This window comes from Flaviramulus basaltis, from assembly GCF_900114265.1.
In the GTDB taxonomy this organism is placed as follows: domain Bacteria; phylum Bacteroidota; class Bacteroidia; order Flavobacteriales; family Flavobacteriaceae; genus Flaviramulus; species Flaviramulus basaltis.
This window is the reverse complement of sequence record NZ_FPKV01000003.1, coordinates 1-57,671: the sequence shown is the minus strand read 5'-3', so window position 1 is coordinate 57,671 and position 57,671 is coordinate 1. Positions and strand designations below refer to the sequence as shown.

The window sequence follows — 57,671 nt, the reverse complement described above, 5'->3', positions numbered from 1 at the left end:
CAAAAAATCAACAACGACGACTATCAAATTGATAAATTAATTCACGATCCCAATGACAACCGATTTGGAATTACGCTTTTAATTCGACCTTCTGCAAAAGTTAAAAATGAAATTCAAGAATTTTTAAATGAACTTAAAATTGTTGAACCTAATCAATATTATTACGAAAATTCAGATATCCATATTACAGTAATGTCCATTATATCCTGTTATAATGGTTTTGAATTAAAACATATAGAAATACCAAAATATATTGACATCATTAAAAAAAGTTTAATTACAAACCCTAACATAGAAATTGAGTTTAAAGGCTTAACAGCCTCACCATCTTGTATTATGATTCAAGGTTATATGAATAATGACTCACTAAATTTGATAAGAAATAATTTAAGAGAAAACTTTAAAAATACTAATTTAGAGGAAAGTATTGATAAACAATATGCTATTCAAACAACACACTCTACTGTAGTACGTTTTAGTGAAAACCTAAAAAATAAATCTGATTTTTTAAAAAGGATTGAAGACTTTAAGTATTATAATTTTGGTACATTTAAAGTAAAAAATATTGAATTAGTATATAATGACTGGTATCAAAAAGAAAAACATGTAAAAACATTATTCAAATTCGAAATCTAAATCTTTAATTAACCCCAATTTCATGGCAAAACGCAACAACGAACATATAAGTATAAGTGATGCATTAAAAGAATTTGTTGAAACCAACAAACTTGAAAAAGGTTTAAACAAAGTTAATGTTGCTGATGCCTGGGCAAACCTCATGGGTAACGGTGTAAACAACTATACAACGGCAGTAAATTTAGAACGCGAAACTCTTTATATTCAATTAAGCTCTAGTGTACTAAGAGAAGAGTTAAGCTACGGTAAACAAAAAATAATTAACATGCTTAATGAAGAATTAGGTCAAGAAATTATTAAAAAACTGATACTGCGATAATTATACTTTTAAAATTAATATAAATATTACAACTAAAAATACCTATCTATCATTTTTTATATTATCTTTGGCGCTTAATTATTTTAATATAAATACAATGAGTAAAGGTACCGTAAAATTCTTCAACGATTCTAAAGGTTTTGGATTCATCACTGAAGATGACAACAACAAAGAACATTTCGTACACATTTCAGGACTTATCGATGAAATTCGTGAAGGTGATGCAGTTGAATTCGATCTACAAGAAGGTAGAAAAGGATTAAACGCCGTAAACGTAAAAGTAATCTAATACATATACTTTAACAATTACAATTAAAAGTCTATCAATCAATTTGATAGACTTTTTTGTTTTTATTTACTTTCAAAATAAAATAACAACAAAATAAACGTTTTATAAAACTAATTGGTATTACCTTTACAATATATAATTAATTTAATATCAATAAAATGAGTAAAGGTACCGTAAAATTCTTCAACGATTCTAAAGGTTTTGGATTCATCACTGAAGATGACAACAACAAAGAACATTTCGTACACATTTCAGGACTTATCGATGAAATTCGTGAAGGTGACGCAGTTGAATTCGATTTACAAGAAGGTAAAAAAGGATTAAACGCCGTAAACGTAAAAGTAATCTAATAAATATACTTTAACAATTACAACTTAAAAGTCTGTCAAAATAATTTTGGCAGACTTTTTTTTATTTCTTATCTTTTCATCGCATAACTCACTGTTAAATAGACAATTGTTATTTGGCACAAAGTTTGCAATTCAATTAGTAATTAATTTAATATTTTTAAAACAATGAGTAAAGGAACAGTAAAATTCTTCAACGATTCTAAAGGATTCGGATTTATAACAGAAGAAGGTTCAAACAAGGAACATTTTGTTCACATTTCTGGATTAATCGACGAAGTTCGTGAAGGCGACTTAGTTGAATTTGATTTACAAGAAGGCAGAAAAGGTTTAAACGCAGTAAACGTAAAAGTAGTTTAATATATACTAGTTAACTTTTTTAAAACAAAAATCCCGCAACTGTGTTGCGGGATTTTTTATAAATTAGTTTTAAAATGTTTAAAACATATCTCTTCCTGAGAAATGAAATGCACCTTCAATAGCAGCATTTTCATCACTATCACTTCCATGTACAGCATTTTCCCCAATAGAAGCAGCGTATAATTTACGTATAGTTCCTTCTGCAGCATCAGCAGGGTTTGTTGCACCAATTAAAGTTCTAAAATCTTCAACAGCATTATCTTTTTCTAAAACTGCAGCAACAATAGGTCCACGAGTCATATATTCAACCAACTCTCCATAAAAAGGACGTTCGCTATGTATAGCATAAAATGCTTGTGCATCTGCTTTAGTCATTTGAGTTAACTTCAAAGCCACAATTCTAAATCCTGAAGCTGAAATTTTTTCTAATATTGCACCAATGTGTCCTTTCTCAACAGCATCTGGCTTAAGCATTGTAAATGTTCTATTTGTTGCCATTTATATAATTTTAATTTTGTGCAAAAGTAATGTATTTCTAATTAAAACAAGATAAACCATTTTAAAAAAATTGTATCTTCGTCAACTATGAATAAACAAGATATTTTAAGCATTAAACAGCTATTATCAACAACAACAAAAATAGTTATTGTACCTCATAAAAACCCTGATGGAGACGCCATTGGATCTACTCTTGGTTTATATCACTACTTATTAAAAGGCAATCATCAAGTTAATGTTTTAGTCCCAAACGATTATCCAACATTTTTAAAATGGATTCCCGGAAATGACACTATTTTAAAACACGATTCTCAAACTACAGAATGTGATGCTTTAATTAATGATGCTGACATTATTTTTACGTTAGATTTTAATGCTTTTCACAGAACAGGAAGCATGGAAACTGTTTTAACAAAAAGTAAAGCTTTAAAAATAATGATTGATCACCATCAAGCACCAGATGATTATGCCACTTATACATTTAGTGATGTAAGTATGAGTTCGACTTGCGAAATGGTCTATCATTTTATTGATATATTAGAAGACACCAATTTAATTGACAAAAATATTGCAACTTGTTTGTATGTTGGAATCATGACTGATACTGGCTCATTCAGATTTGCTTCTACAACAAGCACTACACATAAAATTATAGCAAAACTTATTGAAAAAGGTGCCAATAATACAGAAATTCATAATAATATTTACGACACTAATAGTTACGAACGTCTGCAACTTTTAGGTTGTGCTCTAAGCAATTTAAAGGTGGTTCCTGAATCTAAAGCAGCTTACATAACCCTTTCTCAAGACGAACTCAATAAATTTAATTATAAAAAAGGAGATACTGAAGGTTTTGTGAATTATGGCTTATCGCTTGATAACATTAAACTAGCAGCCATTTTTATAGAAGATAGGCAAGAAGGTATTATAAAAATATCGTTACGCTCCAAAGGTAACTTTTCTGTAAACGAAATGTCGAGAGCTCATTTTGAAGGTGGCGGACATACAAATGCTGCTGGTGGCAAGAGTGACTTATCATTAAAAGATACTGTTGAAAAATTTATTAGTATATTGTCTAGCTATAATAAAGCCCTGAGTGATGAATAAATTTCTAACATTAGTCTTTGTTTTACTGATATTTAGCTGTAAAACACCTGAGGCAAGACGCCCAATTTCTGTAAAATCTGGTTCTTTTATTGATGCTTCAGTTGAAAGAAATAAAAAACTAAACGCTAGAGAGCAAGAATCTATAGAAAATCTTATGAAACAACATGAGAAAGACTATATAGCTTCAGAAAGCGGATTTTGGTACTATTACAATAACAAGATTGAAATAGACACTTTAAAAACACCTGTATTTGGCGATATAATAAATTACAATTACAATGTTAAAACCTTAAATGGCAACTTAATATACTCAACTGAAGATATTAAAACACAAACCTACGCCATGGATAAAGAGGAGTTATTTACAGGATTACGCGAAGGCTTGAAACTAATGAAAACTGGCGAAACCGTAACCTTTCTTTTCCCATCACAAAAAGCTTATGGTTATTATGGTGATGAAAACAAAATAACTAGTAACATACCGCTAATTTGTGAAGTTACTATAAATTCAATTACCCAAAATCAAACAAATTAAAATGAACCTACTTAAAAATGGCATAAAACTCATATTGCTTGCGTTATTTTTAAATTTAACATCGTGCAAAGCCCAATATCCAGATCTTGAAGACGGCATTTATGCAGAGTTTGTAACCAACAAAGGTATTATGGTTGCAAAATTAGAAAGTGAAAAAGTACCAGTAACTGTAGCTAATTTTGTATCACTTGCAGAAGGCACTAATACAATGGTTGATGACGCTTATAAAGGTAAAAAATTCTATAACGGACTCATTTTTCATCGTGTAATGGATGGTTTTATGATACAAGGTGGAGACCCAACTGGAACAGGATCAGGTAGTCCCGGATATAGATTTATGGATGAGTTTCGTCCAGATTTAAAACATGACAAACCAGGTGTTTTATCAATGGCAAATCCAGGCCCAAACTCCAATGGGAGTCAGTTTTTTATTATGGAAGTACCAAAACCTCATCTAGATAATGTACATAGTGTTTTTGGACAATTAGTAATAGGATTAAACATTCAAGATTCCATTTCAAATGTTAAAGTTGATAAAAAGAACAAACCTCTAAAAGATGTTGTTATAGAAGAATTGAATATTATACGTAAAGGTAAAGCAGCAAAAAAGTTTGATGCTCCTAATATTTTTATAAATCATTTTGCCGAAGCTGAACGTATTGAAAAAGAAAAAATTTCTAAAGCCGAAGCCATTTTAAAAGCAACAAAAGAAAAATTCGATAATCAAGAAGCTGAGGCAACAACATTAGAATCTAGTGTAAAGTATTTTATTTCTGAAAAAGGTTCTGGTGAAAAATTACCAAATAATGCTAAAATACTCATGCATTATGCCGTATATTTTGAAAACGGAAAATTACTTGAAACAAGTAAATTAGAAATAGCCGAAGCACTAGATGTTGTTAATGAAAAACGTAAAGCTGCAGATAAATACCAACCCATAACTGCTGATATTGGCCCAGATGCAAGTATGATTCAAGGCTTTAAAGAAGGTATTCAACAATTAAATATTGGTGATAAAGCCACCTTATTTGTTCCCTATCATTTAGCTTATGGCCAATATGGAACTAGGGGCATTCCAGGAAAATCTAACCTTATATTTGAAGTAGAAATTATTGAACTTCTTAATTAAATTTTAACAATAAAGACACCTTTAACGTTTATATTTACGTTGAAAAACAAAACATATGCAACTACTAAAACTTGATTGGAATCCTTTAACAGGAATTGATATTGTTGGAAACTTCAAACTTCATTTTTATAGCCTCATGTGGGTTATTGCCTTTATTTTAGGCTGGTACATCATGAAACGCATTTTTACTAAAGAAAAAGTATCCTTAGAGTATTTAGACCCTCTTTTTATTTACACCGTTTTAGCCACTATGCTTGGTGCTAGGTTGGGGCATGTTTTATTCTATCAATCCGAATTAATTTCTGAAGACTTTTTCAGCATCTTTTTACCATTTAAGTTTAAAGGAGGCTTTGAGTTTACCGGTTTTCAAGGGTTGGCTAGTCATGGTGCTGCTATTGGTATTATTTTAGGGATGTATTTATATAGAAGAAAATACAAGTACAAATCGTTACTTTGGATTTTAGACCGCGTTGTTATCTCTGTGGCTTCTGGTGCTGTTTTTATTAGAATTGGTAATTTTATTAATTCTGAAATTATTGGTAAAGTAACGGATTCAAGTTTTGGAGTTCGTTTTATTCAAGATTACTATTATAAAAGTCAAATTACACAACTTACAGGTATTAAAGATGTTCAAAAAGCCTATAATGCTGTGACTAATAATCCGCAATTTCAAAATTTATTAGATGCTGTTCCTTACAGGCATCCTGCACAATTATATGAATCATTTTGTTATGTTTTTGTGTTTTTAATACTTTGGTATTTCTACTCAAAAACGACAAAAAGAGATCAATCAGGATTTTTATTTGGACTGTTTTTAATTCTACTTTGGACCATTCGTTTCTTTGTCGAATTTGTAAAAGAGCCACAAGGTGAAGAATACATTAATTGGGCAGGACTTAATACGGGACAATGGTTAAGTATACCATTTATATTAATTGGTTTGTATTTCATGTTTGTATACAAACCAAAATCGGCAGTGAAATAGTATGTTATTGAAACGATACATATTGCCTTTAACACTATTTTACTTTTTAGTTTTTTCTAGCTGTAAAGAAGATAAAAAAGCTATAAAACAAACTGAAGTTGCATTTAAAAAAGAAGGTGAGCTTTCCATTTTTAAAAAAGATTCAGCAACAGTAAGTTTAGATATTGAAATTGCCGATACAGAATATGAAACTCAAACAGGTTTAATGTATAGAAGTTCTATGCAAACAAATCAAGGAATGTTATTTATTTTTGAAGATGTTGCTCCTCGTTCTTTCTATATGAAGAATACACAAATTCCTTTAGATTTAATTTTTATTGATGAAAACAACAAAATAGTAAGCTTTCAAAAAAACGCTAAACCCTTTGATGAATCTTCACTTCCATCAAATGATCCAGCTAAATATGTTTTAGAAATTAATGCAAGTTTAGTTGATAAATGGAATGTTTCTATTTCAGATAGTATTAGTTTCTCTGCAATCGATAAGAACTAATTATTTGCTTATTCTCCTGACATTATTGTAAGGTTTACGCAACCACTTTGCTATTCTTGCATCTTTATAAAAAAAAGAAACTATGAAAGCACAATTTTTAACATTACTATTCCTTGCATCAGGAATAGTAATTAGCTGCAATAATGATGACAATTCTAATACAATAAATATTGAGTCTACCTTAATTGCTAAAGACAATCTTTTTGGCAATGGTAGCGAAGGACTTAGTAAGCAAAATATGGTTATAACTGACCAAAGCATTTGGGATGAGTTAATAACAAAAATGAATACAACAAACAATGAATCTAGTAACTTTTCAGAAGTTGATATTGATTTTTCTGAGTATTTGATTATCGCTATTTTTGATGAAATAAAGACGAATGGAGGTCATAGTTTGGAATTAAATATTTTTTCCAATACTGAAAATATTATTGTAAAAATTACAGATTTAGCTCCACAAGGTAATGCAACTACTGTAATGACTCAACCTTATCATATTGTGAAAATACCAAAAACTAATTTACCTATAGTATTTGAATAAAAACAATCTCTACTTATAAACTTTAACTAAAGGTCATCATCTAGATGGCCTTTTATATTATCAATACCATTTAAGTGAGATTGGGTTTCGCTATTTTTAATACTTTTATAAAGCCATCTTTCTTCAATAATTAAAAATATTCCCAATAAGAAAACAAAAAAGCAAAATAGATACATGATATAAAATTCAGAATCTATTGTATCACCTTTATTCATTTTATAAAAAGAATAACTTATTCTTGATGATATATAAATTAGCAATAGTGCATAAATTATATTCGACACCCAAAGTGAAGTATCCTTTAAAATCTTATTGTGTTTCTCTTTTTTATAAAACTTAAAAGTTTTAAAATGATATGTTATACTTAAAATACCTGTAATACAAATAAGCATATTAACATACATTCCAAAATTTAAAGGTGTATTATTATTTACTAACAAAGAATAGACCGCAACAACCATGATGCCTGTTACAACAAAGCTACAAATTAAAAGTATTATTTTTAGTATTCGTCTTAACTTCATAAGTTATAAAACTCTGCCTCAAAAAGATTACTAAAGTGCTTTAGTAACTTTTCTTTAACCTCAACTTCATCAACTGTTTTCTTTCCTAATTCAACATTTAAAGATGTTACTGCTTTACCACGAATACCACAAGGTATCATTAAATCAAAATAACCCAAATTAGCATTTACGTTAAGTGCAAAACCATGCATAGTTACCCAACGGCTTGCACGCACGCCCATAGCACAAATTTTTCGAGCAAACGGTGTGCCAACATCTAACCAAACACCAGTTTCACCAGGGCTTCTTTCAGCTTTTAAGCCATAATCTGCTAGCGTTAGAATTACCATTTCTTCTAAAAAACGCAAATATTTATGTATGTCTGTGAAAAAATTTTCTAAGTCTAAAATAGGGTAACCCACTATTTGTCCAGGGCCATGATAAGTAATATCTCCACCTCTATTTACTTTATAAAACACAGCATTTTTTTCTTTTAATTGCTCTTCTGAAACAAGTAAATTAGAAAAATCACCACTTTTACCCAAAGTATAAACATGCGGATGCTCGACAAACAAAAAATAATTTTTGGTTTCTAAACCAGCTTCTTCTCGCCTATTTTTAATTTTAGTATCTACAATAGCTTTAAACAATTCTTCTTGGTAATCCCAAGTTTGTTTATAGTCTTTGAGGCCTAAATCTTGCAGTTCTATTTCTTTATTCATAGACTACAAAATTACGATATTTTTATATTTTAATTTTTAGGATTATTAAGTATTACTAACGCTGCAATAACTCCAGGCACCCAGCCACAAAGCCATAAAAGGAAAACAATAATAATAGAGCCACAACCTTTATCGATAACAGCTAAAGGTGGACAAATAATAGACAGTAAAACTCTCCAAAAACTCATGATTTGATTTTTAATGATTGATGATTACCTATTTGACGTAAAACTATAAAGTTTGTTACACTTTGCGTTAGGGATAGTAATGAAAATCCTTTTTGTGAGATACGAACAAAAAGATTGCAATGAATAGCCCGACCCTTGTGGTAACGCTCAAAAAAATCATAAATCAATAATCGTAAATCGCAAATCAAATGATTATCTTTGTGCCTTTAAAATTTTTACACAGAATTTAGATTATGTCGCAATTATCAGAGCAAGAACTTGTACGAAGAGAAAAGTTAGTAAAATTACGCGAATTAGGTATTAATCCTTACCCTGCAGATTTGTATGCAGTATCGCATAATTCTAAACAGATAAAACAAGATTTCAAGGAAGGAAGCAAGGTTATTATTGCTGGTAGATTAATGTCTAGACGTATACAAGGAAATGCTAGTTTTGCCGAATTACAAGATAGTGAAGGCAGAATACAAGTGTATTTTAATAGAGATGAAATTTGCCAAGGTGATGATAAAAGCAAATACAACGATGTTTACAAAAAGCTTTTAGATATTGGTGATTTTGTAGGTGTTGAAGGCGTATTATTCATAACAAAGGTTGGTGAAAAAACAGTAAAAGTTAAAAATTTCACTTTGCTTAGTAAAGCATTAAAACCACTGCCTTTACCAAGAACTGATGCAGAAGGGAATGTGCATGATGCATTTACAGATCCAGAACAACGTTACAGACAGCGCTATGCCGATTTGGTGGTAAACTCACATGTAAAAGATGTGTTTGTTAAGCGTACCAAATTGTTTAATGCCATGCGCTCATTCTTTAATGATTCTGGATATTTTGAAGTTGAAACACCAGTTTTACAACCTATTCCTGGTGGTGCCGCAGCGCGCCCATTTATGACACATCATAACGCTTTAGATATTCCATTATACATGCGAATTGCTAATGAGTTGTATTTAAAACGTTTAATTGTAGGTGGTTTTGAAGGTGTTTATGAGTTTTCTAAAAACTTTAGAAACGAAGGGATGGATAGAACGCATAACCCTGAGTTTACAGCTATGGAAATTTATGTAGCTTATAAAGATTACAATTGGATGATGGATTTCTGTGAACGCTTACTTGAGCATTGTGCTATAGCTGTAAATGGAACTACAAAAGCTACTTTTGGTAAACATGAAATAGATTTTAAAGCACCATATGCCAGAGTTACTATGGCAGATTCTATAAAACACTTTACTGGGTTTGATATTACTGATAAAAGTGAAGCTGAAATTAGACAAGCTGCCAAAGATTTAGGTGTAGAGGTTGATGAAACCATGGGTAAAGGCAAACTTATTGATGAAATTTTTGGTGAAAAATGTGAAGGGAATTATATTCAACCAACTTACATTACAGACTATCCAAAAGAGATGAGCCCTTTATGTAAAGAACATCGTGACAATCCTGAATTAACAGAGCGTTTTGAACTTATGGTTTGTGGTAAAGAAATTGCTAATGCTTATTCTGAACTTAATGACCCTATTGACCAACGTGAACGTTTTGAACACCAATTAAAACTAGCTGCTAAAGGTGATGATGAAGCAACAGAGTTTATTGATTACGACTTTTTACGTGCTTTAGAATATGGTATGCCTCCAACATCGGGTATGGGTATTGGTATGGATAGATTAATTATGTTTTTAACAAATAACCAATCGATACAAGAGGTTTTATTCTTCCCACAGATGCGACCAGAAAAAAAACCAGTTGCTATTAGTGAAGATGCTAAAGCCGTTTTTGAAGTTTTGAAAAAAGCAGAAAAATTAGAATTGAATGACTTAAAAATTCAGTCTGGTTTATCAAATAAAAAATGGGATAAAAGCATAAAAGAACTTACAAAAAACAATCTGGCTAAAGTTGAAAAAACCGATGATGGTTTGTTTGTAAATCTTTCCTAAAAGAATACTTTTAGTTTAATTAAATTGTTTAATCAAAAACTTATTTACTCCTAAAAAAGCTCTCTAAGTTTTATAATGAATAAAAATTGGCTTAAAATTGCTCTCACATTAGCCCCAAACTAATATTGCAATGTTTTATAAACTTAACAAAAAAGTAGTCTTACTACCTTTAGCTTCATTTATTATAACTGTTCTAATAGTATTTTCTGTTTGGAGTAAGGCTTTAAATACATACAAACTATTAATTGGAGAAGATGTTCTACAAACTGGGCATCTTATTTCTAAAGAGTTTAAAAATATTCTAAAAGCAGATATAGCCAGACTAAAAAATCTTAAAAATAGAATTGAATTTACTAATGGTCTTTATTTAGAGCATTGGGAAAAAGATGCTAGTATGCTGTTAGAGCAGAATGATTCATTTAAATTTCTAGAATGGATTGATAGCACGATGGTAATTAGAAAAATTACGCCACTATTAGGCAATGAAAATGCTATTAATTTAGATATTTCTAAAATTGAATATCGGAGAAATGAATGGATAGAACACAGTAAAACTCACACTGCCAATATAACTCCATGGGCTAAATTAACTCAAGGCGGCAATGCTTTTTTAGTAGATATCCCTGTTTACTTTCATGATAAATTTCAAGGAACTATTACTGGTGGCATGGACTTTAAAGAAAATTTCAATAAGCTAACTACCAGTTTAGAAAATCAATATGCCGTTGAAATCCAAGATCATGAAAAAACTTTTTTTTATAATTTAAATAAAAACGACAAGCTTGAAAGCAAGTATAACTACATTTTTGAAGATAGTATTTTAGTTGATTCTTTAGACAATCAAAAATGGAAATTAAAAGTTACTGCAAGCAATAATTTACTTTTATCCCAAGGTTTAACAATTGTTAATATTGCATTAATAGTTGGTTTGGTTTTATGTTTTTTAACAAGTTTGTTAATTTACTTTTACTTACGAGCTAAAGAAGGAACAAAACTCGCTTTAGAGTCAAATTTTAAACTTTTAAAAGCTAATGAAAAATCAAACAATGAGCGCAATAGAGCTGAAAAAGCCTCATTAGCTAAAACAGAATTCTTATCAAACATGAGCCACGAGATAAGAACTCCTCTGCATGCTATTTTAGGTTTTATTGAACTTTTAAAAGACAGTAAGCTAAAAAAAACAGATATGGAGTATTTAGACTTGATGGGAAAATCATCAAGTAATTTACTTAATATTGTTAATGATATTTTAGATATTGAAAAAATAGAGTCTGGTAAAATAGAACTTACCAAAGTAGCCTTCAACCCTTCAGAAAAAATAAAAGAATTAATTGAAGTTAATCAATTTATATTCTTAAAAAAGAATCTTTTCTTAAAAGCGAAATTCAATAAAACTAATGATTTAAGAGTTATTGGAGACGAAAGTAAATTAATGCAAGTCGTTAATAATATTGTAAAAAACGGCTTAAAATTCACAAATACTGGAGGTGTAATACTAACATACAAAGAAAAAATTATAGAGAATAACCAAATAAGAATAATAATTTCGGTTAAAGATACTGGAATTGGTATTCCTAAAAATAGGATAAACACCATTTTTGAAAGATTTACACAAGTTGAAAATAGTATTAAGAAACAATATGAAGGTAGCGGACTTGGATTAGCTATTAGTAAAATTTTCATTAATATGATGGGAGGTATAATTTCTGTTAAAAGCATTCCAGATGTAGGTACTAAATTTAAATTTGATGTGGTATTTCCTATTGCAGAAAAAGAAGAACAAAAAGCTCCAAACAATACACAAAAACACATTAACCTTACAGATTTAAATGTTTTAATTGTAGATGATAACAATATAAATATTATTGTTCTTAAAAAATTTCTAGAAGATGTTGGCATTAAAGCCGATTCAGCAAAAAATGGAAGAATTGGATTAGAAAAGTTCAAAGAAAAACCATACCAACTCATTTTCATGGATATTCATATGCCAGAAATGGATGGCTGGGAAACAACTAAAGAAATTAGAAAAATTAACAATGATATTATAATTTTCGGACTATCTGCAAATGTCACAACAGATGCTATAGACAAAGCTTTGGAAAGCGGCATGAATAACTATCTCTCTAAACCCTTTAAAAAGGAACACTTATACAAACTTTTATACTTTCATTTTAGCAATGATTAAAATTTAACTAGAAAAGAATTAACTTAAACATAATTATTTAATATTTAAACTTTCTCTATTTTTACGTGATGCTAAAAAAAATACTTTTTATTGTAATTTTCATTTGCAGTAACATTACAATCGCGCAAGAAAAAGACAGTTTATCAATAAAAAATGGTATTGACAACCCTAGCCTATTAACAACACATCACTTTGGAATTTTTAGCAGCCGAATTAACTCTAATTTTAAACTAACCCCTCCAAAACACACAACATTATCTATAAATGCTGTAAGTGGTAATAATTTTCAACCTTTTGTGGAAGGGTACTTTCCCAAAGATCCAGAAATTAGAGAACAATTTAGTACTACTATTTGGCATAATAGACACTTTAATTTTGTTGACCAAGAAACCACTCCTGCAGATTATATGAATATTGTTGTTGATGCGGTTATTAAAGAGTTTAGAATAGGTATAAATATCCCCATTGCAAAACAACATGAATTAGGTATAAATTTAAGATCCTACTTAATTACCAAAGGAAAATATCCGTTTTCTCCTTTTACAAGTGACGAAAGTATTGAATGGTTTCACAGCAATATTGCAGGCGGCGAAGACCCATACGGAAGGCGCTATTATGGGTTAAATCAAGTTAATTTTAAATATTTTGATAGAAACGGAAATACATTAGAACTTAATAATAACGATTTTTTTATTGGCGGTTTAGAGATAAATCATTTTTATTATCCAACGCTTTCAATTAATAAAACCAAAAATATATTTATAAATTTTGGAAGTCACCTAGGTTTAAATACTTCAAAATTTAACTCATCTATAGATGTTGGTATTTCTGCAAATGCTATTAAAAAAATTCCGTTAAAAAATGATTACGAATTTAGTTTTGCTGTTGGTGCAAATTTGTTGCGTAAAAATCTAATTAATTTTAAAGATGTTATTGATCTAGGCAACAATAAGTATTTAGCAACCCTTGAAAGCAATCTAGAAATTGCGAAGTTTACAAGAAAGGGGAATTTTAATGCACTAGGTGTTAACTATCAAATACAGTCTCGCTACAATAAAAAAGAAGAAGCAGATTACTACACTTTAAAAGGCAAATGGAGCGAAATAAATGGCGGTTGGCAACACGGCGTATCTACACTCTACAAAGCGCTTTCAAATTGGTCTTTTATATATACTTATGGACGACCAAATATGTTATTATCAATTTACTTTAAGGAAGATTTTCTAATTAACAATGCCCCCGATTTACAAACAGGCATAAGCTTAAAAATACCTGTATTCAACTAAAAATTAAATAGTTAAAACAAATTCACAAAAAATGAAGTTGTTAACTTATAGTTAAAACTCATATCTCTTTTAAACTTTTTTATAATTGCTAAGTCTTACTAGTAATTAATTTAAAACTTTATTAAGATGAAAAAACTGATATTAATTGCCATTGCTTTTATAGGTATGCAAGCAATAGCACAAGACGCACCTAAAGAAACACCTCGTAACCACGATAGAAGTAAAAAAATGATGAATCTTTCTGCTGAAGAAATCGCAACGCTTCAAACCAAGAAAATGACTTTACATTTAGATTTAAACAAATCTCAACAAGCGAAAATTCAAAAAATGAATTTTGAGAATGCCACAAAAAGAAAAGAAATGATGGCAAACTTTAAAGCAAAGAAAGAAAGTGGTGAGCTAAAAAAACCTACTGATGAAGATCGCTTTAAAATGAAAAATGCAAAATTAGACCATCAAATTGCTATGAAAGCTAAAATGAAAGACATTTTAAATGAAGAGCAGTTTGCTAAATGGGAAAAAGGACAAATGCGAATGGCAATGAAAGGTAAGCAGAAAAAACACGACATGAAAAAACGTAAGTACCAAAAAGAACAAAAATAGTTTAGTTAGTTTAGTTTATTAATGAAGAGCGTATTTCAGAATTTAGAAATACGCTTTTTTTTTATAATGTTTTAGCGACTTTATTTATTGCATTTATTGTAAAATCTAAATCTTCATACGTTAAAGCATCTGTAATAAACCAAGTTTCAAAAGCACTTGGCGCTATATAAATACCTTCATTTAATAATCCATGGAAAAACTTCTTAAAGGTTTCGTTGTTTCCTTTTGCAGCAGTTTCAAAATCTATAACAGCACCTTCATCAAAATGTACCGAAACCATAGAACCTACTCTATTTATAGTATGCGTTATATTATTACCTGTTAAAACCTTTGTTATTCCATTATGTAAGTATTCTGTTTTTCTCGCTAAACGTTCAAAAATTTCATCCTTAGTATTTAATTCTGTTAACATAGCCAAACCAGCTGCCATTGCTAATGGATTTCCGCTTAAAGTTCCCGCTTGATAAACAGGACCCAAAGGCGCTAATTGATTCATAATTTCATTTCTAGCAGCAAAAGCACCAACAGGTAAACCGCCACCAATTACTTTTCCGAAGCAAACAATATCTGCATTAATATTATAAAGTTCTTGCGCACCTCCTTTAGCTAAACGAAAACCCGTCATGACCTCATCAAAAACCAACAAAACATCATTTGCATCACATAAATCTCTAAGTGCTTTTAAAAATCCTTTTGCAGGCGGAATACAGCCCATATTACCAGCAACTGGCTCTATAATAATACAGGCTATTTCATTTTTATTAGCTTGAATTAATTCATTCACATTATCTATATCATTGTATCGAGCTAACAACGTATCTTTTGCAGTACCTTTTGTAACTCCTGGACTATTTGGTGTACCAAATGTACTGGCACCACTACCCGCTTGTATTAAAAACGAATCACTATGTCCGTGATAACAACCGGCAAACTTTATAATTTTATCTTTTCCTGTAAAACCACGCGCTAAACGCACCGCACTCATACAGGCTTCTGTACCAGAATTAACAAATCTAATCTTATCTATATTTGGCACCATAGAAACTGCTAATTCTGCAATTTCTGTTTCAATTTCTGTAGGCATACCAAATGAAGTTCCTTTTTTTGCTTTTTCAATAACAGCATTTACAACAGGCTCGAAAGCATGTCCTAAAATCATAGGTCCCCAAGAATTTATGTAATCAATTAAACGGTTTCCATCTTCGTCATATAAATACGCTCCTTTGGCTTCTTTAACAAAAATTGGTGTTCCACCAACACCTTTAAATGCTCTAACTGGCGAATTAACGCCTCCAGGAATAACTTTTTCGGCTTGTACAAATAACGCACTGCTTCTCGTGTAAATCATTAATTTTATTAATTTTCTGATGTCGGTTTTACAACTAATATTTGTCCAATACTAATTGCTGTATCATTTAAACCATTAATATTTTGAAGTTCTTTTACTGTAATATTATATCGTCTAGAAATGGAATATAAAGTATCTCCTTTAGAAACTGTATAAGTTACCATTTCTGCTGTTTTTGGTAATTCGAACTTGGTGTAGGAATCGCCTAAAACCTCTTTATCCAAATCATCAAGTTTATATCGTTCTATTAAACTAATTAGCTTTTGCGGATATTGTTTATCAGTTGCATAACCAGCAGCTCTTAATCCTTTTGCCCAACCTTTATAATCTTCCTTTTTTAAATCGAATAATTTTGAATAGCGTTTTCTTTCAGTTAGAAATAATGAATGATCTCTAAATGAATACTTAGCATCTTTATATTTTCTGAAACATTCTTGTTCTTTATCATCATCATGATAAATTCTTGCGCCTGTCCATTCATGACATTTAATACCAAAATGATTGTTTGCTTCAACCGATAATCTACCATTTCCTGAGCCAGATTCTAATATACCTTGTGCTAATGTTATACTTGCAGGAATACCATACAAGCTCATTTCTTGTTGAGCTACAGCTTTATAATCATCAATATACTGCTCTGTTTTACTAGCATAAACCTTAGGCGTTTCGTTAGTATTCACTTCTTCTACAGGCTTATTTTCTATTTGCCTTGTTTGACTAGGTCTTTTTGTAACAACAGATTTTTTTGATCGGCAACTAAACACCAAAAAACCCAAACATATTATTAAAATTATTCTCTTCATTAAACTACTCAATTATTGGTAAATTCTTCTTTTTTAAAATGGTGTTCATACCAGATATTCCTTGTAAACCACCAGTATGGATTGTTAGAATTTTTGAACCTTTTGGAAAAAATCCTTTTTCTATTAAATCAAAAATTCCAAACATCATTTTCCCAGTATAAACTGGATCTAAAGGTATTTGATAGTTGTTTTTAAACGTATTAATAAAACTTATTAACTCGGTATTTATTTTAGCATAACCTCCAAAATGATAATTGGTAATTAAATTCCAATTCGTTTTCGTTGCAAATTTACTAATATCTTGTTTTAAAAAGTCACCTTTTAAAGCAGGAAAACCTAAAACTTGTTGACTAGGTTCTGAACAATTTATAAGTCCAGAAATTGTTCCTCCAGTTCCTACAGAACAACATATATAATCAAACGCTTTATCTGCTTCTGTTAAAATTTCTTCGCAACCTTTAACAGCTAAAGTATTTGTACCTCCTTCTGGAATGGCATAAAAATCTCCAAATTCATCTTTTAAATCACTTAAAAAAGCTTCAGAATTTTTATCTCTATAAACCTCTCTAGAAACAAACTTAAATTGCATTCCACATTGTTTTGCAAAACTTAATGTTGGATTGTTGTCTATTTTATCAAATAACTCTTCACCTCTAATAACTCCAATAGTTTTTATACCAAAATTTTGTCCAGCTGAAGCTACTGCAGCAATATGATTTGAATACGCACCACCAAAAGTAAGTAGTTTTTTTACACCTAATTTTTCTGCTTCATCGAGGTTGTATTTAAGTTTTCTATATTTATTACCAGATACAAAAGGATGTATTTTATCTTCTCTTTTTATATATAGATCAACAAGCTTTTCTTTGGGTAGTTTTACATGCTGATTAATGCTATTTTCAAGCTTAAATATCATGCCTGCGAAGATACTTTAAAAAAGCCCATAATGAGCGATTATTAAGATATTCTAAATTGTTTTCATTTAAGTATGCCTCTCGTTCAAAAGAAATATTTCTATAAGCACTGTGCCATTTTTTATATTGAAATAATCTTATTACAAACTCTATTGTGTAGAAAACATAAAAAGGTAATAACAACATTTCTAACTGCTGTTTTAAATGAATTTTTTCGTGATTTATTAGAACACTATCCGTTTTTAAATGTTTGGATTTTAAAAACACAAAAGGAAAAATAGTGATTCCTGTGTAACCTTTTGGCACTAAATATTTAGAAATAAAAATCATGTTTATAGCATTTCAAAAATCAATCCAAATTACATTATCTTTGTTAAAGATGAAAGAAATAATACCCATTGAAGAAGGCGATTACTACTTAACACCTGAAGGTTATCGTTGTTTTACTGAGCAATACCATTTAAAAAGAGGCTATTGTTGTGAGAGTAATTGTAGACATTGCCCTTATGGTTATAACAAAAAAACTAATACCAATAAAATTAAAAGAGAATAAGCCCTTTCATTAAAACGCTTGGTATGGTTATTGATGAATTAAACAAATAAAAAGCAGTTGTAAAATCATGATTTTTAAACTGATAACTTTATTTTAAATTAACATAAAAATATGGCTATGAAAAAATTATTTAAAACATTACCGCTTCTAGCATTATTAATTATAGTAACATCTTGTAGCTCTGTTAAAGTAGCTGCAGATTATGATCAAAAAGCAAATTTTAGTGAATATAAAACTTTTGCTTTTTTTAAAACAGGAATTGATAAGGCTGAAATTAGCGATTTAGACAAACGCCGAATTCTTCGTGCTATTGAAGCAGAACTTTTAGCAAAAGGTTTTACAAAATCTGAAAATCCTGACTTATTAGTGAGTCTTTTTACAAAATCTCAACAACGTGTTGATGTTTACAACAACTCCTGGGGCTATGGCGGCTGGGGTTGGGGTGGTTACGGTCCTTGGGGCTGGGGTTATAACCAACCAAACACATCGGTAACTACTCAAGGTGTTTTATATATAGACCTTATTGATGCCAATAAAAAAGAATTAGTTTGGCAAGGTATGGGTACTGGTTACTTAAGTAAAAATATGGAAAAAAAAGAAGAGCGTATTAAAGAATTTGTTTCCGAAATAATGGGGAAATATCCTCCCGGTGCACAACAATAAAATTAAATAAAAAAGCAACTCAATTGAGTTGCTTTTTTATTTTAACATAGTTCTCTTCTTTATATCTTTTCCATTATTTGTATTTTTACATAGAAAATTACGCTTTATAAGTTATGTCTAAAACAATTGAATCTAACTCTATTTTAAACCGTTTACCAAAACATTTAAAACAGTTTATAAAACCTCAAAACTATGAGGATTACTCAGCAATTGATCAAGCTGTTTGGCGATATGTTATGCGTAAAAATGTTGATTTTTTAAAAACTGTAGCACACAAGTCGTATTTAGATGGTTTAAAACTTACAGGTATTTCTATAGACAGTATTCCAAACATGTATGGCATGAACCGTATTTTAAAAGATATTGGTTGGGCAGCGGTGGCTGTTGATGGTTTTATTCCGCCAAATGCCTTTATGGAGTTTCAAGCTTACAATATACTAGTAATTGCTAGTGATATTCGTCAATTAGAACACATTGAATATACACCTGCACCAGATATTATTCATGAAGGTGCTGGACATGCTCCTATTATTGCTAATCCTGAATATGCCGAGTATTTGAGACGCTTTGGTGAAATTGGCTGTAAAGCTATTTCTTCGGCTAAAGATCATGAACTGTATGAAGCTGTTAGACATTTATCCATTATAAAAGAGGCACCAAATTCCAAAGAAGAAGATATCGCTTCTGCTGAAAAAAAAGTTGAAGATTTACAACAGAATATGGGTGAACCAAGTGAAATGGCTCTTATTAGAAATTTGCATTGGTGGACAGTTGAATACGGTTTAATTGGTACCATTGAAAACCCTAAAATTTACGGCGCAGGATTACTATCCTCAATTGGGGAAAGCGCTTGGTGCATGACAGATGAAGTTAAAAAATCACTTTATAACATATCTGCTACTTATAAAGATTTTGATATTACAAAACCGCAACCTCAGCTATTTGTAACACCCGATTTTGCACATTTAAGCCTAGTTTTAGAAGAATTTGCTAATACTATGGCTTTACGTAAAGGAGGCCTTTCTGGAGTTAATAAACTTATAAATTCGAATGCTTTGGGAACAATCGAATTGAGCACCGGCATTCAAATTTCTGGTATCTTTAATCATGTTATAGAAACTAACGGAAATCCTATTTACATTCAAACCCTAGGTGAAACAGCTTTATCTTATAGAGAAAAAGAATTAGTTGGTCATGGTATTAAAAATCATCCAAATGGTTTTGGCTCTCCAATTGGCAAACTTAAAGGTATTAATTTGGCCATTGAAGATATGAGTCCTAGAGATTTAAGCGCTTATAGCATTTATGAAGAAAAAACAATTACTCTAGAATTTGAAGGTGGTATAAAAGTTTCAGGAGAAATTATTACAGGAAAACGAAATCTTCAAGGAAAAATAATACTTATCAGTTTCAACAATTGCACCGTTACTCATGGTGATACAATTTTATTTAAACCAGAATGGGGCATTTATGATATGGCTGTTGGAAAAGATATTATTTCAGCATTTTCTGGACCTGCAGATTTAAATAGTTTCGATTTAATTACCCACAAAACATCATCAGAAACCATTCACATAAAAAAATCTAAAAAACGCTTGGAATTAGAAACCTTTTACCAACAGGTTAGAGATTATAGAGAAGGTAAAAACAGAACTATTTCGAGAACTAAAGTTTTGGAGCAACTCATTGAAAAACATCCCACAGATTGGCTATTAACAATAGAACTTTATGAATTAGCTTTTTTAGGAAATGAAAAACAACTTTGTGAGAATATTTTACATCATTTAGAAACCATAAAACAAAACAAACCACAAGTTGGTAAATTAATTGATGATGGATTGGCTATTATTAAGCAAAACGTCAAAGTCTAAATAATTTATTATCTAAACCGCTTCAAAGTCTTTTTAGTAAACTTGCTTAACACCAATTTCCCACTAATTTTAGCACGTTCAGTTAATAAGGTTTCCCAATGCTCTGTGCTTTCCCAAAAAACAGTTTTTATTTCTTTTAAAGCTTCAGGATTATAAGTGCTTAAGTTTTCTGCTAAAGTTTTAACTGCTTCGTCTAATTCTTCAGTCGTATTAAAAACTTCTCCATATAAACCTTTTTCTTTAGCATATTCTGCTGAATAAAACTGTTCTGCATTTATGGTCATTTGTGACATCGCTGTCTTTCCAATTTTTCTAGAAACTACAGGTTCTATAACAAAAGGACCTATACCAATACTTAACTCACTTAATTTTATTGAGGCATATTTTGTTGCCAAACAATAATCGGTTGCTGCCGCTAAACCAACACCACCACCAACAGCTTTTCCTTGCACTCGACCAATAATTAATTTTGGACATTTTCGCATGGCATTTATAACATCTGCAAATCCTAAGAAAAATTGTTTTCCTTTTTCTTCATCTTCAATAGCAATTAACTCATTAAAACTAGCACCCGCACAAAATGTTCTATCTCCGCCGCTTTTTAACACAATAACTTTAATAGCATCATTATTTCCTGCGTCTGTAATAGTTTGTTCTAATTGCATTAATACATCACTTGGCATGGAGTTTCTATTGGGATGAAAAAACTCAATATATCCCACTTTTTTTTCAACATTTAATATTACATACGGCTCATTCATTGTGCTATAATAATGCTTAATTTATAAAGGTTGAAGATACATAATTTTTTGATGAACTATAAAGTAACATATGTTACCAAGTCTTTAAAAAATTTTAAATTAATTTGTAAAAAATATAAATTTATGGGATTATTAGATTTCTTGTTTGGGAATAAAAAAGATGCAATTAAAGACTTTCAAAACAGAAAGGCTATTATTATTGATGTTCGTACTACTAAAGAATATAATCAAGGTGCTATTGCAGATTCAAAAAATATACCTTTACAAATTATCAATTCAAAAATTGGCTATATAAAAAAACTAAACAGACCAATAATTACTTGTTGTGCAAGTGGTATGCGTTCTGCAAGCGCTGCAACTATTTTAAAAAACAACGGTATTGAAGCTATGAATGGTGGTGGCTGGATGAGTTTAAAAAGTAAATTATAGGTTTATTTTTTGAAAGTCTTCAATAGATTGCATAGGGTTTTCGTTATATTTTAATGTCCAACCTAAAGAGTTTGTTAGAATATAAAACTTAGAAAGTTCACTAATTAGTCTGTTTTTAGAATTAGCTTTTAAATCTGAAGCTTCTACTTTTTTGCTTAATGATGCTTTAACAATATTTTTAATATCGTTATAATCTTTAGCTTTAAAAGGGTTTAAAAAATCTGCTTGAATATCATAATATTCTAAATCTGGGCTAATTTTTATTTCTTCTTTCGGAATATTTAAAATGGTAAGTGTTTTAGTTTTCTCATCTACTTCAAATTCAATTTTGCTTAAGTCATAAGCAATGGTAACATCTGCATTTACAACTACAAGTGCTTTTTTTTCTGAAGTAAAATAATCACCAAAAATATCTTTAGAGTTTTTATAATTAAAAACTTCACTAAAATGACCTTCAGTAACTATGAGTTTTCCAACGTTTTTTATTTGCTCTTGTATAAGTGATGAGCTTTCTTGAAGTACTATTTTATCTTCTCGTTTATCTCCACAGTATTTAAAAGTGAACAAAACAATTAATGTGATTACAACCCCGAATAAAATTTTTCGCATATACTAATGTAAACAAAAAAACATTAGTTTCCTTCGACATAAGAAATCTAACTAATGCAAATAAATGTTACTACTAACTGTGCAAAGATAAATTAGATCTTTTGTAAGTTTATTAGTTTAAAGTTAAACTAACTTTAAACTAATGCATAAAAAAACACCAATTTCAAATCATTTTAATGATATTGATAATTGATGTTTTATTGTTTGAACTGATTAATAGCAAAATAAAATTAATTTATTATGTGAAACCCCTACTAATTTTTCGACAAAGTGTTATTAAAAAAGATTAAATGTAAGAATGAATGACAAGGTCTAATCAAAAAACTCTACATTAATATTCGTTTTGTAAGCTATTGATATAATTAGCATTATAGTTTATAAGATATTTTTTTATTATTTATTTATTTGCTATCACAAATAACCAGAGCTTGTGATTATAATTCTTTTTGCCTTACATTATAATATCAAAATGGGCTTTTCGAGCAATAATTAAAATTATTTTAATGCTACTTTCTAGTCATTAGTTTCAACATTAAATACACATTGACTTTATATCAAGTCAATCAGGTTTTCTTTTACAAAATACCTCCACAAAATTGTAATTTAAAAGAGCGTGAATCAATACGATGAATTAAATATATTTAGTATTCTTAGGAAGTTTGGGAGAAAAAAAAGGCTGCCTTAACAAAGACAACCTTTTCAATAAATAATTATTCCCTTAAAAAATCTTAGTCCTAAATAATTCAAATAATAATTCATAATATATTAACGAGCCTATATTTTAGGACTATAAAGTATTATGATTAACTGTTTTTGAATTAACGACTGTGTAAACATATTGATTAAAATTTAAGTAATCTGATTCTCAAATAATCTCTTCAGCTTTTTTAAAGGAATCAATAAGTATTTTAGCGAATCAGTAAGAATTAATTTATTCCTATAAGCCGTATCTTGATTTTGCCATATTGAAATTTTGTTGAACTTCTGCAGCGGTAAGTGCTCTTTTGTAAATTAACACTTGCGCTATATTTCCGTTAAAAAAATAATTAATACCAGCTCTTGACCCTATGAATAGGGGCAAACTAGAATAATTCCCACTGGTGTCTGTGTTTAGTGAGGTTTGAGTATGATTTAATACTCCATCAACATATATTAGACTTTGATTATTTGCTGCTTGACTCCTATCTACGGTTACTGAGAAAAAGTGCCAATTATTATCATTTAAAGTATTTGTTGAGTGAGGTGCATTATAACCTTGATTGTGATCTGTAAATTGCATTTTGCCACTTGGTTGTCCACTTAAAACGCCAAAGGCATTATTAGAATTCCAATCAGTACTGTGTTCTAAAATCATTGATACTGGTACTGATGAATATTTTATAACAATTTGAATTGTTATTTTATCAGTATCAGATAAGTCTAAATTATTATCTGTTACAAAATAATCATCTACTCCATCAAAAACCAAAGCCCCTTCATTAGCACTATTATACCCAACACCATTTTGTAGAATTCCATTGTTTCCATTACCGCTTAAATCTGTCCACGTTGTTCCTGTACCTGAGTAACTAGCAATATCACCAGCATCTAAATGCATAACTAAACCATCTGTTAAAACATATGATTTTATTTGAATTGACATACCGTTTTTAGAAAGCCCTGAACCAAATCCTGCAGCCCCATTTTGATTAACTTGTTCTGAAGTATCTATAATTTGATTTCCAAACTTATTAAGCACTCTTATTCTTGTGATAATTGATGCTGACGAAGTTGCCTCTGCTGCTGAACAATTATTGGAATTGCTATAATTAACAGTTACCGCTTTGCTGTCTGCTGTCAACCATTTTAAAACAACGGTATTATCGGCAGTTGTTCCACCTGAAGTGATTGAATAATCAGTATTTAAAACACCTGGAATTGTCCAAACATAATTTGTTTGACTTACTTCCGTGGTATAAGTAACATCGGTATTCACCGCTATTATTCCAACTGGTTGTGCGGTAAATGTTGGTATTGGCAGTGCATTTACGGTTACTACTTGAGAGACACAAACAGTATTAGCATTAGGTCCTTTTCTATTTACATAGTATGTAGTATCTGCATTAGGCGTTACACTTATGGAAGTGCCTGTCCCTATAATAGGGCTTGCCACTAATTGGATAAAATCAATATCCATAGTCACACCGTTACTAGTTGCATAATCAAATCTCCAACCTGTTATATTACTATCCGTCCAGTTTGGATGAGCGGACATGTCTAGAGTTGCAATACGCCATGTATTATCAGATATCAAAGGGACGTCTAAATAATATCCGCCATCAGGAACTGTTATTGCCTCATTTAAATAGAAAATTTGTGCATGGTTTGCTGTTCCGGAAACAACTTTATATCGAATATTTATATATTTATTAACTAGAGGATTGAATGAACCAATATCATACATCTCAATTGCTGGATCTGTTGAAGTGGATGTCACATTCAAAATTCCATTGGTTGTAGAATTAACAGTGGTTGATCCAGTGGCATACGGTTGGGTATCCCAGCCTTCAGAAAAGGCTTCACCACCACATGCACCAGCGTACCAAACATCCACTACGTTTGAATAAGTAGTTCCACCAGAGGCTGTCAATGTGGTACTATTACCTATACAAATTGCAGACGCTCCAGAAATAATTGTAGGTGCAGTAGTTCCCATACTTACTCCAGTAACTAGAGTAGGGCTATTGTTTAAAATTCCATTATTATTTCCTATTTTACTATTTGCTGAACCGTCTTCAAATTGATAGTAAGATATAAGCCCTGTTTGTGGCACAGGTAAATCAATATTTTTATTATCATTAATCTCACTTTCAGATCGAGCATAATTCCAAATTTTAACTTCATCTACAGCTCCGGGAAAGAAAAATTGAGGTGCACCTTCAGTTGTTCCCGCTCCAATTCTAAGAGGTCTTGTTGTGTTCGGAGAAAAACCTGCCACACGCGGGGTGCCCTCTAAAATACCATTCACATAAAAACGATAGGTAGATCCATCATACGTTGCTGCCAAGTGGGTCCACTCACCTATAATAACAGCAGGCCCTTCCAAATCTACCCATGGAGTCGCACCAGTACCACCACTGAATGTCCATATGTTTCCAGTAGTCGCATAAAAATTATAGCCTCTTAATGGATTGTCATCTCTATTACTTAATGGCGCTCTGTAAGCACCTGTACCTCCATCTACTCGAGCCCAAAATTCTACAGTAAATTGTGCTGTATTATTTGTTGCAGCATGTGGAATTTCAACATAGCTATTCGTACCATTGAACTCAAGTGCGCCTTGTGCTTGAGTAATGTTAATAATTGCTAATATTGCAAAAAGACTAAGGAAACGTATTGCTTTTTTAAGATTGGATAAAAATAGATACATATTTTGTTTTTTTGAAACATTAATTTTTTAATAATAAAAATCAAATTGAATTCTATCTGTAACTTTTAAAGCATATGTCCCATTACTTGCAGGCACATAGGTTAAAGTAGTTCCACTTGTACTGTAAGCAGCATTACTAATTCTAACTCCATTAATATACATTTTTACTTTACTATTTGTTGATGGAGTCTGTGTTAAAGTAAAACTTCTTTGATCTGCAGTTGCTGTAAACTCATCAGCAACTTCTCTAACCGCTGCGGCTCCTGTTGAAACAGAACCATCTGCCATTAAAAACTGGCTAGCAGTTCCACCAGATTTGATATAGGAATTAGCAGTTATTGCACCACTTGTATTTACATTTGTAATAGCTGTATTACCTAATTGTATGGTATTTGATCCATTACCCTTTGCTTGATAACCAATTACTATTTGGTTAGATTCATTATCGGCATTAGGTTTAGTTTCTGCCCCAATTAACACAGAATTGTTTATTATGGTATTGTAGGTTGTTCCATCACTGATATAGCGACCAGCAAAAGCTCCTAAAACGGCATTACTACTACCTGTTGTATTTCTATCTATAGCAGCAACTCCAATGGCTGTATTTTGATTTGCACTAGTATTTTGTTCTAGAGATTGAACACCATAAGCAACATTATATGTACCTGTTGTATTACTAGGTAAAGAATTTTGTCCAGTGGCAGTATTTCCCGACCCCGAAGTATTGCTTAATAATGAATGATACCCTATTGCTGTGTTATTAGAACCATTTAGATTTAACTTTAATGATCGAGAACCTAGCGCTGTATTATTATTTCCAATTGTATTAGTAAACAACACTTCCGATCCAACACCCACATTATAACTACCACTTGTATTTTTTTGTAAAGTTATATACCCCAACCCTGTGTTATCATAACCATTATTAGAAGATAACACTTGACTTCCGATTGCAGTATTTCGAGCCCCTATAGTGTTTGCAAAAAGGGATTTAACTCCCATGGCAGTATTAAAAAAACCTGTAGTATTTGCTTTCAATGTTTCACTACCTATTGCAGTATTATTAGAGATTGCACCACTTCCTAAACCAAAAGTTAAACCATTAACTAAAATATCAGAACTAAAGGTTTTAACACCTGCAATGGTTTGATTAGTCGTTAAGTCTACAAATTTCCCAGTAATGACCGATTTAACAAAAGCTGTAGTTGCTATTGCTGTCGTATTATTTCCTGCAGTTTGCGTAGTTGCAATTGTTCCTGTTGGTAATGTTGGAGTTCCTGTAAAAGTTGGTGAAGCTAAATTTGCTTTTAACCCATCATTTCCATTTAACTTTTGAACAGCTTCTAAAATGTTGTCTGTTGCACTAATAGTCCCTGTTCCACTTGTGTATCCTGTCAATACTTTACCTATAACTGCTGAATTGGTTAAAGTAGTTGCATTTCCTGTACTTGTAACTTCTCCTGTTAAATTTGCATTGGTTGTAACTTTGCCTGCTGTAAAACCTGAAGCTGTCCCTGTTATATTTGTTCCAACAAGTACAGATGGCGTTCCCAAAGCTGGCGTAACCAACGTTGGTGAAGTTGATAAAACTACTTTTCCTGTTCCTGTTTCATCCGTAACTGCTCCAGATAAATTTGCTGAAGTAAATGAACCCAAAGAGGTAGTGTTACCTACTGAAGTAACCATACCTGTTAAATTCGCATTGGTGGCATTATTCCCATCCAACTTTTGAATGGCTTCAAGAATGTTATCTGTTTCATCAATAGTCCCAGCACCACTTGTGTATCCTGTCAATACTTTACCTATAACTGCTGAATTGGTTAAAGTAGTTGCATTTCCTGTACTTGTAACTTCTCCTGTTAAATTTGCATTGGTTGTAACTTTGCCTGCTGTAAAACCTGAAGCTGTCCCTGTTATATTTGTTCCAACAAGTACAGATGGCGTTCCCAAAGCTGGCGTAACCAACGTTGGTGAAGTTGATAAAACTACTTTTCCTGTTCCTGTTTCATCCGTGACTGCTCCAGATAAATTTGCTGAAGTAAATGAACCCAAAGAGGTAGTGTTACCTACTGAAGTAACCATACCTGTTAAATTCGCATTGGTTGTATTTGCAGCATTTACAAAAGCGGTAGTTGCTAAAGCTGTCGTGTTATTTCCTGCAGTTTGCGTAGTTGCAATTGTTCCTGTTGGTAATGTTGGTGTCCCAGTAAAGGTTGGCGAAGCTAAATTCGCTTTTAAAATAATATTATCGGCATTTATTTTTACCTGCGCATCCAAATCTTCTGATGCCTCAACTAAGGTTGTTGATGTCTTAATGTAATTAGTACTTGTATTTGCAACGTAGTCACCATCAACATCAAGACCTACACTTAACCTTATAGCATTAAACTGTTTATCAGCTTCTGTAATTGCATTGTTAACATTGGTTTGCAGGGTTGTTATATCCCCATTATTTTCATTAATAGCTGCTACTAAATTAGACTTAGCTGTCGTTATTAAACTTGACAAATCGCCTGCATTAGAGGTATTTGATGCAATTCCTGAAATATCCTGATCCCCGGTATTAGTCCCTGTTATTGCCCCTAATTTTATTTTCTCTGCACTTGTATAATCTTCTGTAGATAAGCCTTTCCCTGTTACTTTATCCACTTTTAGATTTAAAGCCGTTTGTCCTGCTGTTGAAACGGGTTTATTAGCATCAGATGTGTTATCTGCATTTCCTAAGCCAACCATTGTTTTATCAATACCACTTACTGTTCCTGTAAAGGTTGGTGAAGCTAAAGGAGCATATGTAGTTGCATCAACCGTCCCGTCAGCTTTTAAAAATTCACTAGATGTTCCCCCTATTTTTATATACGAAGTTGATGTAATTGCAGCACTGGTATTAATAGCAGTAACATTACTATTTCCTAATTGTATTTTATTACTTGCATCAACTATAGCTCCATTACCAATAGCTGTTGCGTTAGTTAAAGTTCCACTAGAAACATCCGCATCATAACCAATAACAACATTGTAATTTCCTGTTGATATTTTATTTCCTGCCTGATATCCTAAAGTAATGTTTCCTTCTCCCCCATTATTATTTCTACTTGAATTATTTCCTAATGCTATGTTGTTACTTCCTTTTGTTTCTTGATATAATGCCGCTAAACCCATTGCTATATTGCTAGACCCACTATCTCCCTGTCTATATGCAAGAGTACCTAATGATATATTATGCGACCCAGAAGTTCCTTGATAATTAGCACCATTCCCAATTGCAACATTACTATCTCCTTCGGCTGCGTTTCTATTAGTAGCTGTACCAATAGCAACATTATTACTTCCTGTTATAGAAAACCCAGCCTGTTCACCAATAGCGACATTATTAATTCCTGTAGAATTAGATACCAATGCATTAACACCTATTGATGTATTGGATGCAACACCCTTAGATCCTAGACCAATTATTAGCCCCTTCACATTTACATTGGAATTAAAAGTTTTAACTCCAGAAATTGTTTGGTTTGTAGTTAAATCTACAAACTTACCAGAAGTAGCAGTTGTTACAAAAGCAGTTGTTGCAACAGCTGTCGTATTATTTCCAGCTGTTTGTGTTATCCCAGTTGTTCCTGTTGGTAATATTGGTGTTCCTGTAAAAGTTGGTGAAGCCAAATTTGCTTTTAATCCCAAAGCATCAAAAACAGCATTTTGTGAAGGAGCTACTGTGGTAACAGCATCAACTATAGCATCTGCTACTTTGGCATCTGCACTAGCATCAACATAGCTTTTAACAGACTTTACACTTGGGTATTTTGTATCTGATGCAGCATCTGTTGTTACGTTTGTGCTTTTATTCGTTAAATTTTCTTTCAAGTCTAAAGCCGTTTGTCCTGCCATTGAAACTGGTTTATTAACATCACTTGTATTATCTACATTGGCTAAGCCAACCATTGTTGAAGTTATTCCAGATACTGTTCCTGTAAAGGTTGGTGAAGCGATATTCGCTTTTAATCCCAAAGCATCAAAAACAGCATTTTGTGAAGGAGCTACTGTGGTAACAGCATCAACTATAGCATCTTCTACTTTAGCATCTGCACTAGTATCTACATACTTTTTTACTGACTTCACACTTGGATATTTTGTATCTGATGCAGCATCTTTTACAACGTTGGTACTTTTGTTGGATAAATTTTCTTTTAAGTTTAAAGCATTATTAGTTGCTGTTTCGTTAGCATCGACATCCGATTGAACGTTATCTATATTTGTTTGAAGTATGGCATCTGCTGAAGTACTTATTGCCTCGTTAGCATCAACATCTAACTGAACCGTGGTTATATTGTTTTGTAAAGTGACATCTGAAGCGTCACTAGCTGCTTCATTAGAATCTACATCGGATTGAACATTTGCAATAGCTGTATTGACTAAAGCCTGATTAGTATCCACATCCAACTTAACATCATCGATATTCGTTTGAAGTATGATGTCTGCTGAAGTACTCGCAGATTCATTAGCATCAACATCCAACTGAACCGTGTTTATATTGTTTTGTAAGGTGACATCTGAAGCTTCACTAGCTGCTTCATTAGCATCAACACCGGATTGAACATTTGCAATAGCTGTATTTGCTGCTATTTCCTTGACGTCTACATCGTCCTGTACAGCAGTTATAGCATTTTCAAGGTTGGCATTTACGTCTTCCCATACAGTATTTATATTTGTCTGTAGTATGGCATCAGCTGAGATGAGCGCATTAGTTTCTTTAGCTAATTTTGTTGTAATAGATGTCTCGGCATTAGTTGCTCGTATTATTTCTTCAGCTAATCCATTAGAATTCAACAAAATCGCAACTTCTGTTTCGCCTTTGTTTTCATCTATTAATAATTGCAAAGATGATTCTACCCCAATTGCTCTATTTTGTTCGGCTATTATATCAGCTTTATTATTCAAAATCGCATCAGAATCCGCACTAAGCACAGGTTGTGGCATAAAAGTTAATTCTTGCTCACTTAAAGAGGTGAAATTATTTCCAATTCCAGAAAAATCGATTTCTACTTTTAATTTTTTTGAGAACCCATTCCAAATAATATCATCAAAATTATAAGATGATGTTGTAGTTCCATGTCCTATAAGAAGGTTTATCATTCCATAAACATCAGTACTTGTTTTATGATATTCTTGGTACTCTTGATTATTGTTTTCGTTTATAATTGTAAACTGAACTAAAACTTTACTATTAGCCAAAATACTAGCTTGAGCATTTGCTCCAGGAAGTTCCTTTGTATTCGGGTTTAAAATTACTGCTTGATAACTTATTCCAGGAGTTTGAGAAAAACCTTGAAAACTACAAACAATGAACAAAAGTAATAGTATTATTTTTTTCATAACATTAATGAGGTTAAGTAATTATTTTTTAAATATTTGGGATTAATCTGTTAGTTGATACTGTTATTTTATAAGTGATTATATGAAAATGATTATCCGTTTTTAAACAGATCTATTAACACACCAAAACTAATATTATGGCTTTCAATCCTTAAAGATTCGTTATCTCGGTTACCTGCTTGATTTAAACTTTTACCAAATAAGTATTGTACATAAAATGATAAATCGTTTGAAACTGGATATAAGAAACCAACTCCTGCTTTAAAGCTTAACATAGCTTTATCGAAATCGTCAATATTTTTAAGGTTCATAATTTCATTATTTAAGCTCTGGGTTCCTTGAATTAAAAATCCAGTTGAAACCATTCCTTTTATATAAAACTCTATTTTATTGATGGCAAATAAACTATAGTCTAAACCTGCATTTAATTCTAAATAATTAGCATCCCAATCTAAGATACCTTCCAAAGTATCATCACTTCCAATTGCCCCATACCCGAAGTAACCAATACCAAAAGACGTTTTTAATTTTTCAACAAAAAACTTAGTTCTATAACCCATGGTCATAAAACTATGAGTACTTGCTTGTAAATTGTCTAGTCCTACTCCTTGGGAATTGCTATAATCAAATGATGATGATGTTTTTCCGGTTTCCAGATATAATTGTTGTGCTGTTGTTACAGTAGTTATAATAAAGAACAATAATAATTGGATAAATTTCTTGGCATTCATTTTTGGGTTGGTTTATAGGTTAAATAGGGTTGCATTAAATTTTAAAACACGTTTTACTTTTTCAGAATCTTGGTTATAAACTGTTTTTGGTTTGCAACAACTTTTAAAAGGTAGCTTCCAGAAGGTAAATTCTCTAATTTAACATCTAGGTGTTGATATGGTTGATAGGCTTTTGTAACTATTAAACGTCCAGAAACATCAAATACTGTTATGTTAATTTTACTTCTAATTTCTTCATTAAAAACTAATGAAATTTGTTTATCAAATGGATTTGGGTAAATACTTAATTTAAGATCTAGCGGTACATTTTTATCTATAATTTTAGCTAAAACATTTGGTTGAATAAATCCTTGTCGCAAAATGTATTGACTGTTTTTATATGTACCAATAGCACTTGGCTGTCCCACACTTTGTTGAATAAGAAATGTTTTATCTCCTTCTAAAACTTGAATTGAACCTCCAGAAACCCCTGTTGTCGATCTTATAATTGAATTTGATTGTGATAAAACTTGTTGCTGAAAAATGCAACAAAAACTTATTAATAGGAATAGTCTCATGAATTGGGTTGATTAGTTAGGGCTCTTATTAATATATACTTTATGCTATTTTTTATCTTCGAGACAAACGTAAGAATAAAAAATGCATTTAACCGAATAAAATAAACGTTTCATCGATTTTTTAATCATATCAGTAAGTATTTTATGATATCAGTAAGAAAAAAAGTAAGAACCTGACCAAATCTTTATTATTAAGTTTTGTTTTCTATCAAATCAGATTAAAAATAAATTTTCAATCTTGTATCTGTGTATCAACTGTATACAACAAAACCTCTCTATTTGGCAATTTTCAAAAAAGAAAAACCACCTTAATTCATTATTATTGTATAATAAACCCCTCTTTTAATTGATAGAACAATTTTTATTTTTATTTACTGGTATTATTGGTGTGGTTACTTTAGTGCTAATAATTACTTCTTATAAATCAAATCCATTTTATAACGCTTTTTTATTATTAATTATAATCATTGTTTCCTTTCGGTTTTTAGTTCATGGTAGCTTTGGGTTAGGTTTACAAACTCTTTTGTCACCAGATCAAAAACTTCCTTCTGTATTTTATTTAATCATTGCCCCTTGCTTTTATTTATATCATAAAAACCTTGTTTTTCAAAGTAAAGCATTCAACATTACCGATTTAAAACATGTTATTTTCTTAGTCTTTCTATATACAATAAATTCAAACACCTATTTAGCTCAAAGTTTCATATTTCACTACGGTTCATTAACCAATTTTGGTTTAGTAGTAATATTCTTGCTTTTTTATTTAACTTTGATTTACAGAGTATTAAGTAAAAACATATGGTTTAAAAAAGACTTACTTATAAATAACAGGCATTTCAAATTGGTTAAAAGTTGGACTATTTATTTGTTTACCTTAAATGTGTTAATGGGTATAACATTAATGGTCTCGATTTATAATGAAGTAAATACACAAGTTGGTCTTTCGGGAAAATCCATGGCCATGTTTTTGTTAGTATTTTGGTTATTTATCTTTTTTAAAATTTTAACTACCCCAGAAATTTTATATGGATTACCCATTCTTAATAAGAAAATTTTAAAGTTCAATTTGCCTGAAGAAGAAAATAACCTAATAGAAAAGCCAATTAATGATAATTGGGTTTTAGAAACATCCAGTCAAAAAAACTATCAAGATTTAAAATTACAAGAAAAAATTAATTCTAATATTCTTAGTTATACACAAGGAGTTGATAAATTAAGTAATGAAGGGCTTATTTTTAGAAACCCAAAAGCATCAGCCTTAGATGTTGCAAATAAATTAGGTTTACCAACAAGCCATATTGTATATTTATTTAAATACCATTCCAATATTTCCTTCTCGGAATACCGAATGCAGAGTAGAATACAAGATAGCATCAACTTAATAAAAATAGACTATTTAAAAACTAACACTTTAGAGTCTTTAGCATACAAAACAGGCTTTGCTTCCTATAATCCTTTTTTTAGTGCTTTCAAAAAAGTAACTACATTGTCTCCTCAAGATTATGTGAAATCATAATATGTATCTTAAAACTTTAAATGTGGAAATTCTTTTTTAAGCTGATTTTTTTTTTCCTTAAGATTAGTTAAAAAAATTTGATGTTGCTTACTTTTAATATTAAATGGCTTGTGCATTAATCCTTTTTGCACAACTTCAATACGCTGCATAATTTTAAAAGATGTATTAGATATCCAAGCCTCATGAAACTTATCCCAAATGTAATTTATAGCGGTTTGGTTGGGATGAATCATATCTTCTGCATAAAAACGATAATCGCGAAGTTCGTCCATCATAATTTCATACGATGGAAAATAAAGTAACTTATTATTTAATACTTGATGAATTGCAGATATTAAATGCGATTTACTTTGCATATTTTCTACAAACCCATCTTTTATGTGACGAACGGGTGATACTGTAAAAATAATTGATGCTTGAGAATTTACTTGATTAATTTTATCTATAATAGCTTGAAGTGAATCTACAATTTCCTTAACAGCAAGCAACTCTTTAGCAAATTGTTTTTGAGGCACTTTATGACAATTTGCAACAACTACATTTGTTTCTTTAAAGCGATATACCCAAGCTGTTCCTAAAGTAATAATAATGTGTGTTGATTTCTTTATTTGCTGATGTGTTAATTGAATTTGAGAATTCAATTCACTTAACAAATCATCTTTTGAATCATTACTTAATTTTGAATGCGCATCAAAACAATGCCATTGTTCATTATGAAAAAAGATATCTTTTTCTGTATATACTTTTTTATCAATAGTGTTAGTTATTAAAGTTTCAATGGCTTTAGGATGAAACAAAATACCAAAAGGATTTTGAAAATTTTGGAACTTAAAATAGTCTAATTTTTTACCAATATTATCTGAAAAACAAGACCCAATTAATAATATATTAGAATTATAGTCTATTTGATTTTTAGACTGTTTTTCTAATGGTATTTGAGTTCTGAAATTCATTTTTTGTAACATTTCTAGATATTAATCTACTAACTTGTTATCAATATAATTCTAATACTATTATGAAAAACAATAAAAATATTAAATCAACATCGTTAAAAGAAAAGCTTATAAAGTTTTATAAATGCGAATTAAAAACGTTTAATAGAATTTTAGGAATTAAATAAACCTTATTTCAAATAATCCTTAGCTTTTTCTAAAGCTTCATTAATTCCACTTGGGTTTTTACCTCCTGCAGTTGCGAAAAATGGTTGTCCGCCGCCGCCGCCTTGAATATACTTACCAAGTTCTCTAACTACTTGTCCTGCATTTAAACCTTTACTGGCAACTAATTCTTTAGAAATGTAACATGATAATAATGCTTTTCCATCATTTTCTGTTGCGAATAACAAGAATAGATTATCCGACTGACTTCCCAATTCAAAGGCAACATCTTTTAATCCACCAGCATCCAAATCTAGTTTTTTAGCTAAAAACTGAACGCCATTAATTTCTGTAAGTTCATTTTTAAGTTCTCCTTTTATATTTTTAGCCTTATCTTTTAATAAGGTTTCTATCTGCTTTTTTAAATCTGAGTTTTCATCTTGTAAATTTTGCAGCGCTTTTACTGGTTCTTGTGCATTGTTAAGTAATGCTTTCATTTCTGAATACGCACGGCTATTTTCAAAATAAAAATCTTTTGCAGCATCATTTGTAATCGCTTCAATACGACGTATTCCTGCAGCAACAGCTCCTTCTGATACTATTTTAAAATGCCAGATATCACTAGTATTATTAACATGTGTTCCTCCACAAAGCTCTATGGATTGTCCAAAACGAATAGCACGAACACTATCTCCGTATTTTTCACCAAACAAACTCATAGCTCCTTCTGCTATAGCTTCTTCTTTAGGTATATTACGTTTTTCAACTAATGGCAGTTTTTCAGCAATTCTTGCATTTACAAAACTCTCTACGTCGCTTAATTCTTCTGGAGATAATTTTGAAAAATGTGAAAAATCGAATCGTAAATATTTAGAATGAACAGCACTTCCTTTTTGTTCTACATGCGTTCCTAAAATTTCTCTTAAAGCTTGATGCAATAAATGTGTTGCGGTATGGTTACACTCGGTTCTATAACGTTGGTTTTCATCAACAACAGCTTTAAAACTTTCATTAATATGTTTTGGTAAATTTTTAGTAAAATGAATAATGACGTTATTCTCTTTTTTAGTGTCTAAAATATAAACCACATCACCGTGAGTATCTTCTAAATAGCCCTTATCTCCTACTTGCCCTCCGCCTTCTGGATAAAAAGGTGTTAAATTGAATACCAACTGATACATTTCACCATCCTTTTTAGAGGTTACTTTTCTATATCGAGTTATTTTTACATTAGCCTCAAGCGTGTCGTAGCCTATAAATTCTTCTTCAGCATCATCAGTTAAAATAGTCCAATCATCTGTACTCATTTCACTTGCCGCTCGCGATCTATTTTTTTGCTTTTGTAGTTGCTCATTAAATCCTTTTTCATCTAACTTTAAGCCTTTTTCAGATAAAATTAAAGCAGTTAAATCTATCGGAAAACCATACGTATCGTATAATTCGAAAGCTTTCTCACCTAAAACTGTATCACCTTTATTTTCTTCAACAATTCTATTTAAGAGAATTAAACCTTGGTCTAAAGTTCTTAAAAACGATTGCTCTTCTTCTTTAATTACATTTTTTACCAGTTGTTTTTGAGTTTTAATTTCTGGAAAAGCATCTCCCATTTTTGCACTTAAAACATCAACTAATTTGTAAATAAATGGTTCTTTTATATCTAAAAATGTAAATCCGTAACGCACAGCTCGACGCAATATTCTACGAATTACGTAACCTGCACCTGTATTACTTGGTAATTGTCCATCAGCTATTGAAAAAGCTACAGCACGAACGTGGTCTGAAATAACACGAATAGCAACATCTATCTTTTCATCTTTGCCATAATTTTTATTAGTAATGGTTTCAATTTCTCTAATAATTGGTGTAAAAACATCTGTATCGTAATTAGATTGAACGCCTTGTAAAACCATGCATAAACGCTCAAAACCCATACCGGTATCGATATGTTTATTTGGTAAACTTTCAAGACTTCCATTTGCCTTTCTGTTGTATTGCATGAAAACTAAGTTCCAAATTTCAACAACTTGCGGATGATCTTCATTAACTAAATCTTTACCTGAAATTTTTGCTTTTTCTTCTGCCGATCGGATATCAACATGTATTTCACTGCATGGTCCACATGGTCCTTGGTCACCCATTTCCCAAAAGTTATCCTTTTTGTTTCCTTTTAAAATACGGTCTTCTGCGATGTATTGTTTCCAAATATCATAAGCTTCAGTATCCATAGGTATACCATCTTCATCATCACCTTCAAAAACAGTGACGTACAAGATATCTTTATCAATACCAAAAACCTCCGTTAATAATTCCCAAGCCCAAGCTATAGCTTCTTTTTTAAAGTAATCTCCAAAACTCCAGTTACCCAACATTTCAAATAACGTGTGGTGATAAGTGTCGTAACCAACTTCTTCTAAATCGTTATGTTTACCTGAAACACGTAGGCATTTTTGCGAATCTGTAAGCCTATTATTTTTTGGCTGTGCATTGCCTAAAAAATATTCTTTAAAAGGCGCCATTCCCGAATTTACAAACATTAAGGTTGGATCGTCTTTAAGAACCATAGGTGCAGACTGAACTATACTGTGTTTTTTTTCTTCAAAAAAACTTAAAAATTGGGATCTAATATCTTGTGACTTCATTAACTTAAATAGTTACTGGATTGTTAAATTATATTAATTGCAAAACAATTTTTATATTTACTCGTTTATTTAAAGTTAAACTTTAAAACCAAGGTTTTAATTAATTGTAAATTGCTTTTAACATAAAGTGCAAAAATAGCATAAATTAGGAAATGAGTAAAGTAAAATATTATTACGATTCGGAGTCACTATCTTACAGAAAAATAGAGCGCAAAAAACGTACTACATTTAAATATGCAGGTATATTTATATTAGCATCTATTTTTTTCGCTTTTATATTCGTTTTTGTTGCCAGTCAATATGTTTCATCACCTAAAGAACGTGCTTTAAAAAGAGAATTACAAAACGCTCAATTACAGTTTGAATTACTTAATAAAAAGATGGGGCAAGCTGAAAATGTACTATCTAATATAGCTGATAGAGATAATAACATTTATCGTGTTTATTTTGAAGCAAACCCTATACCTGACGAACAACGTAGAGCTGGATTTGGCGGAATTAATAGATATAAAAACTTAGAAGGTTTCGATAATTCTAAATTAATAATTGAAAGCAATAAACGTATAGATATTTTACAAAAACAAATTGTAGTACAATCCAGATCATTAGATGAGATTGCTATACTTGCTGAAGAAAAAGAAAAATTATTGGCTGCCATTCCTGCTATTCAACCCGTAAGTAATGAAGATTTAACACGTATGGCTTCTGGTTATGGTATGCGATCAGACCCTTTTACAAAGGTTAGAAAAATGCATTGGGGTATGGACTTTACAGCTCCCAGAGGCACACCTGTTTATGCTAGTGGTGATGGTATTGTTGCTCGTGCAGATAGTAATTCTTCTGGATATGGTAATCATATAAGAATAGATCATGGTTATGGCTACACTAGTTTATATGCGCATTTGTACAAATACAATGTTAGAAAAAACCAAAAGGTTAAGCGTGGTGATTTAATTGGTTTCGTGGGTAGTACAGGACGTTCTGAAGGACCTCATTTACACTATGAAATATTTAAAGATGGTGATAAAATTAATCCTATAAATTTCTATTACGGTAGTTTAACTGCTGAAGAATTTAACAAACTATTGGAGCATGCTTCATTAGAAAACCAATCATTAGATTAATGCATATAGATTTACCTGAAAAACGTTATTACAGCATTGGCGAAGTGGCTAAGGCATTTGATGTTAACGCTTCTTTAATTCGTTTTTGGGAAAAAGAATTTGATGTACTTAAGCCAAAAAAAAACGCTAAAGGTAACCGTAAGTTTACACCAGAAGATATAAAAAATCTTAAATTTATTTACCATCTTGTGAAAGAGCGTGGTTTTACTCTTGAAGGTGCCAAAACTCATTTAAAAGAAGAAAAAAAGCAAGCCCTTAGTAATTTTGAAATTGTAAGTAAGCTTGAGGACATTAAAAATCAACTCATTAAAATAAAAGAACACCTCTAGTTTTTTTTATAAAGTCACTAAATATGTAACTTTTATAAATATAATGTGTCTAATAAACAATAATTAAAACAACATCTTTAAAACTAACTATCATGAAAAAATGGCTCATTCCAGTAATTATTATTGCAGTTATAGCATTTGCACTTTACTCTTGGGGTAAAGGGTTTAATAATACTGCTGTAAACCTTAATGAAAATGTTAAAGAATCTTGGGGAAATGTGCAAACATCTTACCAACGAAGAAATGACCTTATTGGTAATTTAGTAAATACTGTAAAAGGTGCTGCTGATTTTGAAAAAAGCACTCTAGAAGCTGTTATAAAAGCAAGAAGTGAGGCTACTAAAACCACTATTGACCCTTCTAATATTACTCCAGAACAATTAAAACAATTCAATCAAGCCCAAGGTGGACTAAGCAGTGCGCTTTCAAGATTATTAGTAACTGTAGAACGCTACCCGGAATTAAAAACTAATCAAAACTTTTTAAAACTACAAGACGAATTAACCAGCACAGAAAATACCATTCAAACTGCAAGAACACGATATAATGAGGCCATAAAACCTTATAATGTTCATGTAAATACATTTCCTAACTCTATACTTGCTGGTATGTTAAATTTTGATGAAAAACCTTATTTCGATGCTGAAGCTGGAGCTGAAAAACCTGTAAACGTCGATTTTTCAAACTAAAAATCATGTCTAAAATAGAAGATTTTCTATCTACCATAGAAGAACAGGAAATCATAGAAGCTATTAGATTAGCTGAAAAAAACACATCTGGTGAAATTCGTGTACACATAGAGAAAACAACAAAAACTGATGTTTTTAATCGTGCAATGGAAGTATTCCATAATTTAAAAATGGATAATACCAAACTTCAAAACGCTGTTTTAATTTATGTTGCTGTTAATGACAAAACCTTCGTTATATATGGTGACAAAGGAATAAATGATGTTGTTTCAAAAGATTTTTGGGATACCACAAAAGATGTTATGCAATCACATTTTAAATCTGGCAATTTCAAACAAGGTTTAATAGAAGGGATTTTAAAAGCAGGAGAAAAATTAGAAACTTATTTTCCTTGGGATCAAAGTGATGTTAATGAATTACCAAATGATATTTCTAAAGGTTAAATTTTAATATGAAGTACTCAATAAAAAATATAAAGTCATTAAAAATTCAAAGAAACCTTTATGTTTTTACTTTATTTATTGCATTAATATCATTCAATCTTTCTTTTGCTCAATATGATATTCCTAAAATCCCTGAAGAACAAACTAGTGTTTATGATAATGATATAAAATTATTATCACCTTCACAAAAAAATAATCTCGAACAAAAACTTATTAAATATTCTGATACAACCTCAACACAAATAGTTGTCGTAATAATAAGTACAACAAAAGGTGAAAACATAGGTTTATTAGCACCTAGATGGGCTCAAAAATGGGGTATTGGTCAAGCCAAGGAAGATAACGGTGTTTTTATTTTATTAGCAAGAGATGATAGGAAAATTTGGATTTCCCCAGGTTACGGTGTCGAGCATAAACTAACAGCAGGTATTACTGGTGAACTTATTAGAAATATTATAATTCCTGAATTTAAGAAAAACGATTATTATAGTGGTTTAGACAAAGGTAGTGATGCTATTTTTGAAATACTAAATGGCGAATATCAAGGTACTCGTAAATCTTCAAATAATGATGAATTTCCCATTGGCTTAATATTCATTCTCATTTTTATATTTATCATCATACTTATATCTATCTCTAAAAACAAACGTGGCGGTGGCAATAATAGAGGAAACAGAACTACAGGGTCTGATATTTTAGAAGCTATTATTTTAAGTAATATGGGCCGCGGTAATTACCGAAGAGGATCATCAAGCGGTTGGGGCGGAAGTTCTAGCGGTGGTGGTTTTGGAGGCGGTTTTGGAGGCGGTGGCTTCTCTGGTGGAGGCGCAGGTGGTAGTTGGTAATTATAGAGTTAAAATAAAATTAATCTACATAATAATGCCCATTCCCTTCAGTTTCGCCTTTTGTTCCTAAACTATTAAATTTCCAACTAAAATTAAGCATAAAATATTGGCGTAATACTGTACTTTGTGTGTCTTCAATATAGTCTTGTGTTGCTCTTCTTCTTGCATTTGTATTTTGATTAAGTAAATCATAAACTTTTAAACTAAGCGTTCCCTTATCCTTTAAAACAGAATAAGCTAAACTCGCATTCCAAAACCAAGCACTTTTTTGAAAACCATCAGCAATATTAGAGTTGTAATTGTAGGTGATATCATTTCGCCACTCGAAACCTTTTGGTAAGAAAAACGCTGTGTTTATATCTATATTATGAGAGGTGTAATTTCTATCATTAAAAGCTTCTATATCGTATTTATTATTTGTAAATGATATACGATATCTAGGTTTAACCTCAAAAACATCTTTCCAAATAAAATCCACACCTACATTTGGATTAAACCCAACACTTTTACTGGCATATTGAACATTATTGTTATAATTTATATTTTTTGAAAAATTTGTCCAATTCCCTATTTTAACTCTAATAGTCCTTAAAGAATCTATTTTAAAACTTTTACTGTAATCTAATCCAAAATAACCATTTTGGTTTCCATTAACATTATCATAAGTTGTAGTACGTTTTAATGTTTCTGGATCGACAATTGTTTTAGAAACAACAGCATTATTACTTTTTGTAAGGTTAGCATACATGTAAAATCCTGTTCTTTCTTGCCAATTGTAAGCATTAAAACCAACGTATAAATTATTTTCGTTAGTAGGTTCTAAATTTGGATTACCAACAATTGTGTTTAAAGGGTTTGAAACATCCTCAAAAGCTTGTAATTGACGTAAGGAAGGTGGTCTGTTTCTCAGTCTGTAGTTTGCATAAACAGATGCTTTTTTACTAAACTTGTAATTAAAATTAGATGACATTTCTATAGCTTTAAAATCTCTTTCTACATCAAATTGAGGTCTTAATCCATCTTTATTTTTTAAGGTTCTAAATATATAATCCATACCAAATCTTGCCGAAAATTTCTCATTTCTATAGCTTAATTGAACACCCGGAGAACTTTTTACATCTGTATAATTAAAGTCTGTACTTAAGGCTTCATTAAAACTATTATAAGTATTTGTTGTTTCATCAAAATCGTAAGTACTTTTAGTGTTTTCGTCTTTATTATATTGATATTCATATTCAAAATTCACAAAAAATTCTTTTGCTTTTATTGGCAATCTATAGGTTACATCTGTTGAAAAGTCATTGCTTTTTCTACTATCATCAGTAAACTGATTCCTTATAATAGTTTCAGGCGAAGTGCCAAAAACTTCTGAATTAGAGTTAATATAATCATCACTTTCATTTTTATTAAAACTATTATCTATTTCAAATTTTAAATAAGCTCCTTTATTACCAAACTTTTTTGTAGCACTAATTTCATTTGAAAAATTATTGAGTTTACTCTCTACAAAGGAATTTAATGATGATTGATTTGTAAGCGTTAAATTTTCATCTAAAGTTTCATCTTCACTAACATAATCTGTTGTTGTTTTTGAAAACGCAAACGAAGGTTTAACGTTTATCATGAAAGTAGTATCAATTTTTATTTCAAAATCGGTATTAATGGTATGACTTTGTGTATCATTACTTGAGGTTGAACGCGAATTTGAAAAATATCTAGAATCAGACAAAATAGTTTCTCTTTGAGAAGATTTATCATTTTCTGAATTACTTTTTGAATAAAAATAATCTGCTGCAACTTCTGTTTTCTCACCAAAATTATCAGCATAATTTGTGCCAGCCAGTTTTGAAGTTGTTATACCTTCTCCTCCTCCAAATTGTCGTCCATTAATACTAAAAGAACCGTTACTATTAAACCAAGTATTTTCGCCGCCTCCAAACATTTTTTCAATTTCCCCAAAACTAAAGCCTGGTGAATTTATGTTGTTGCCTCCTAATAAAACACTAACCCGTTGGTCGTTATCAAAACGGTTAAACATTCCTGCAAATTCATAACGTTTATCTGTGCCAACACCTGCTGCAACACGACCAAAAACACCTTTATTATTCTCTTCTTTTATAGTTAAGTTTATAGTTTTATTTTCGGTATCTCCTTCTTCTCCTGTAAAAGCTTCGCTCTTAGTTTTAGTATCTACAACTTGAATTTTTTCAATAATTTCTTTGGTTAAGTTTTTTGTGGTAATTGAAGGATCGTTACCAAAAAATGGCTTACCATTAACTAAAATTTTGTTAACCTCTTTACCATTTACTTTTATTTTACCTTCATCATCAATTTCAACACCTGGCAATTGCTTTAATAAATCTTCAACATTAGCATCTTTTTTTGTTTTAAAAGAACTTACGTTAAATTCTAAAGTATCTTTTTTAATAGTTACTGGCGCTGATGATTTAATTAAAACTTCATCTAAAGCATCTGTACTAACCTTAAGTTTAATATCTCCTATATTAATTTGGGTTTTGTTTATAGCTACTTGTTGCTTATAAGTTTGATATCCAACATAAGACACTAAAAGATTTAGATTTTCATCTGAAGTTTTATCTTCTAACTCAAAACCACCATCTTTATTAGAAATAGTATAAGTTACTAAGCTACTATCTTTTTTACGTTCTAAATAAACAGTTGCTGCTTCAAGAGGTGTTTGATCATCTTCTGAAACAATTTTACCTGTAATTTTAAAATCTTTTGATTGACTATAAGAGAATACGCAACTCAATAAAGTTGCAACAAAAATTAATTTGCGCATTAGTTGTTTTTGATTGATTAATATAGCTTATAAGTTAAAAACTCAACTCAAAAACGAAAATACGGAAGCAATAGTGTTAATTTACTTAAAAATTTCTTAAAATTTAATCTATTTCTTACGCATATAAACACTAACTGGAACGCCAGTGAAGTCAAAATTTTCTCGAAGTTTGTTTTCTAAAAAGCGTTTATATGGATCTTTTACATACTGTGGAAGATTACAGAAAAATGCAAATTGTGGTTGCGGTGTTGGCAATTGCATTACGTATTTAATCTTAACGTATTTAGCTTTGTAAGCTGGTGGTCCGTAACCTTCAATTATTGGTAACATCACTTCGTTAAGTTTACTTGTTTTAATTTTTTTGGTTCTATTTTTATAAACCTCAACAGCAGTTTCAATAGCTTTAAAAATACGTTGCTTTGTTAATACCGAAATAAATATTACAGGAACATCTGTGAAAGGTTCCATTTGTTTTTTTATGGCTTTTTCGTATTCTTTAACAGATTTGTGGTCTTTCTCAACTAAGTCCCATTTATTAACTAGAATAACAATACCTTTTCTGTTGCGCTCTGCCAACCAAAATATATTTTGAACTTGCCCATCAAAACCTCTAGTAGCGTCTAAAACTATAAGACAAACATCACTATGTTCTATAGCACGAACACTTCGCATAACTGAGTAAAATTCTAAATCTTCTTTTACTTTAGATTTTCTTCTAATTCCTGCAGTATCTACCAAGTTAAATTCAAAACCAAAACGGTTGTATTTAGTATCAATAGAATCTCGTGTTGTTCCTGCTACGTCGGTTACAATATATCTATTTTCACCTATTAAAGCATTTATAAAAGAAGATTTTCCTGCATTTGGTCTACCAACTACTGCAAATCGAGGTAATATCTCTTCAACAACTTCTTCTTTTTCTGGTAAAGCTTCAATTAAGGCATCAAGTAATTCTCCTGTTCCGCTTCCATTTATACTTGCAATAGTATAATACTCACCTAAACCTAATGAATAAAACTCTACAGCATCTTTAGCACGTGTGCCATTATCAACTTTATTAACTACTAAAAATACAGGCTTATTTACTTTACGCAACAATTCTGCTACGTCTTCATCCATTCCTGTTACGCCATCCTCAACATCAACCATGAAAATAATGGCATCAGCTTCGTCAATTGCTAACTCAACCTGCTTATCAATTTCTGCTTCAAAAACATCATCACTTCCTAAAACATATCCACCAGTATCGATAAGTGAAAATTCTTTTCCGTTCCAGTCACTTTTTCCATAATGACGATCTCTAGTAACACCACTTACTGCATCAACAATTGCTTCACGTCTTTGAATTAAACGATTAAAAAATGTTGACTTCCCTACATTTGGTCTTCCTACTATGGCTACTATATTACTCATAATTTTGTCTTGTAAAACAGCTTTACACTGATGAATTGTATTTCTATTTAGAAATATTTTGCAAAAATAGGAAATCTACACGACGCAAAGTCGTTTTTTTATAAAGATTGATAGATTTCTTCTTTAAATAAAAATTAGTAATTTACTGTGCCTAAATAAAGTATTAGATGCCACTAAGTAATGATATTGTTTTGCGACCTCGTTTTAAAATTGAAATACCTAGGTATAACGAAGCGATTTTAAGTGATTTTCAAAATGCTAAAGCCACACAATCTGAATTTATTGTTGTTAGAGTTGAAGAGCACGTTTTTATAAGATTTCCAAAAGATAAACAACATTTTTGGTCGCCACAGTTACATTTAGAAATACATAAAATTAATGAGAACTCCAGTTCTATAAAGGGTTTATTTGGCCCTAACCCAACAGTGTGGACACTTTTTATGTTTCTTCACTTTTTAATTGGATGTTTGTTTATTGCTTTTGGTATTTGGACTTATACAAATTGGTCACTCGAACAAAATTTAACTATACCAGCTGGTTTAACTATTTTAATGGTACTTTTTTGGGTAACCTTATATTTTGTTGGAAGTTACGGAAAAGCTACTAGTATAAATGATATGCGTTTACTAAACGATTTTATACACAATATTTTAGAAATTGAAAAAAGCCCTAATTGAAAAAGAAGAAGACCAATTAAAGCTTTTTAAAAACTAACTAACTCAAAACACAGCCAATAAACTAATTTGACTTATGCAAATATTGAATTATTATATTAACTAATTGTTACCTAATTAAAAAGATACTATTAGATTTTAAATCAAGATATTAATTATTATAACCAAAGCGTTTTAACTGGTTTTGATTACTTCTCCAATTTTTATTAACCTTAACATACAATTCTAAATGAATTTGTTTTCCGAAGAACTTTTCTAAATCTTTTCTTGCTTCAACACCTACACGTTTTAATGCGCTTCCTTTATGCCCAATTATGATGCCCTTTTGCGTTTCTCGTTCAACCATAATTACCGAACGAATTCTAATAATTTTTTCTTCTTCAAAAAACTCTTCAGTGTCCACTTCTACAGCATAAGGAATTTCTTTTTTGTAATGAAGAAGAATTTTTTCTCGTATTGTTTCGTTTATAAAAAAGCGTTCTGGCTTATCTGTTAACTGATCTTTTGGATAAAAAGGTTGTGAATCAGGAATTAATTCAATAATTCTATCAAAAACTTCCTTTACCTGAAAACCTTCTAATGCAGAAATAGGAATAATTTCAGCATTGGGTACTTTTTTAGCCCAAAGTTGTACTTGAGTTTCTAACTGCTCTTGATCGGACTTATCAATTTTATTTAATAATAATAAAACTGGAATTTTAGAGCTTGTTATTTTTTTAAAAAAGGCTTCATCTTTTAATTCTTGCTCACCAATTTCAACCATATAAATTAAAACATCGGCATCTTCAAAAGCAGATTTAACAAATCCCATCATAGATTCTTGAAGCTCGTATGCTGGCTTTATAATACCTGGAGTATCACTTAAAACAACTTGAAAATCATCACCATTTACAATACCTAAAATTCTATGTCTTGTAGTTTGAGCTTTTGAAGTAATAATTGATAATTTCTCTCCTACAAAGGCATTCATCAAGGTTGACTTACCTACATTTGGATTTCCTATAATATTTACAAAACCTGCTTTATGGTTCATTTTATTTTATATTTAATATGCTGCAAAGTTACAATCTTGATTGGTTTATTCTAGTAAAAACATCATAAACAAAAAAAGCAGGAAGTTAAACTTCCTGCTTTTTTAATATTACTTATAAAAGTTAATTTTAACTACTCAACTATTTCTAATAATTCTACATCAAAAATTAATGCTGAATTAGGGGTAATTACTCCTCCTGGTCTTGGGTTAGCTCCATAAGCTAAATCACTTGGAATGAAAAATTTATATTTAGATCCTACAGGCATTAATTGTAATCCTTCAGTCCAACCTTTTATAACTTGAGTTACTCCAAATTCTGCAGGTGTTCCTCTATCTACTGAACTATCGAACACAGTACCATTAATTAAAGTTCCGTGATAATGTACTTTTACCTTAGATGCTGTAGTTGGTTTTGCTCCTGTTCCTTCTTTTAAAACTATGTATTGTAAACCACTTTCAGTTGTTACAACACCATCTTTAGTTTTATTTTCAGCTAAAAATTTATCTCCTGCTTCTTTATTGGCTTTAGCTTCTTCTTGACTTTTAGCCATGTCTGCTTGTTGCTTTTTTTGGAAGTAAGCTCTAACTAGCTGTTGTGCTTTTGCTTCATCAATCATAATATCTGTAGAATCTGAAGCGTTTACAAACCCTTGAATAAACAAGTCGTTATCAAACTCATCAAAACTCTTTTTTACATTTTTAGCTACATCCAACCCAATAGCATAACTAACTGAGTCTAACTCTGTTTTTAATGGTTTTTTTGAAACACCATTATTGTTACATGCCACTACTAGTAAAACCAATGTTACTAGACTTAAAAATTTCATAATTTTCATTTATTTTTATTTATAGATTTTATGTTACTGCCAAAAGTAGCAAATTTATTTTCAGTAAAAAAAGAAAAGCCTTCTAGAATATCTAGAAGACTTTTTTTTGAATTAGTCACTTAATTAATTTACCTAATTAATATTTTATAATCCCAAGGATTAAGTTCTAAAGTATCTCCTTTTAACTCTATTGGAGTGTTAGTCATATAATCTAAAAACTTTCCTTTTGGAGGACTAATTTTATCTAATTCATTTGAAAAATTCCCTATAAAAAATATGGTTTGGTCACCTTTAGTTCTTTCAAACATTAAAATATTTTCTTCAGAATTTAAACGCTTATATGCTGCTGCTTTTTTCCCGCCATTCAATGCTGAGTTAGAGTTTTTAAGTTCCCCTAATTTTTTTAGAACTTCAAAATATTCGCCTCTTGTTTTTGGTATAGAATCCTTTTCAAAAAACTTCAACCTATAATCCATATCATATTCTTGCCCATTATAAATTAACGGCATACCTGGCATAGCGTAAGTTAATGCTGTGAAAATCTCCTTGTTATTTGGCATACGTTCTTTAAGTGTTCCACTCCATGAATTTTCATCATGATTGGTAACAAAATTCATATTGATATCATCATCTTGTAATGTGGAATCAATTTTAACCATATACTTATCAAAATCCTTTACAGACTTTTCTCCTTTAGCAATGTCGTTAAAAATATGATGTGCTTCCCAAGCGTAATGCATATCAAAAGCTTTAACAAGTAAATCTGGTTGTTCTGCTTCAGCTAACATAAATACAGGCTTTATTTTTTCTAATTCTTCGGTTACTTTTTCAAAGAAATCAACTGGAACTTTATGTGCGACATCCATTCTATAACCGTCAATATTTGCTACATTTAACCAATATTTTAAATCGGATATCATTTCATTACGCATATCCTCTTTATCATAATTCAAATCTGCTACATCTGTCCAACCCCAAGACTTTCCTGTATCAGGATTAATAGGATCTATAATTTCACCTTTGTCGTTTTGTGTATACCATTCTGGGTGTTCTGTAATCCAAGGATGGTCCCAACCTGTATGATTTGGAACCCAATCTACAATAACATAAATACCGTTTTTGTGAGCTGTAGCAACTAAATTTTTAAAATCTTCTAAGGTTCCAAATTCAGGATTTATAGCCTTATAATCGGAAACCGAATAATAGCTTCCTAAGTATTTTGCACGTTCTTCTTCATCATCAATATCGCTTGTAAAAGAACCGTCTGTTGCTTTTCTTTTTATTTCAGAAATAGGATTAATTGGCATCACCCAAATTATTTTAACTCCTAATTCTTTTAAAACAGATATATCTTTTGCAAAAGCATTAAATGTGCCTTCTGGTGAATATTGACGAATATTAGCTTCGTAAATTACGGCATTCTCCATCATATCTGGAGATACAGGTGCAATTTCTAAAGTCGTTTCATCATTTGTTTTTTCTACTTTTTGTTCTTTTTTACATGAGTAAAAACTTAGTAGTAAGACAAAAAATAGAGCTATTAATTTTTTCATAATTTATGTGTGTATTTAAATTTTTGTAGTTAATAAAATGCTTCCTCTTTCCTTTAATTCGATACTATTTTTCCAGATAAAATCTTCGCCTGTAATCACGTTTTTGAAGGTTTTATCTTGTAAACCTATTTCGTTATAGCGTTTTAAATCTATAGTTATTGGTTCTTCATTTTTGTTAAGTATTAAAACCACAACTTCATCTTCTAATATTCTAAATAAAAAGTAAGTTCCCATAAATGGGGCAAAATGAATTGTTTTTCCCTCATGTATAGCTTTACTCTCTTTTCTATAACTCAATACTTTTTTAAGAAAAGATTGCATGTCTTTTTGTGCTTCGGCTAAGTTTTCTCCAGTAAAAGCATTTACAGTATCACCTTGCCAACCTCCAGGAAAATCGCCTCGCAATAAACCATGGTCGCCAGGTTTATCAAAATCGTTCATTAAAATTTCGGTACCATAATATATTTGAGGCGTTCTTGGTAAAGTAAGTATGTAATTTAACGCCATTTTTGTGTTTGGAATATCGCCTTTTAGCTGAGTAAAAATGCGACTCATATCATGATTATCTGGAAAAGCCATAATGTCTTTTGGTCTTGTATATGCAAAATCGTTAGCCAAACCATTATACATTCTCATTAAACCTCCATCAAAAGACTCCGCTTCATTAAGCGCCTGACTTATGTTAGATTGCATTGCAAAATCCATTGTAGACCTTAGATTAGAATCATATCCATCATTATTTTCATGACCATCTTGCCAATAACCAATTAATAATGGATTACTACTCCATTCTTCTCCTACAATGTTGAAGTTTGGATATTCGGTCATTATTGCTCCAGCCCAATTACTCATAAAGTCTTTATCGGGATAAGGATATGTATCTTGACGAATACCACCTAATTCTAATGTCTCTACCCACCAAATACTATTTTGTATTAAATATTTAGCTAAATATGGATTTTTCTGATTTAAATCTGGCATTGTTGGCACAAACCAACCTTGAGTCATATCGTCTTTATCTCTTTGCGACGCATATAAATCTTGGTTTGTAGTACGACGATGGTTTGAATTATTTAATGGTTTATTATCTTCAAAGGCTTCTTGCTGATTTACCCAATCATTAAATGGTAAATCTTTCATCCACCAATGTTCTACACCACAATGATTCGCCACTTGATCCATAATAAGCTTAATACCTTTTTGCTGTCCTTTTTTAGATAATTCTTTGTACTCTTCTAAAGTTCCAAAACGAGGATCAACTTGATAAAAATCGGTCATGGCATAACCATGATACGAAGCTTCCGGCATATCGTTAGTTAATAAAGGACAAGGCCAAACTGCCGTGAAACCCATATCGCTTATATAATCTAAATGGTTTGTAATACCTTTTATATCGCCACCATGTCGTCCATAATCATTGTTTCTATCAATCGTTTTTTCTAATAGATTTGTGTTTACATCGTTTGATTCGTCTCCATTTGCAAAACGGTCTGGTGTAATTAAATAAATCGCATCACTACTATTAAAACCAATATAATCTTCGGCTGGCTTTACTCTAGATTTTAACTCGTACGTCTGAATTAAATCCTCTTTATTTCCCTGCTTAAAAATGATATTAAATTTACCTTCTTTTGTGTTTTTGGCAATATTTAAATCAATAAACAAATAGTTTGGACTATCTGCTTTATTAACTTTTTCTATTGAAACACCGGCATAAGAAATACTTGGTACAGCTTCTGAAATATTTGGATGTTTAACTAAAAGTTGTAACTCTGAGTCTTTAAAGCCAACCCACCAATTTCCAGGTTCTACACGTTCAATATCATGACTTTCAACTACTATAGATGGTTTATTATTTATAGTTAAATCATCTTGTTTTTTACACGATACATTAATAGCAATTATACCTAAAACGTATAAACTGATTAATTTTTTCATAACTATTTTTTTTAAATGGTTACCAAATTATCAGGCGTAATAGTTAGCATTTTACTATTAACAGATATTTGCAAAGAATCTGTTCCTTCTAGTTGAAAATGAGTTTGATTTTTAGAAACATTAACCTTTAAAATCTGATTTCTAAAATTCACTTTAAATGAATATTCTTTCCACTGTTCTGGTATTTTAGGTTCAAAATATAAAGTGTTATTTTTTACACGCATACCACCAAAACCTTCAACAATACTCATCCAAGTTCCTGCCATAGATGTAATATGCAAACCTTCGTGTACTTCATGGTTATAATCATCAAGATCTAATCTAGAGGTACGTAAATAAAAAGTATAGGCCTGTTCCATTCTACCTAATTTAGCTGCTTGAATGCTATGAACACAAGGTGACAATGAACTTTCGTGAACAGTAAATGGTTCGTAAAAATCGAAATGACGTTCTAATTCTTCATTTGTAAATTCGTCTTCAAAAAAGTAAAATCCTTGTAAAGTATCAGCTTGTTTTATATAAGGAGAACGTAAAATTCTGTCCCAACTCCATTTTTGATTAATTGGTCGTTGAGAATTATCTAAATCTGTAACCTTTATTAGTTCTTTATCTAAAAATCCGTCTTGTTGAAGATAAACATTATGCTTTTCTGAAAACGGAAAATACATATTATCTGCTACTTTTTTCCAATCATTTAATTCAGGAGTTGATAGATTTACTTTATCCATTATACGCTTATAATCTGCTGGATATTCAACCTTTATTTTTTGAATATTCTCCAATGCATAATTGATACACCATTTAGCTATATAATTGGTATAAAAATTATTATTAACATTGTTTTCATATTCATTTGGCCCTGTAACTCCTAGAATAACATATTTGTTTTTATCTGCTGAAAACGTAGCACGTTGTTGCCAAAAACGAGCAATTCCTATTAACACTTCTAATCCTTTTTCTGGAATATAACTGTAATCTCCTGTGTATTTGTAATAATTATAAACCGCAAAAGCAATAGCGCCATTTCTATGGATTTCCTCAAAAGTAATTTCCCATTCGTTATGACATTCTTCACCATTCATGGTTACCATTGGATATAAAGCGGCACCGTTTGAAAAACCTAATTTCTCAGCATTTTCAATAGCTTTATCCAAATGATTATATCGATATTCTAAAAGACTTCTAGCAACTTTTTGGTCTTTAGTTGCCATGTAAAATGGTATACAATATGCTTCTGTATCCCAATACGTACTTCCTCCGTATTTCTCACCAGTAAATCCTTTTGGACCAATATTTAATCTTGAATCTTTCCCTAAATAAGTCTGGTTTAACTGAAAAATATTAAATCGAATACCTTGTTGTGCTTTTACATCACCTTCTATTGTAATATCAGACATACTCCAGATAGTTTCCCAAGCTTGTTTTTGATCTTCTAATAGTTGACTAAACCCTTTTTCTGTAGCTGTTTCTAAAACACGTTTTGCTACTGAAACTAATTGTGATTTATCATGATTTCTATCTACAGTATAACCACCAAACTTATGAATAGCATACGTTTCACCTTGTTTTACATGATGCGAATAACTAAATATTGACACATTAGAATCCGCTTGAATGTTAGGCTCAATTAAAACAGATTTTCCATTAATAAAAACTTGAGATTCCATGAATGTACAGGTATAAAAATCTGTTTTCATGGTTTTAGCTTCAATAAATGCTTGGTTATTTTTGTGACTCACATTTAAAGTGTCCCAAAACTTGTCATCCCAATTGGTATCTTCATTAGTAATTCCCGAATCTATATAAGGTTGAAAAACAATTTCTGCATCACTATTTATTGGTGTGACTTCATATTTAATTGCTCCAATTTCATCTAAATCTAAACTTAAAAACCGTTTAGTTTTAACTTCAACTTTTATGTCGTTTTTAAGAATCGCTTTAAAACTTCTAGACAACCAACCTTTTTTCATGTTAAGTTCTCTTCTAAAATTTTCTATTTTTTTACAGGTAAATAAATCCAAAGACTCTCCATTAACTTGAATATTAATTCCTATCCAATTTGGCGCATTTAATACTTTAGCAAAGTATTCTGGATATCCATTTTTCCACCAACCCACACGTGTTTTATCTGGATAATAAACACCCGCAATATAGCTTCCTTGAAAAGTTGAGCCAGAGTATTCTTCTTCAAAATTAGCACGTTGTCCCATGGCTCCATTACCAATGCTAAATAAACTTTCGGATGACTTAACACGATTTACATCAAAGCCTTCTTCAATAATTGACCAATTGTCTGGTTTTATATAATCTTGATTCATTTTTTTAATATTATTTTTCTGAAAGAAATTTTTCGAAGAAATTCTTAGGGATTTCAGTTAAGTTATTAAAATTATAATCTGCTTCATTAAGAGTGTCTTCATCTCCAATTCCTACTGAAGTCATATTTGCTTTATTAGCGGCTTCAACACCAGCAATGGCATCTTCAAAAACAATACATTTTTCTGGTGAAAGATTAAGTTTTTCTGCACCTATTAAAAACACTTCTGGATCTGGCTTTGCTTTAGACACACTATTCCCATCAACAATTGCTTTAAATCGATCAAACAAATTAACTTGCTTTAAGATTAAAGGTGCGTTTTTACTAGCCGAACCTAACACATAACTAATACCTAAGTCATCTAAATTATCTAATAATTTTTCGGCTCCAGGAAGTATTTCTTCTGGTCCCATTTTAGTTATGTAGTTTAGATAATCTTCATTTTTACTAACTAGATATTCTTGTTTTTTACTTTCGGATAAACTTACATTTCCTATACTAAGTAAAATTTCTAATGATCTAACACGACTTACACCTTTTAATAATTCGTTATGAGCTTCTGTAAACTCAAAACCTAAATCATCAGCAAGATTTTTCCAAGCCAAAAAATGATATTTTGCAGTGTCTACAATAACACCGTCTAAATCGAATATAACTCCTATTTTATTCATTAATTAATTATGATTGATATGAAATTGCAGATTTATTAGTAATTAAAAGATTACATAAACCTGCAATTATTAAACTTATTCCAGCTACTGTCATAGCGTTTATAGCTTTGTCTCCTAATAATCCTGACACAAAATTGATTCCTCCAAGCGCAGCAATAATTTGAGGAATTACTATAAACATATTGAAAATACCCATAAACATGCCCATTTTTTTTGGATCAACAGAGCTAGATAACATGGCATAAGGCATTGAAAGTATACTACCCCAAGCTAAACCAATTAGTACAAAACAGTACTTTAAATTTTCGGGAGACGCGTAATACATTAAAATAAATCCTAAACCACCCAGAAATAAAGAAAACATATGTACATATTTTCTATTAATTTTTCTTTTTGAAGTATATAGCACTAATAATAAAGCAAATACCATTGAAGATAATCCGTAAATACCCATGGCAGAACCTACTAAATTTGATGATTTCTGGAAGGCTGTATTCGCTGAGTTAAAAGCTGATACTTCAACCGCATTACTCATATCATAAAGAGATTGAATTGGAGCGGCTGTATTATAAACATGCTCTGTAAGTGCTGGATTTGCTAAACTCCACATCGTAAAAAAAGCGAACCATGAAAAAAACTGAATCACGCCCAATTTTTTCATAGTTGTAGGCATATTGCCTATATTATTTAGAATATCTGGAATGAACTGATTTTTCTTTGATTTTTCTTTTTTAAACTCTTCCATATCCTCAGGCGGATATTCAGATGTCGTAAAAACTGTGTAAAGAATACTTATTAAAAATACAAAAGCTCCAATAGCAAAAGCTACTTTAACTGAGTTTGGAATAATTCCAGAAGCAGCAGAATCACTTACACCTAGTTGTGAAACTAACCAAGGTAAATTACTGGCAACCCAAGTTCCTATTCCAATCACAAGTGTTTGTACAACAAAACCGTATGTACGTTGAGATTCGGTTAATTTATCTGCAACTAATGCCCTAAATGGTTCCATTGAAACATTTATAGAGGCATCAAGAATCCATAAAAACCCTGCAGCAACCCAAAGCGCTGGAGAATATGGCACAAAAAATAATGCAATAGAACTTAAAACAGCTCCTATTAAAAAATAAGGGCGGCGGCGGCCTAAACGAGAATGCCAAGTTCTATCACTCAAATAACCTATTATTGGTTGTACGAGTAATCCTGTTAAAGGTGCAGCAATCCATAATAATGGAATAGCATCTTTTTCTGCTCCAAGCGTTTGAAAAATACGAGACATAAAGCCTCCTTGTAGTGCAAAACCAAATTGAATTCCTAGAAAACCGAAACTCATGTTCCAAATTTCCCAGAAACTAAGAATGCGCTTTTTCATTAAATAGTATGTGTTAAATTAATACTATTTGATAAGCGATATTACTTACCAAAACTTATTATGAGAAGTGAAAATATAAGTTTTGATTTGTTTGCAAATATATAAAAGATTTTAACTTTTTCTAAAAAATATTTTATTTGGTAGATTCTCTTTCAATAATTTCGGTTTCAATGATTATTGTTTTGAAATTTTCATTCCTTTCATTTTCATCAGTATAATCCAGACTTTCGTCTTCTTCTAGCTCTAATCTATCTATAAGTAAATCTGCGGATTGCTCTCCAATTTTTTGACCATGTTGACTTACCGTTGTTAAACTTGGTGTAGCATGTTTAGATAACACACCATCTGTAAATCCAATAACTTGTATATCATCAGGTATACTTAAACCTAGTTTTCTTGCTACTTTCATAGCGGTTACAGCATACAATTCGTTTACAGCAAAAACACCATCAATTTTATTATTAGATTTAAAAAATTGTTCAATTTCATTTTCTAAATCCTCTAAATCTTCGTCCACTAGACTATCATCTATTTTTAAAATCAAATTAGAATCAGGCACTATTTTGCTAGCTTCAAGAGCTTCTAAATAGCCTTGAGTTCTTAATTTACCAACACTTACATAATCCATAGTTGTTATTAGAGCAATGTTTTTAGATCCTTTTTCAATAAGCATATTTACAGCTTTTATAGAACCTTTATAATCATCAACAATTACTTTATCACATTTTATTTCATTTACAACTCTGTCAAACATAACAATAGGCATCCCTTGATTTATAGTAGCATTAAAATGATGATAATCTTGTTTAAGTAATGTTTCTTTAGAAATTGATAAAATAAACCCATCAATACTACCATTTGCGAGCATTTCCATATTGATAATTTCTTTGGTAAATGACTCGTTTGACAATCCTACAATAACGTTGTAACCTCGCTTATTAGCTACTAATTCTATACCTCGAATAACCGTTGAAAAGAAATGATGTACTATTTCAGGGATTAAAATTCCAATAGTTTTTGTTTTCCTATTTTTTAAACTTAAGGCAATATTATTAGGTCTGTAATTATATAATTTTGCAAAAGCTTGTATTTTTTGAGTAGTATCTTCACTAATTTCTTTACTACCACTTAAAGCTTTTGAAACTGTTGATATTGAGACATCTAATTCTCGTGCTATTTGCTTTAAAGTTATCTTTCGTTTCATTGTTTAAAATTTACTTCTAAGAATACTTTTTAATTGGATTTAACAAAGATATCACATTATTCCCTATTGATTGGTTTATGTGTTTTTATCATTAATAGTGTTAAAAAATGAAAAGTTGTCAACACGAAAACGTTTTCGCTACGAATTTCGTAAAATCTAATTATTCCTTTACAATTTCTTTACATAGATTTGGTATGAGAAGTGAAAATATAAACTGACTAAACACATTTAATTAAACTAATTTTTATGAAAAAAAACACTAAACGATTACTGTTTTTTATGCTTATTTTGCCTGTTTTTTTATTCGGCCAAAATACGCTTAAAGGAACAGTAACAGAACAATCCACCTCCATACCACTTCCTGGGGTTAATGTTGTGATAAAGGGAACAGCCACAGGCACATCATCAGACTTTGATGGGAACTACCAAATTGAAGTTAAAAATGGAGATATTATTGTCTTTACTTACGTGGGTTATCAAGCCAAAGAAATCACTTATAATGGACAATCTACTTT

At 30.8% G+C, this 57,671-nt stretch carries 53 protein-coding genes (1 of these 53 running past the window's edge); 27 read left to right on the top strand and 26 right to left on the bottom strand.

Going from position 1 to position 57,671, the window contains the following annotated elements; all coding sequences use genetic code 11:
• The 5 genes from BT151_RS12590 to BT151_RS12570 all read left to right on the top strand — a co-directional run.
• Nucleotides 1–636, top strand: partial view of a 2'-5' RNA ligase family protein gene (locus tag BT151_RS12590; RefSeq protein ID WP_072402706.1) — the 3' portion only. It extends 45 nt beyond the left edge of the window; the window shows 636 of its 681 coding nt (coding positions 46–681); the start codon falls outside the window, past its left edge; its stop codon occupies nt 634–636.
• 22 nt (nt 637–658) lie between these two features.
• Nucleotides 659–955 (top strand): DciA family protein, encoded by a 297-nt coding sequence (locus tag BT151_RS12585; protein WP_072402705.1) that lies wholly within the window; start codon nt 659–661, stop codon nt 953–955.
• A gap of 97 nt (nt 956–1,052) precedes the next feature.
• Nucleotides 1,053–1,244, top strand: a complete 192-nt coding sequence (locus tag BT151_RS12580; RefSeq protein WP_034044451.1) for a cold-shock protein — start codon at nt 1,053–1,055, stop codon at nt 1,242–1,244.
• A gap of 158 nt (nt 1,245–1,402) precedes the next feature.
• Complete coding sequence (locus BT151_RS12575; RefSeq protein WP_072402704.1) at nt 1,403–1,594, top strand: cold-shock protein; 192 nt, start codon at nt 1,403–1,405, stop codon at nt 1,592–1,594.
• 165 nt (nt 1,595–1,759) lie between these two features.
• Nucleotides 1,760–1,951, top strand: coding sequence for a cold-shock protein (locus BT151_RS12570; RefSeq protein WP_072402703.1), 192 nt, complete (start codon nt 1,760–1,762; stop codon nt 1,949–1,951).
• Nucleotides 1,952–2,029: 78 nt separating this feature from the next.
• On the opposite strand, the gene BT151_RS12565 is transcribed toward BT151_RS12570, so the two are convergent.
• Complete coding sequence (locus BT151_RS12565) at nt 2,030–2,449, bottom strand: nucleoside-diphosphate kinase (protein WP_072402702.1); 420 nt, start codon at nt 2,447–2,449, stop codon at nt 2,030–2,032.
• Nucleotides 2,450–2,536: 87 nt separating this feature from the next.
• Here BT151_RS12565 and BT151_RS12560 point away from each other — a divergent pair, with 87 nt between their 5' ends.
• The 6 genes from BT151_RS12560 (at nt 2,537) to BT151_RS12535 (ending at nt 7,239) form a co-directional block, all read left to right on the top strand.
• Nucleotides 2,537–3,556: a DHH family phosphoesterase gene (locus tag BT151_RS12560; RefSeq protein ID WP_072402701.1), complete on the top strand. Its 1,020-nt coding sequence runs from the start codon at nt 2,537–2,539 to the stop codon at nt 3,554–3,556.
• A complete protein-coding gene (gene gldI / locus BT151_RS12555) occupies nt 3,549–4,091 on the top strand; it encodes a gliding motility-associated peptidyl-prolyl isomerase GldI (RefSeq protein WP_072402700.1) in 543 nt (180 codons plus the stop codon). The genes BT151_RS12560 and gldI overlap by 8 nt, the downstream gene beginning before the upstream one ends.
• A 1-nt stretch (nt 4,092) precedes the next feature.
• Nucleotides 4,093–5,220, top strand: coding sequence for a peptidylprolyl isomerase (locus BT151_RS12550; protein WP_072402699.1), 1,128 nt, complete (start codon nt 4,093–4,095; stop codon nt 5,218–5,220).
• A 55-nt stretch (nt 5,221–5,275) separates the two neighbouring features.
• Nucleotides 5,276–6,205 carry a prolipoprotein diacylglyceryl transferase gene (gene lgt, locus BT151_RS12545; protein ID WP_072402698.1) on the top strand — a complete coding sequence of 310 codons (930 nt, stop codon included), beginning with the start codon at nt 5,276–5,278 and terminating at the stop codon, nt 6,203–6,205.
• Between the two features lies 1 nt (nt 6,206).
• Nucleotides 6,207–6,698 carry a DUF192 domain-containing protein gene (locus BT151_RS12540; protein ID WP_072402697.1) on the top strand — a complete coding sequence of 164 codons (492 nt, stop codon included), beginning with the start codon at nt 6,207–6,209 and terminating at the stop codon, nt 6,696–6,698.
• Between the two features lie 82 nt (nt 6,699–6,780).
• Nucleotides 6,781–7,239 (top strand): protease complex subunit PrcB family protein, encoded by a 459-nt coding sequence (locus tag BT151_RS12535; RefSeq protein WP_072402696.1) that lies wholly within the window; start codon nt 6,781–6,783, stop codon nt 7,237–7,239.
• Between the two features lie 26 nt (nt 7,240–7,265).
• Here BT151_RS12535 and BT151_RS12530 read toward each other — a convergent pair whose 3' ends face one another.
• The 3 genes from BT151_RS12530 to BT151_RS12520 are packed head-to-tail and all read right to left on the bottom strand — an operon-like array spanning nt 7,266 to nt 8,652.
• Nucleotides 7,266–7,763, bottom strand: a complete 498-nt coding sequence (locus BT151_RS12530) for a hypothetical protein (RefSeq protein WP_143144305.1) — start codon at nt 7,761–7,763, stop codon at nt 7,266–7,268.
• Entirely contained in the window at nt 7,760–8,464 is a 705-nt protein-coding gene (lipB, locus tag BT151_RS12525; RefSeq protein WP_072402694.1) for a lipoyl(octanoyl) transferase LipB, read from the bottom strand. Before lipB ends, BT151_RS12530 begins: the two co-directional genes overlap by 4 nt.
• Nucleotides 8,465–8,493: 29 nt before the next feature.
• On the bottom strand, nt 8,494–8,652 hold the full coding sequence (locus BT151_RS12520) for a YqaE/Pmp3 family membrane protein (protein WP_019388284.1): 159 nt from the start codon (nt 8,650–8,652) through the stop codon (nt 8,494–8,496).
• A gap of 233 nt (nt 8,653–8,885) precedes the next feature.
• Between BT151_RS12520 and lysS the strand changes: the two genes are divergently transcribed.
• From lysS to BT151_RS12500, 4 genes are all read left to right on the top strand, one after another.
• The gene (lysS, locus tag BT151_RS12515) at nt 8,886–10,580 is read left to right on the top strand and encodes a lysine--tRNA ligase (RefSeq protein ID WP_072402693.1); all 1,695 of its coding nucleotides are present in this window, start codon (nt 8,886–8,888) and stop codon (nt 10,578–10,580) included.
• Nucleotides 10,581–10,710: 130 nt separating this feature from the next.
• Entirely contained in the window at nt 10,711–12,765 is a 2,055-nt protein-coding gene (locus BT151_RS12510) for a response regulator (RefSeq protein WP_072402692.1), read from the top strand.
• 68 nt (nt 12,766–12,833) lie between these two features.
• On the top strand, nt 12,834–14,051 hold the full coding sequence (locus BT151_RS12505) for a hypothetical protein (protein ID WP_072402691.1): 1,218 nt from the start codon (nt 12,834–12,836) through the stop codon (nt 14,049–14,051).
• A 126-nt stretch (nt 14,052–14,177) separates the two neighbouring features.
• A complete protein-coding gene (locus tag BT151_RS12500) occupies nt 14,178–14,654 on the top strand; it encodes a hypothetical protein (protein ID WP_072402690.1) in 477 nt (158 codons plus the stop codon).
• A 61-nt stretch (nt 14,655–14,715) separates the two neighbouring features.
• On the opposite strand, the gene hemL is transcribed toward BT151_RS12500, so the two are convergent.
• Genes hemL through BT151_RS12480 form a run of 4 tightly spaced genes read right to left on the bottom strand, consistent with a single transcriptional unit; the run spans nt 14,716 to nt 18,049 of the window.
• Nucleotides 14,716–16,002 (bottom strand): glutamate-1-semialdehyde 2,1-aminomutase, encoded by a 1,287-nt coding sequence (gene hemL, locus BT151_RS12495; RefSeq protein ID WP_072402689.1) that lies wholly within the window; start codon nt 16,000–16,002, stop codon nt 14,716–14,718.
• Nucleotides 16,003–16,010: 8 nt separating this feature from the next.
• Nucleotides 16,011–16,805, bottom strand: a complete 795-nt coding sequence (locus BT151_RS12490; RefSeq protein ID WP_072402688.1) for a glucosaminidase domain-containing protein — start codon at nt 16,803–16,805, stop codon at nt 16,011–16,013.
• A gap of 4 nt (nt 16,806–16,809) precedes the next feature.
• A complete protein-coding gene (locus BT151_RS12485; RefSeq protein WP_072402687.1) occupies nt 16,810–17,721 on the bottom strand; it encodes a 1-aminocyclopropane-1-carboxylate deaminase/D-cysteine desulfhydrase in 912 nt (303 codons plus the stop codon).
• Entirely contained in the window at nt 17,711–18,049 is a 339-nt protein-coding gene (locus BT151_RS12480; RefSeq protein ID WP_072402686.1) for a hypothetical protein, read from the bottom strand. The genes BT151_RS12485 and BT151_RS12480 overlap by 11 nt, the downstream gene beginning before the upstream one ends.
• A 49-nt stretch (nt 18,050–18,098) precedes the next feature.
• Here BT151_RS12480 and BT151_RS18615 point away from each other — a divergent pair, with 49 nt between their 5' ends.
• The 3 genes from BT151_RS18615 (at nt 18,099) to BT151_RS12465 (ending at nt 20,806) form a co-directional block, all read left to right on the top strand.
• A complete protein-coding gene (locus BT151_RS18615; RefSeq protein ID WP_171946635.1) occupies nt 18,099–18,272 on the top strand; it encodes a C1orf53 family protein in 174 nt (57 codons plus the stop codon).
• Between the two features lie 117 nt (nt 18,273–18,389).
• Nucleotides 18,390–18,935 carry a DUF4136 domain-containing protein gene (locus BT151_RS12470; protein WP_072403156.1) on the top strand — a complete coding sequence of 182 codons (546 nt, stop codon included), beginning with the start codon at nt 18,390–18,392 and terminating at the stop codon, nt 18,933–18,935.
• A 113-nt stretch (nt 18,936–19,048) separates the two neighbouring features.
• Complete coding sequence (locus BT151_RS12465) at nt 19,049–20,806, top strand: aromatic amino acid hydroxylase (protein ID WP_072402684.1); 1,758 nt, start codon at nt 19,049–19,051, stop codon at nt 20,804–20,806.
• An 8-nt stretch (nt 20,807–20,814) separates the two neighbouring features.
• Here the strand turns inward: BT151_RS12465 and BT151_RS12460 are convergent, their stop codons facing one another.
• Nucleotides 20,815–21,567 (bottom strand): enoyl-CoA hydratase/isomerase family protein, encoded by a 753-nt coding sequence (locus BT151_RS12460; protein WP_072402683.1) that lies wholly within the window; start codon nt 21,565–21,567, stop codon nt 20,815–20,817.
• A gap of 123 nt (nt 21,568–21,690) precedes the next feature.
• Here BT151_RS12460 and BT151_RS12455 point away from each other — a divergent pair, with 123 nt between their 5' ends.
• Nucleotides 21,691–21,996 carry a rhodanese-like domain-containing protein gene (locus BT151_RS12455; protein ID WP_072403155.1) on the top strand — a complete coding sequence of 102 codons (306 nt, stop codon included), beginning with the start codon at nt 21,691–21,693 and terminating at the stop codon, nt 21,994–21,996.
• Here BT151_RS12455 and BT151_RS12450 read toward each other — a convergent pair.
• From BT151_RS12450 to BT151_RS12430, 5 genes are all read right to left on the bottom strand, one after another.
• Nucleotides 21,991–22,605, bottom strand: a complete 615-nt coding sequence (locus tag BT151_RS12450) for a DUF4230 domain-containing protein (RefSeq protein ID WP_072402682.1) — start codon at nt 22,603–22,605, stop codon at nt 21,991–21,993. The two genes, BT151_RS12455 and BT151_RS12450, sit on opposite strands and share 6 nt — an antisense overlap.
• A 937-nt stretch (nt 22,606–23,542) precedes the next feature.
• On the bottom strand, nt 23,543–26,014 hold the full coding sequence (locus tag BT151_RS12445) for a LamG-like jellyroll fold domain-containing protein (protein WP_072402681.1): 2,472 nt from the start codon (nt 26,012–26,014) through the stop codon (nt 23,543–23,545).
• A gap of 27 nt (nt 26,015–26,041) precedes the next feature.
• Nucleotides 26,042–31,381, bottom strand: a complete 5,340-nt coding sequence (locus BT151_RS12440) for a beta strand repeat-containing protein (RefSeq protein ID WP_072402680.1) — start codon at nt 31,379–31,381, stop codon at nt 26,042–26,044.
• A 92-nt stretch (nt 31,382–31,473) separates the two neighbouring features.
• Nucleotides 31,474–32,112 (bottom strand): hypothetical protein, encoded by a 639-nt coding sequence (locus tag BT151_RS12435; protein ID WP_072402679.1) that lies wholly within the window; start codon nt 32,110–32,112, stop codon nt 31,474–31,476.
• A 53-nt stretch (nt 32,113–32,165) separates the two neighbouring features.
• On the bottom strand, nt 32,166–32,669 hold the full coding sequence (locus tag BT151_RS12430) for a T9SS type A sorting domain-containing protein (RefSeq protein WP_072402678.1): 504 nt from the start codon (nt 32,667–32,669) through the stop codon (nt 32,166–32,168).
• Between the two features lie 346 nt (nt 32,670–33,015).
• Here BT151_RS12430 and BT151_RS12425 point away from each other — a divergent pair, with 346 nt between their 5' ends.
• Nucleotides 33,016–34,185 (top strand): helix-turn-helix domain-containing protein, encoded by a 1,170-nt coding sequence (locus BT151_RS12425; protein WP_072402677.1) that lies wholly within the window; start codon nt 33,016–33,018, stop codon nt 34,183–34,185.
• 8 nt (nt 34,186–34,193) lie between these two features.
• Here the strand turns inward: BT151_RS12425 and BT151_RS12420 are convergent, their stop codons facing one another.
• Together BT151_RS12420 and alaS are read right to left on the bottom strand one after the other, a co-directional pair.
• Nucleotides 34,194–35,138 (bottom strand): GSCFA domain-containing protein, encoded by a 945-nt coding sequence (locus BT151_RS12420; protein ID WP_072402676.1) that lies wholly within the window; start codon nt 35,136–35,138, stop codon nt 34,194–34,196.
• 170 nt (nt 35,139–35,308) lie between these two features.
• Nucleotides 35,309–37,921, bottom strand: coding sequence for an alanine--tRNA ligase (gene alaS / locus BT151_RS12415; RefSeq protein ID WP_072402675.1), 2,613 nt, complete (start codon nt 37,919–37,921; stop codon nt 35,309–35,311).
• A 152-nt stretch (nt 37,922–38,073) separates the two neighbouring features.
• On the opposite strand from alaS, the gene BT151_RS12410 reads away from it, so the two are divergent.
• The 5 genes from BT151_RS12410 (at nt 38,074) to BT151_RS12390 (ending at nt 41,351) form a co-directional block, all read left to right on the top strand.
• The gene (locus tag BT151_RS12410) at nt 38,074–39,045 is read left to right on the top strand and encodes a M23 family metallopeptidase (RefSeq protein WP_072402674.1); all 972 of its coding nucleotides are present in this window, start codon (nt 38,074–38,076) and stop codon (nt 39,043–39,045) included.
• On the top strand, nt 39,045–39,374 hold the full coding sequence (locus BT151_RS12405; RefSeq protein WP_072402673.1) for a MerR family transcriptional regulator: 330 nt from the start codon (nt 39,045–39,047) through the stop codon (nt 39,372–39,374). Before BT151_RS12410 ends, BT151_RS12405 begins: the two co-directional genes overlap by 1 nt.
• A gap of 92 nt (nt 39,375–39,466) precedes the next feature.
• Nucleotides 39,467–40,063 (top strand): LemA family protein, encoded by a 597-nt coding sequence (locus BT151_RS12400; protein ID WP_072402672.1) that lies wholly within the window; start codon nt 39,467–39,469, stop codon nt 40,061–40,063.
• A 5-nt stretch (nt 40,064–40,068) separates the two neighbouring features.
• Nucleotides 40,069–40,506 (top strand): TPM domain-containing protein, encoded by a 438-nt coding sequence (locus tag BT151_RS12395; protein WP_072402671.1) that lies wholly within the window; start codon nt 40,069–40,071, stop codon nt 40,504–40,506.
• An 8-nt stretch (nt 40,507–40,514) separates the two neighbouring features.
• Complete coding sequence (locus BT151_RS12390) at nt 40,515–41,351, top strand: TPM domain-containing protein (protein ID WP_072402670.1); 837 nt, start codon at nt 40,515–40,517, stop codon at nt 41,349–41,351.
• A gap of 19 nt (nt 41,352–41,370) precedes the next feature.
• On the opposite strand, the gene BT151_RS12385 is transcribed toward BT151_RS12390, so the two are convergent.
• Nucleotides 41,371–44,154 (bottom strand): outer membrane beta-barrel protein, encoded by a 2,784-nt coding sequence (locus BT151_RS12385; RefSeq protein ID WP_072402669.1) that lies wholly within the window; start codon nt 44,152–44,154, stop codon nt 41,371–41,373.
• Between the two features lie 108 nt (nt 44,155–44,262).
• Nucleotides 44,263–45,567 (bottom strand): ribosome biogenesis GTPase Der, encoded by a 1,305-nt coding sequence (gene der, locus BT151_RS12380; protein ID WP_072402668.1) that lies wholly within the window; start codon nt 45,565–45,567, stop codon nt 44,263–44,265.
• 167 nt (nt 45,568–45,734) lie between these two features.
• Between der and BT151_RS12375 the strand changes: the two genes are divergently transcribed.
• Nucleotides 45,735–46,244 (top strand): GTP-binding protein, encoded by a 510-nt coding sequence (locus BT151_RS12375; RefSeq protein WP_072402667.1) that lies wholly within the window; start codon nt 45,735–45,737, stop codon nt 46,242–46,244.
• Between the two features lie 148 nt (nt 46,245–46,392).
• On the opposite strand, the gene era is transcribed toward BT151_RS12375, so the two are convergent.
• The 8 genes from era to BT151_RS12335 all read right to left on the bottom strand — a co-directional run bounded on the left by era (nt 46,393) and on the right by BT151_RS12335 (nt 57,156).
• Nucleotides 46,393–47,274 carry a GTPase Era gene (gene era, locus BT151_RS12370; RefSeq protein WP_072402666.1) on the bottom strand — a complete coding sequence of 294 codons (882 nt, stop codon included), beginning with the start codon at nt 47,272–47,274 and terminating at the stop codon, nt 46,393–46,395.
• 131 nt (nt 47,275–47,405) lie between these two features.
• A complete protein-coding gene (locus tag BT151_RS12365) occupies nt 47,406–48,101 on the bottom strand; it encodes a BamJ family beta-barrel-assembly machinery protein (RefSeq protein ID WP_317041238.1) in 696 nt (231 codons plus the stop codon).
• Nucleotides 48,102–48,229: 128 nt separating this feature from the next.
• On the bottom strand, nt 48,230–49,654 hold the full coding sequence (locus BT151_RS12360; protein ID WP_072402664.1) for an alpha-amylase family glycosyl hydrolase: 1,425 nt from the start codon (nt 49,652–49,654) through the stop codon (nt 48,230–48,232).
• Between the two features lie 15 nt (nt 49,655–49,669).
• Complete coding sequence (locus BT151_RS12355; RefSeq protein ID WP_084647957.1) at nt 49,670–51,592, bottom strand: glycoside hydrolase family 13 protein; 1,923 nt, start codon at nt 51,590–51,592, stop codon at nt 49,670–49,672.
• A gap of 11 nt (nt 51,593–51,603) precedes the next feature.
• On the bottom strand, nt 51,604–53,910 hold the full coding sequence (locus BT151_RS12350) for a glycoside hydrolase family 65 protein (RefSeq protein ID WP_072402663.1): 2,307 nt from the start codon (nt 53,908–53,910) through the stop codon (nt 51,604–51,606).
• Between the two features lie 10 nt (nt 53,911–53,920).
• Nucleotides 53,921–54,580 (bottom strand): beta-phosphoglucomutase, encoded by a 660-nt coding sequence (gene pgmB / locus BT151_RS12345; RefSeq protein ID WP_072402662.1) that lies wholly within the window; start codon nt 54,578–54,580, stop codon nt 53,921–53,923.
• A gap of 7 nt (nt 54,581–54,587) precedes the next feature.
• Entirely contained in the window at nt 54,588–55,952 is a 1,365-nt protein-coding gene (locus tag BT151_RS12340) for an MFS transporter (RefSeq protein ID WP_072402661.1), read from the bottom strand.
• 133 nt (nt 55,953–56,085) lie between these two features.
• On the bottom strand, nt 56,086–57,156 hold the full coding sequence (locus tag BT151_RS12335) for a LacI family DNA-binding transcriptional regulator (protein ID WP_072402660.1): 1,071 nt from the start codon (nt 57,154–57,156) through the stop codon (nt 56,086–56,088).
• Nucleotides 57,157–57,402: 246 nt separating this feature from the next.
• Between BT151_RS12335 and BT151_RS12325 the strand changes: the two genes are divergently transcribed.
• On the top strand, nt 57,403–57,671 hold a 269-nt coding region (locus tag BT151_RS12325), incomplete at its 3' end, for a carboxypeptidase-like regulatory domain-containing protein (protein ID WP_143144304.1).

Coding starts and splice junctions, on each gene's coding strand:
- BT151_RS12575 (WP_072402704.1), top strand. CDS start 1,403: ATGAGTAAAGGTACCGTAAAATTCTTCAACGATTCTAAAGGTTTTGGA.
- BT151_RS12570 (WP_072402703.1), top strand. CDS start 1,760: ATGAGTAAAGGAACAGTAAAATTCTTCAACGATTCTAAAGGATTCGGA.
- BT151_RS12585 (WP_072402705.1), top strand. CDS start 659: ATGGCAAAACGCAACAACGAACATATAAGTATAAGTGATGCATTAAAA.
- BT151_RS12535 (WP_072402696.1), top strand. CDS start 6,781: ATGAAAGCACAATTTTTAACATTACTATTCCTTGCATCAGGAATAGTA.
- BT151_RS12530 (WP_143144305.1), bottom strand. CDS start 7,763: ATGAAGTTAAGACGAATACTAAAAATAATACTTTTAATTTGTAGCTTT.
- BT151_RS12445 (WP_072402681.1), bottom strand. CDS start 26,014: ATGTATCTATTTTTATCCAATCTTAAAAAAGCAATACGTTTCCTTAGT.
- BT151_RS12350 (WP_072402663.1), bottom strand. CDS start 53,910: ATGAATCAAGATTATATAAAACCAGACAATTGGTCAATTATTGAAGAA.
- BT151_RS12540 (WP_072402697.1), top strand. CDS start 6,207: ATGTTATTGAAACGATACATATTGCCTTTAACACTATTTTACTTTTTA.
- BT151_RS12335 (WP_072402660.1), bottom strand. CDS start 57,156: ATGAAACGAAAGATAACTTTAAAGCAAATAGCACGAGAATTAGATGTC.
- BT151_RS12375 (WP_072402667.1), top strand. CDS start 45,735: ATGCCACTAAGTAATGATATTGTTTTGCGACCTCGTTTTAAAATTGAA.
- BT151_RS12485 (WP_072402687.1), bottom strand. CDS start 17,721: ATGATATTTAAGCTTGAAAATAGCATTAATCAGCATGTAAAACTACCC.
- alaS (WP_072402675.1), bottom strand. CDS start 37,921: ATGAAGTCACAAGATATTAGATCCCAATTTTTAAGTTTTTTTGAAGAA.
- BT151_RS18615 (WP_171946635.1), top strand. CDS start 18,099: ATGAAAGAAATAATACCCATTGAAGAAGGCGATTACTACTTAACACCT.
- BT151_RS12480 (WP_072402686.1), bottom strand. CDS start 18,049: ATGATTTTTATTTCTAAATATTTAGTGCCAAAAGGTTACACAGGAATC.
- hemL (WP_072402689.1), bottom strand. CDS start 16,002: ATGATTTACACGAGAAGCAGTGCGTTATTTGTACAAGCCGAAAAAGTT.
- BT151_RS12490 (WP_072402688.1), bottom strand. CDS start 16,805: ATGAAGAGAATAATTTTAATAATATGTTTGGGTTTTTTGGTGTTTAGT.
- BT151_RS12455 (WP_072403155.1), top strand. CDS start 21,691: ATGGGATTATTAGATTTCTTGTTTGGGAATAAAAAAGATGCAATTAAA.
- BT151_RS12460 (WP_072402683.1), bottom strand. CDS start 21,567: ATGAATGAGCCGTATGTAATATTAAATGTTGAAAAAAAAGTGGGATAT.
- BT151_RS12400 (WP_072402672.1), top strand. CDS start 39,467: ATGAAAAAATGGCTCATTCCAGTAATTATTATTGCAGTTATAGCATTT.
- BT151_RS12365 (WP_317041238.1), bottom strand. CDS start 48,101: ATGAAATTTTTAAGTCTAGTAACATTGGTTTTACTAGTAGTGGCATGT.
- BT151_RS12465 (WP_072402684.1), top strand. CDS start 19,049: ATGTCTAAAACAATTGAATCTAACTCTATTTTAAACCGTTTACCAAAA.
- BT151_RS12395 (WP_072402671.1), top strand. CDS start 40,069: ATGTCTAAAATAGAAGATTTTCTATCTACCATAGAAGAACAGGAAATC.
- BT151_RS12385 (WP_072402669.1), bottom strand. CDS start 44,154: ATGCGCAAATTAATTTTTGTTGCAACTTTATTGAGTTGCGTATTCTCT.
- BT151_RS12560 (WP_072402701.1), top strand. CDS start 2,537: ATGAATAAACAAGATATTTTAAGCATTAAACAGCTATTATCAACAACA.
- BT151_RS12500 (WP_072402690.1), top strand. CDS start 14,178: ATGAAAAAACTGATATTAATTGCCATTGCTTTTATAGGTATGCAAGCA.
- BT151_RS12565 (WP_072402702.1), bottom strand. CDS start 2,449: ATGGCAACAAATAGAACATTTACAATGCTTAAGCCAGATGCTGTTGAG.
- BT151_RS12510 (WP_072402692.1), top strand. CDS start 10,711: ATGTTTTATAAACTTAACAAAAAAGTAGTCTTACTACCTTTAGCTTCA.
- BT151_RS12440 (WP_072402680.1), bottom strand. CDS start 31,381: ATGAAAAAAATAATACTATTACTTTTGTTCATTGTTTGTAGTTTTCAA.
- BT151_RS12470 (WP_072403156.1), top strand. CDS start 18,390: ATGAAAAAATTATTTAAAACATTACCGCTTCTAGCATTATTAATTATA.
- BT151_RS12355 (WP_084647957.1), bottom strand. CDS start 51,592: ATGAAAAAATTAATCAGTTTATACGTTTTAGGTATAATTGCTATTAAT.
- BT151_RS12410 (WP_072402674.1), top strand. CDS start 38,074: ATGAGTAAAGTAAAATATTATTACGATTCGGAGTCACTATCTTACAGA.
- der (WP_072402668.1), bottom strand. CDS start 45,567: ATGAGTAATATAGTAGCCATAGTAGGAAGACCAAATGTAGGGAAGTCA.
- BT151_RS12430 (WP_072402678.1), bottom strand. CDS start 32,669: ATGAGACTATTCCTATTAATAAGTTTTTGTTGCATTTTTCAGCAACAA.
- BT151_RS12390 (WP_072402670.1), top strand. CDS start 40,515: ATGAAGTACTCAATAAAAAATATAAAGTCATTAAAAATTCAAAGAAAC.
- BT151_RS12550 (WP_072402699.1), top strand. CDS start 4,093: ATGAACCTACTTAAAAATGGCATAAAACTCATATTGCTTGCGTTATTT.
- BT151_RS12340 (WP_072402661.1), bottom strand. CDS start 55,952: ATGAAAAAGCGCATTCTTAGTTTCTGGGAAATTTGGAACATGAGTTTC.
- BT151_RS12520 (WP_019388284.1), bottom strand. CDS start 8,652: ATGAGTTTTTGGAGAGTTTTACTGTCTATTATTTGTCCACCTTTAGCT.
- lysS (WP_072402693.1), top strand. CDS start 8,886: ATGTCGCAATTATCAGAGCAAGAACTTGTACGAAGAGAAAAGTTAGTA.
- lgt (WP_072402698.1), top strand. CDS start 5,276: ATGCAACTACTAAAACTTGATTGGAATCCTTTAACAGGAATTGATATT.
- BT151_RS12580 (WP_034044451.1), top strand. CDS start 1,053: ATGAGTAAAGGTACCGTAAAATTCTTCAACGATTCTAAAGGTTTTGGA.
- BT151_RS12360 (WP_072402664.1), bottom strand. CDS start 49,654: ATGAAAAAATTAATAGCTCTATTTTTTGTCTTACTACTAAGTTTTTAC.
- BT151_RS12405 (WP_072402673.1), top strand. CDS start 39,045: ATGCATATAGATTTACCTGAAAAACGTTATTACAGCATTGGCGAAGTG.
- lipB (WP_072402694.1), bottom strand. CDS start 8,464: ATGAATAAAGAAATAGAACTGCAAGATTTAGGCCTCAAAGACTATAAA.
- BT151_RS12450 (WP_072402682.1), bottom strand. CDS start 22,605: ATGCGAAAAATTTTATTCGGGGTTGTAATCACATTAATTGTTTTGTTC.
- BT151_RS12505 (WP_072402691.1), top strand. CDS start 12,834: ATGCTAAAAAAAATACTTTTTATTGTAATTTTCATTTGCAGTAACATT.
- gldI (WP_072402700.1), top strand. CDS start 3,549: ATGAATAAATTTCTAACATTAGTCTTTGTTTTACTGATATTTAGCTGT.
- BT151_RS12420 (WP_072402676.1), bottom strand. CDS start 35,138: ATGAATTTCAGAACTCAAATACCATTAGAAAAACAGTCTAAAAATCAA.
- BT151_RS12435 (WP_072402679.1), bottom strand. CDS start 32,112: ATGAATGCCAAGAAATTTATCCAATTATTATTGTTCTTTATTATAACT.
- pgmB (WP_072402662.1), bottom strand. CDS start 54,580: ATGAATAAAATAGGAGTTATATTCGATTTAGACGGTGTTATTGTAGAC.
- era (WP_072402666.1), bottom strand. CDS start 47,274: ATGAACCATAAAGCAGGTTTTGTAAATATTATAGGAAATCCAAATGTA.